At 71.2% G+C, this 40,794-nt stretch carries 38 protein-coding genes and 2 tRNA genes (1 of these 40 cut by a window edge); 16 read left to right on the top strand and 24 right to left on the bottom strand.

Annotated elements, in window-relative coordinates; all coding sequences use genetic code 11:
* Positions 1-130: 130 nt before the first annotated feature.
* Positions 131-664: a peptide deformylase gene (def, locus tag ABT299_RS24215; protein WP_500252076.1), complete on the top strand. Its 534-nt coding sequence runs from the start codon at positions 131-133 to the stop codon at positions 662-664.
* A gap of 104 nt (positions 665-768) precedes the next feature.
* Here def and ABT299_RS24210 read toward each other — a convergent pair whose 3' ends face one another.
* From ABT299_RS24210 to ABT299_RS24200, 3 genes are all read right to left on the bottom strand, one after another.
* Positions 769-2,430, bottom strand: a complete 1,662-nt coding sequence (locus tag ABT299_RS24210) for a sensor histidine kinase (RefSeq protein WP_500252075.1) — start codon at positions 2,428-2,430, stop codon at positions 769-771.
* Positions 2,430-3,161, bottom strand: coding sequence for a response regulator transcription factor (locus tag ABT299_RS24205; protein ID WP_347256714.1), 732 nt, complete (start codon positions 3,159-3,161; stop codon positions 2,430-2,432). The genes ABT299_RS24210 and ABT299_RS24205 overlap by 1 nt, the downstream gene beginning before the upstream one ends.
* A gap of 81 nt (positions 3,162-3,242) precedes the next feature.
* The gene (locus tag ABT299_RS24200; protein WP_500252074.1) at positions 3,243-3,977 is read right to left on the bottom strand and encodes a TetR/AcrR family transcriptional regulator; all 735 of its coding nucleotides are present in this window, start codon (positions 3,975-3,977) and stop codon (positions 3,243-3,245) included.
* Positions 3,978-4,067: 90 nt separating this feature from the next.
* Here ABT299_RS24200 and ABT299_RS24195 point away from each other — a divergent pair, with 90 nt between their 5' ends.
* Together ABT299_RS24195 and ABT299_RS24190 are read left to right on the top strand one after the other, a co-directional pair.
* Positions 4,068-5,516 (top strand): MFS transporter, encoded by a 1,449-nt coding sequence (locus ABT299_RS24195; protein ID WP_500252073.1) that lies wholly within the window; start codon positions 4,068-4,070, stop codon positions 5,514-5,516.
* Positions 5,517-5,732: 216 nt separating this feature from the next.
* Complete coding sequence (locus ABT299_RS24190; RefSeq protein WP_500252072.1) at positions 5,733-6,956, top strand: S1C family serine protease; 1,224 nt, start codon at positions 5,733-5,735, stop codon at positions 6,954-6,956.
* A 181-nt stretch (positions 6,957-7,137) separates the two neighbouring features.
* Here ABT299_RS24190 and ABT299_RS24185 read toward each other — a convergent pair whose 3' ends face one another.
* Positions 7,138-7,971 carry an oxygenase MpaB family protein gene (locus tag ABT299_RS24185; RefSeq protein ID WP_500252071.1) on the bottom strand — a complete coding sequence of 278 codons (834 nt, stop codon included), beginning with the start codon at positions 7,969-7,971 and terminating at the stop codon, positions 7,138-7,140.
* A 96-nt stretch (positions 7,972-8,067) separates the two neighbouring features.
* On the opposite strand from ABT299_RS24185, the gene arfB reads away from it, so the two are divergent.
* Positions 8,068-8,493, top strand: coding sequence for an alternative ribosome rescue aminoacyl-tRNA hydrolase ArfB (gene arfB / locus ABT299_RS24180; RefSeq protein ID WP_190856815.1), 426 nt, complete (start codon positions 8,068-8,070; stop codon positions 8,491-8,493).
* Positions 8,494-8,760: 267 nt separating this feature from the next.
* Positions 8,761-9,834, top strand: a complete 1,074-nt coding sequence (locus ABT299_RS24175) for a right-handed parallel beta-helix repeat-containing protein (RefSeq protein ID WP_500252070.1) — start codon at positions 8,761-8,763, stop codon at positions 9,832-9,834.
* Between the two features lie 273 nt (positions 9,835-10,107).
* Here ABT299_RS24175 and ABT299_RS24170 read toward each other — a convergent pair whose 3' ends face one another.
* From ABT299_RS24170 to ABT299_RS24160, 3 genes are all read right to left on the bottom strand, one after another.
* Positions 10,108-11,190: a hypothetical protein gene (locus tag ABT299_RS24170; protein WP_500252069.1), complete on the bottom strand. Its 1,083-nt coding sequence runs from the start codon at positions 11,188-11,190 to the stop codon at positions 10,108-10,110.
* Positions 11,191-11,470: 280 nt separating this feature from the next.
* Positions 11,471-12,235, bottom strand: a complete 765-nt coding sequence (locus tag ABT299_RS24165) for a crotonase/enoyl-CoA hydratase family protein (RefSeq protein ID WP_387031685.1) — start codon at positions 12,233-12,235, stop codon at positions 11,471-11,473.
* 8 nt (positions 12,236-12,243) lie between these two features.
* Positions 12,244-13,017: an SDR family NAD(P)-dependent oxidoreductase gene (locus ABT299_RS24160; protein ID WP_190856819.1), complete on the bottom strand. Its 774-nt coding sequence runs from the start codon at positions 13,015-13,017 to the stop codon at positions 12,244-12,246.
* 165 nt (positions 13,018-13,182) lie between these two features.
* Between ABT299_RS24160 and ABT299_RS24155 the strand changes: the two genes are divergently transcribed.
* Together ABT299_RS24155 and ABT299_RS24150 are read left to right on the top strand one after the other, a co-directional pair.
* Complete coding sequence (locus ABT299_RS24155) at positions 13,183-14,031, top strand: SDR family oxidoreductase (RefSeq protein WP_500252068.1); 849 nt, start codon at positions 13,183-13,185, stop codon at positions 14,029-14,031.
* Between the two features lie 7 nt (positions 14,032-14,038).
* Positions 14,039-15,052, top strand: a complete 1,014-nt coding sequence (locus tag ABT299_RS24150) for a DNA topoisomerase IB (RefSeq protein WP_190856821.1) — start codon at positions 14,039-14,041, stop codon at positions 15,050-15,052.
* A 9-nt stretch (positions 15,053-15,061) separates the two neighbouring features.
* Here the strand turns inward: ABT299_RS24150 and ABT299_RS24145 are convergent, their stop codons facing one another.
* From ABT299_RS24145 to ABT299_RS24125, 5 genes are all read right to left on the bottom strand, one after another.
* On the bottom strand, positions 15,062-15,823 hold the full coding sequence (locus ABT299_RS24145; protein ID WP_190856822.1) for a metallophosphoesterase family protein: 762 nt from the start codon (positions 15,821-15,823) through the stop codon (positions 15,062-15,064).
* Entirely contained in the window at positions 15,820-16,056 is a 237-nt protein-coding gene (locus tag ABT299_RS24140) for a BON domain-containing protein (protein WP_190856823.1), read from the bottom strand. The genes ABT299_RS24145 and ABT299_RS24140 overlap by 4 nt, the downstream gene beginning before the upstream one ends.
* Complete coding sequence (locus ABT299_RS24135) at positions 16,053-16,694, bottom strand: nucleotidyltransferase (protein WP_500252067.1); 642 nt, start codon at positions 16,692-16,694, stop codon at positions 16,053-16,055. Before ABT299_RS24135 ends, ABT299_RS24140 begins: the two co-directional genes overlap by 4 nt.
* 349 nt (positions 16,695-17,043) lie before the next feature.
* Complete coding sequence (locus ABT299_RS24130; protein WP_500252066.1) at positions 17,044-17,439, bottom strand: SCO5389 family protein; 396 nt, start codon at positions 17,437-17,439, stop codon at positions 17,044-17,046.
* 94 nt (positions 17,440-17,533) lie between these two features.
* Positions 17,534-18,871, bottom strand: coding sequence for a glycoside hydrolase family 1 protein (locus tag ABT299_RS24125; RefSeq protein ID WP_500252065.1), 1,338 nt, complete (start codon positions 18,869-18,871; stop codon positions 17,534-17,536).
* 869 nt (positions 18,872-19,740) lie between these two features.
* On the opposite strand from ABT299_RS24125, the gene ABT299_RS24120 reads away from it, so the two are divergent.
* Complete coding sequence (locus ABT299_RS24120; RefSeq protein WP_500252064.1) at positions 19,741-20,277, top strand: C40 family peptidase; 537 nt, start codon at positions 19,741-19,743, stop codon at positions 20,275-20,277.
* Between the two features lie 181 nt (positions 20,278-20,458).
* Here the strand turns inward: ABT299_RS24120 and ABT299_RS24115 are convergent, their stop codons facing one another.
* The gene (locus ABT299_RS24115) at positions 20,459-21,532 is read right to left on the bottom strand and encodes an alkene reductase (RefSeq protein ID WP_500252063.1); all 1,074 of its coding nucleotides are present in this window, start codon (positions 21,530-21,532) and stop codon (positions 20,459-20,461) included.
* 101 nt (positions 21,533-21,633) lie between these two features.
* Here ABT299_RS24115 and ABT299_RS24110 point away from each other — a divergent pair, with 101 nt between their 5' ends.
* Positions 21,634-24,267 carry an ATP-binding protein gene (locus ABT299_RS24110; protein ID WP_500252062.1) on the top strand — a complete coding sequence of 878 codons (2,634 nt, stop codon included), beginning with the start codon at positions 21,634-21,636 and terminating at the stop codon, positions 24,265-24,267.
* On the top strand, positions 24,264-25,121 hold the full coding sequence (locus tag ABT299_RS24105; RefSeq protein ID WP_190856829.1) for an ADP-ribosylglycohydrolase family protein: 858 nt from the start codon (positions 24,264-24,266) through the stop codon (positions 25,119-25,121). Before ABT299_RS24110 ends, ABT299_RS24105 begins: the two co-directional genes overlap by 4 nt.
* Before the next feature lie 6 nt (positions 25,122-25,127).
* Here ABT299_RS24105 and ABT299_RS24100 read toward each other — a convergent pair whose 3' ends face one another.
* Positions 25,128-25,829, bottom strand: a complete 702-nt coding sequence (locus tag ABT299_RS24100; RefSeq protein WP_500252061.1) for a dienelactone hydrolase family protein — start codon at positions 25,827-25,829, stop codon at positions 25,128-25,130.
* 1 nt (position 25,830) lies between these two features.
* Positions 25,831-26,283 (bottom strand): PaaI family thioesterase, encoded by a 453-nt coding sequence (locus ABT299_RS24095; protein WP_208274581.1) that lies wholly within the window; start codon positions 26,281-26,283, stop codon positions 25,831-25,833.
* On the opposite strand from ABT299_RS24095, the gene ABT299_RS24090 reads away from it, so the two are divergent.
* Positions 26,263-27,549 (top strand): cytochrome P450, encoded by a 1,287-nt coding sequence (locus ABT299_RS24090; protein ID WP_500252060.1) that lies wholly within the window; start codon positions 26,263-26,265, stop codon positions 27,547-27,549. The two genes, ABT299_RS24095 and ABT299_RS24090, sit on opposite strands and share 21 nt — an antisense overlap.
* Before the next feature lie 43 nt (positions 27,550-27,592).
* Positions 27,593-27,668: transfer RNA gene (locus ABT299_RS24085), tRNA-Lys, on the top strand.
* A gap of 1,002 nt (positions 27,669-28,670) precedes the next feature.
* On the opposite strand, the gene ABT299_RS24080 is transcribed toward ABT299_RS24085, so the two are convergent.
* Genes ABT299_RS24080 through ABT299_RS24070 form a run of 3 tightly spaced genes read right to left on the bottom strand, consistent with a single transcriptional unit; the run spans position 28,671 to position 30,912 of the window.
* Positions 28,671-29,630, bottom strand: a complete 960-nt coding sequence (locus ABT299_RS24080; protein ID WP_500252059.1) for an ABC transporter permease — start codon at positions 29,628-29,630, stop codon at positions 28,671-28,673.
* 26 nt (positions 29,631-29,656) lie between these two features.
* Positions 29,657-30,523 (bottom strand): ABC transporter ATP-binding protein, encoded by an 867-nt coding sequence (locus ABT299_RS24075; RefSeq protein ID WP_500252058.1) that lies wholly within the window; start codon positions 30,521-30,523, stop codon positions 29,657-29,659.
* Entirely contained in the window at positions 30,520-30,912 is a 393-nt protein-coding gene (locus ABT299_RS24070; RefSeq protein ID WP_500252057.1) for a GntR family transcriptional regulator, read from the bottom strand. The genes ABT299_RS24075 and ABT299_RS24070 overlap by 4 nt, the downstream gene beginning before the upstream one ends.
* Before the next feature lie 454 nt (positions 30,913-31,366).
* Here ABT299_RS24070 and ABT299_RS24065 point away from each other — a divergent pair, with 454 nt between their 5' ends.
* On the top strand, positions 31,367-31,582 hold the full coding sequence (locus ABT299_RS24065) for a hypothetical protein (RefSeq protein WP_500252056.1): 216 nt from the start codon (positions 31,367-31,369) through the stop codon (positions 31,580-31,582).
* Between the two features lie 120 nt (positions 31,583-31,702).
* On the opposite strand, the gene ABT299_RS24060 is transcribed toward ABT299_RS24065, so the two are convergent.
* From ABT299_RS24060 to ABT299_RS24050, 3 genes are read right to left on the bottom strand one after another with little or no spacing between them, the layout of a single operon-like run.
* Positions 31,703-31,969, bottom strand: a complete 267-nt coding sequence (locus ABT299_RS24060) for a transposase (RefSeq protein WP_500252055.1) — start codon at positions 31,967-31,969, stop codon at positions 31,703-31,705.
* Positions 31,970-31,983: 14 nt separating this feature from the next.
* On the bottom strand, positions 31,984-32,742 hold the full coding sequence (locus tag ABT299_RS24055; protein ID WP_500252054.1) for a methyltransferase domain-containing protein: 759 nt from the start codon (positions 32,740-32,742) through the stop codon (positions 31,984-31,986).
* Positions 32,739-33,926, bottom strand: coding sequence for an MFS transporter (locus ABT299_RS24050; RefSeq protein WP_500252053.1), 1,188 nt, complete (start codon positions 33,924-33,926; stop codon positions 32,739-32,741). Before ABT299_RS24050 ends, ABT299_RS24055 begins: the two co-directional genes overlap by 4 nt.
* Before the next feature lie 83 nt (positions 33,927-34,009).
* Between ABT299_RS24050 and ABT299_RS24045 the strand changes: the two genes are divergently transcribed.
* Positions 34,010-34,975, top strand: coding sequence for a GlxA family transcriptional regulator (locus ABT299_RS24045; RefSeq protein WP_500252052.1), 966 nt, complete (start codon positions 34,010-34,012; stop codon positions 34,973-34,975).
* 683 nt (positions 34,976-35,658) lie between these two features.
* On the opposite strand, the gene ABT299_RS24040 is transcribed toward ABT299_RS24045, so the two are convergent.
* On the bottom strand, positions 35,659-36,168 hold the full coding sequence (locus ABT299_RS24040) for a bleomycin resistance protein (RefSeq protein ID WP_500252051.1): 510 nt from the start codon (positions 36,166-36,168) through the stop codon (positions 35,659-35,661).
* 281 nt (positions 36,169-36,449) lie between these two features.
* Here ABT299_RS24040 and ABT299_RS24035 point away from each other — a divergent pair.
* Positions 36,450-36,561, top strand: a tRNA-Ser gene (locus ABT299_RS24035).
* 767 nt (positions 36,562-37,328) lie between these two features.
* Here the strand turns inward: ABT299_RS24035 and ABT299_RS24030 are convergent.
* Positions 37,329-38,819 carry a CLIPPER-2 domain-containing protein gene (locus ABT299_RS24030; protein ID WP_190856832.1) on the bottom strand — a complete coding sequence of 497 codons (1,491 nt, stop codon included), beginning with the start codon at positions 38,817-38,819 and terminating at the stop codon, positions 37,329-37,331.
* Positions 38,820-40,031: 1,212 nt separating this feature from the next.
* Here ABT299_RS24030 and ABT299_RS24025 point away from each other — a divergent pair.
* On the top strand, positions 40,032-40,313 hold the full coding sequence (locus tag ABT299_RS24025; protein ID WP_500252050.1) for a hypothetical protein: 282 nt from the start codon (positions 40,032-40,034) through the stop codon (positions 40,311-40,313).
* 278 nt (positions 40,314-40,591) lie between these two features.
* Here the strand turns inward: ABT299_RS24025 and ABT299_RS24020 are convergent, their stop codons facing one another.
* Positions 40,592-40,794: the 3' portion of a DUF418 domain-containing protein gene (locus ABT299_RS24020; protein WP_500252049.1), read on the bottom strand. Its footprint extends 829 nt past the window's final position; the window shows 203 of its 1,032 coding nt (coding positions 830-1,032); its start codon lies off the right edge, out of view; it ends in the stop codon at positions 40,592-40,594.

Here is a 40,794-nt window from a genome sequence, read left to right as displayed (position 1 = left end):
GACCTCCCCCCCCCCCCCGCGCAACCCCACCCCCCCCCCCCCCCCGCGGCCCCGGCCCCTGGCGGCGCCCACCGTTCGCGTTTCCGCGGCCGTTCGGGCGGAGCGGAAATCGCGACATAGGATCATCCGGGTGAGCAAGAGGACCACGACGCGCAACGGGACCGCCCGCCCGATCCGGCTTCTCGGCGACCCGGTGCTGCGCACCGCGTGCGACCCCGTGCGAACGTTCGACGCGTCCCTGGAGAAGCTGGTCGACGACATGTTCGTCACGATGTACGAGGCGGACGGCGCGGGCGTGGCCGCGAACCAGGTCGGCTCCGGCCTGCGGCTGTTCGTGTACGACTGCGAGGACGACCGGGGCCGCCGGCACGTCGGCCACGTCGTCAACCCGGTGCTCGTGGCCGCCGACGGCGAGCTGCTGGTGGAGCCCGAGGGGTGCCTGTCGCTGCCGGGCCTGCGGTTCGACACCCCGCGCCACGCGCACGCGGTCGTGGAGGGCATGGACGCGAAGGGCCGGCCCGTCCGCGTGGAGGGGACCGGGTACTTCGCCCGCTGCCTGCAGCACGAGTGCGGACATCTCGACGGCGAGGTCTACATCGACGTGCTGTCCGGCGACGCGCGACGCGAGGCCATGCGCGCGATCCGGAACCTCCAGCGCCCCTGAGCCCGGCCTCCCGGCCGCACCGGCGTGACGATCCTGAGCCCGGCCTCCCCCTGAGCCCGACCGCCCTGAGCCCGGCCCACTGAGCCCGGCCCACTGAGCCCGGCTCAGTCGGCGTCGAGCGGGAGGAGCACGCGGAAGGTCGCGCCCTCGCCCGGGGTCGAGTCGACCTCGACCGACCCCTCGTGCGCGGCGACGAGCGCGGCGACGATGGCGAGACCGAGGCCGGTCCCGGTCCGGCCGCCCTCGCGGGAGCGGGACGCGTCGGCGCGGTAGAAGCGCTCAAAGACGCGTTCGGCCTGGTCGGGCGAGAGGCCGGGGCCCTCGTCCGCGACCTCCAGCTTCGCGGCGGGCGCCCCGCGCAGGGTGCCCGGGGACAGGCGCACCTCCACCGGCGTGCCCGGCGGCGTGTGCGCCACCGCGTTCGTCAGCAGGTTGCCGAGGACCTGCCGCAGGCGCGGCTCGTCCCCGCGCACCTGGTAGGCGAGACCGCCCTCGACCGACAGCTCGATCCGGCGGTCCGGCGCGACCACCCGGGCCTCCTGCACCGAGTCGGCGGCGACGGCGAGCAGGTCGACGGGGCGCCGCTCGATGGGCCGCTGGCGGTCGAGGCGGGCGAGCAGCAGCAGGTCCTCGACGAGCAGGCCCATCCGGCCGGCGGTCTCCTCGATGCGGCCGATCATCCGGCCGATCTCCTCGGGGGTGCGGGCGGCGCCCTGCCGGTAGAACTCGGCGAAACCGCGGATGGCGGTGAGCGGGGTGCGCAGCTCGTGGCTCGCGTCGGCGACGAAGCGGCGCATCCGCTCCTCGGACCGGCGGGCCGTCTCCTCCGAGCGCCGCGCCGCCGCCTCCGACTCGGCGCGGGCGCCGAACGCCGCCTCGATCTGGGCGAGCATCGCGTTCAGGGACCGTCCGAGCCGGCCCATCTCGGTGCGCGGGTCGGCCTCCGGGACGCGCCGCGACAGGTCGCCGGCCGCGATCGCGCCGGCGGTCTCCTCCACCTCGGCGAGCGGGCGCAGGCTCGCGCGCACCACCCACACCCCGAGGACGACCAGCACGGCGAGGACCAGCAGCCCGACGATCACGTCGATGGCGATGAGCCGGTTCACGGTCCGCTGGATCTCCGCCAGGCTGACCGCGATGAGGACGGTGGCGCCGGTGCCGGGGATCGGCTCGGCGAGGACCCGCCAGTTCGTGCTCGACCCGCCCGTCCCGGACACGGTGAACGGCCGGTCGATCCGGCCGGTGACGTCGGCGGGCAGCTTGGGGTAGCCGCGCTCGCCGACCGCGAGGTTCTGCCCGATCGGACGGCCGTTGGCCCCGCGGACCTGCGCGTACATCTCGCTGGGCACCCGGACGTTCAGGTTGTAGTGCCCCTGGACCTGCTCGGTCACCTGGATGATCACATGCCCGACCGAGGAGCGCAGCTGGTCGTCGGCGCGCCCGACGAGGTACTGGCGCAGCACGGAGGCGCCGGCCGCGCTCATCACGGTCATCCCGAGGGTGACCAGGACGAGCATGCCGGCGATGAGCTTCATCTGCAGCGGCGACCGCGACCACAGCCCGCGGATCCAGGAGTTCCAGCGCGGGCGCCGCGTCCCCCGCGGCGGCTCGTCGCCCCCCGTCCCGCCCGGGTACGGGCCGTACGGCATGCCGGCCGCGTGCGCGCCGCCGGGCGGCGGTCCCGGTTCCATGACCGGCCGGTCGCCGGGCGCCGGGCCCGCGGGGTGCGCGGGGAGCGCGCCGGGGCCGGGGACGCGGGGCTCCATCAGGCCGGGGGCTCTCTCAGGACGTAGCCGACGCCCCTCAGCGTGTGGATGAGGCGGGGCTCGGCGTTGTCGACCTTGCGCCGCAGCGCGGACACGTAGGACTCGACGATGCCCGCGTCGCCGCGGAAGTCGTAGTTCCACACGTGGTCGAGGATCTGGGCCTTGGACAGGACGCGCCCGGCGTTCGCCATGAAGTAGCGGAGCAGCTTGAACTCGGTCGGCGACAGCTGCACCGCCTTGCCGCCGCGCCAGACCTCGTGGCTGTCCTCGTCCAGCTCGACGTCCGCGAACACCATCCGGGGCGGGGGCTCGGCGACGCCGCCGCGGAAGCGCCGCAGGACGGCGCGGATGCGGGCGATGACCTCCTCCAGGCTGAACGGCTTGGTGACGTAGTCGTCGCCGCCGATCGTCAGTCCCTTGATGCGGTCCTGGACCGCGTCGCGCGCGGTGAGGAACAGCACGGGGGTGTGGTCGCCGCCGGACCGCAGCCGCCGCGCGACGTCGAACCCGTCGATGTCGGGCAGCATCACGTCGAGGACGATCAGGTCGGGCCGGTGCCGGCGCGCGGACTGGACGGCGTCGGCCCCGTTGGTCGCGGTGAGCACCTCGAAGCCGGTGAAGCGCAGGCTGCCGGCCAGCAGCTCCAGGATGTTCGGCTCGTCCTCGACGACGAGCAGCGTCGCCTCGGGCGCCCGCACGCCCGCGTTCGCGTTCGCCGTCCGTTCAACCACTGACACGCTCTCCCTCCAGGGTCGCCTCCAAGGCTCGCACCCGAACCTGAATGTCCCCTGAAGGTGCGCCGAGCATTCCCTTCACCTGCGGCTCCCCGCCTCCGCCTCGACGGCGCGGATCAGCATGTCGAGCTCGGTGTCGAACACCTCGGCGGTGGTGATCTCGCGGAGGTGGGGTTCGGCGGCGCGCAGCCGGGGCAGGGCGCCGGGGCCGTCGCCGGCGGCGCGGCCGTGGGCGCCGAGGCTGGCGTTGCGGTGCCGGTCGATGGGGTCGCCGTGGGCCTCGAAGTGCATCCGGCCGAGGACGAGGTCGATGAAGACCAGGTAGTAGCGGACGGCGGCGCGCTCGTCGAGGCCGGCGTCGGCGAGGGTCGCGAGGATCGTCTCCACGAGTCGGAGGGCGCCGGGACCGTGGTCGCCGCGGGTGACCAGGGCGTCGATGGTGCCGGGGTAGGCGCCGAGTTCGCGGCGCAGGCCGTCGGCGATGCGGCGGAGGCGGCCGGGCCAGGGGCCGGCGCCGAGGTCGGACGGGACGATGTCGCGCGCCGCGATCGCGTCCATGACGAGCGCGACGAGCTCGTCCTTGCCGGAGACGTGCCGGTAGAGGGCCATGCGGGAGACGCCGAGGTCGGCGGCGAGGGCGCGGATGGTGAGGGCACCGAGGCCGTCCCGCCGGGTGATCTCGAGGGCGGCGGCGACGATCTGCGCGCGGCTGATGCTGCCCCAGGGCCGCCGCTCCCGAGCGGGCGGGTCGGACGCACCGGCGGGCGGGTCGGGCGGCCCGGCGGGCGGGCGGTGCGGGCCGGACTCGGACATGCGGAGAACCGTAGCCGAACATCTTGCGGACGCCTGTCCGCAAGATTTAGGTTCGCCTTACCTAACACGTCGATCGAAAAGGCGGATCCGATGCCCGGAGGGCCGGAACGGAGGGGGATGGTCGCGGCGCTGCTGGCCGCCGCGTTCCCCGCGAGCCTCGCGCAGACGATCGTCATCGCCGCGCTGCCCGTGCTGCGGGACGAGCTGGACGTCCCCGCCGCGCAGGTGACCTGGACGCTCACGGCGTTCATGCTGGCCGGGGCCGTCGTCACGCCGATCGCCGGGCGGCTCGGCGACCTGTACGGGCACCGCCGGATCCTGGTGGCCTGCCTGCTGCTGTTCACCGCCGGGACGGTCGCCGCGGGCCTCGCCGCGTCCGCGCACTCCTTCGGGTGGCTGGTGGCGGGACGCGCCGTCCAGGGGACGGGCTCGGGCGCGTTCCCGCTCGCGCTCGGGATCGCCCGGTCGGCGCTGCCGCCGCACCGGCTGCGCGGCGTGGTCGCGCTGGTCAGCGCCGTGTTCGGGATCGGCGGGTCGGCCGGGATGGTGGTCGCGGGCCCGCTCGTCGACGCCGCCGGGACGCCGTGGCTGTTCTGGGCGACGCTGGTCCTCGCCGCCGGCGCGCTCGCCCTGGCGGCCCGGCTGCCGGCGACGCGGCCGGGCGGTTCCGGGCGGATCGACCCGGTCGGCGCGGTGCTGCTGCCGGCGACGCTGGTCTGCCTGCTGCTGGCGATCAGCCAGGGGCGCGCGTGGGGCTGGGGCTCGGCGCGGGTCATGGGGCTGTTCGCGGGCGCGGGCCTGGCGCTGGCCGCCTTCACGGCGGCCGAGCTGCGCGTCCGCGCGCCGCTGGTAGACCTGCGGCTGCTGCGCGGGCGCGGACCGGCCGCCACCACGCTGGCCACCCTGGTCGTGTGCGTGGCGATGTTCGGTTCGATCACGCTGATCCCGCAGTTCGTGCAGGCGCCGCGGGCGTCCGGCTACGGGTTCGGGCTCTCCGCGTCCGCGGCCGGGCTGCTGATGGTGCCGATGGCGGCGCTGATGCTGCTCGCCGGCCCGGCGGCGCCCCGGCTCGCCCGCCGCGCCGGGTCCCGCGTCCCGTTCCAGGCCGGGACGGTCTGCGCGGTCGCCGCGTTCGCCCTGCTCGCGTGGGCGCACGGGGCGCTGTGGGAGGTGTACGCCGCCTGCGCGGTCATCGGGGTCGGCTACGGGCTGGCGTTCGCGGCCATCGGGAACCTCGTCGTGGAGAACGCCCCGCCCGGACAGACCGGGGTGGCGACGGGCGTCAACACGATCGTGCGGACGGTCGGGGCCGCCGTCGGCGCGCAGGCCGTCACCGCGATCCTCGCGGCGCGCACCGCGTCCGCGGCGAAGCTCCCGCCGGAGTCGGGCTACACGGGAGCGTTCGCGGTGCTCGCCGTGATCGCGGTCGCGGCCCTCGGCGTCGCCGCCGCGATCCCGCGCGGTCCCGGGGGCGCGCGGGATCCTCGGGAAGAGCGGGGCGTGGATTCAGGGAACGTTCAGGTACGTGCGCTTGAGTAGTCGGCACAGGGCGCGCCCCGGTCCGGACAGGGACCGGATCCCCGCGCCCTGGCCACTCCTCCTCGCCACCGCGGCCGAGAGGGCGACACGCCGCACGCCCTCCCGGCCGCGGTTTTTTTGACGCCGGCCTTATCCAGCACACTTTCAGGCCGGATCCAGGTGGGCTCCAGACCCCCGGCGCAGATTCGTATGCGACGGCGAGACGAGGGAGTTCACATGGACGCCGGAAGGCCCGAGGAGCCACAGCAGCACAGTTGGGATCGGCACGTCGCGGGATCCGAGCGGCACGCGCCATCCGAGCGGCCCGCGGCACCGGGGCACGCCGGAGGCCCCGAGCGGCCCGATCTCACCCGGCCCGGACAGCCGCACCAGCGGCAGCCGCACGACCAGCCGCTGCTCGGGGAGGCTGCGCCCGGCCAGCAGACGCCCGGCCAGCAGGCACCCGAGGAGCAAGCGCACGGCCAGCAGGCCCACGGCCAGCAGGCGTACGGGGGATGGCAGCAGCCCGGGGCGTGGCACGCGCCCACGGCGGCGGCAGGCGCCGGCGCGGCGGGGCCGCCGCACTGGGGCGTCCCGCAGGCCGGGGCGGCGGGGCCGTTCCGCCGTGGCCCGCTGTGGACGGCCCGGCAGAAGGTCGCGGCGCTGGTCGCGGGGGCCGCGCTGGCGGTCGGCGCGGGCGGGGCGGGCGCGGCCGTGGCGATGGCGTTCGCCGACCACGGCACCGTCTACTCCAGCCCGGTCGCCGTCTCCGGCGCGTCCAGCAAGGCGAGCACGACGGCGCAGGTCGCCGCCGCGGTGCAGCCGAGCGTCGTGTCGATCTCGAGCCGGTCGCAGACGGGCGAGAGCGAGGGGTCCGGGGTGATCCTGCGCTCGGACGGCGTGATCATGACGAACGCGCACGTCGTCTCGGACGGCGGGCAGCTCTCGGTGAAGTTGAGCGACGGCAGGACGGCGCCGGCGACGCTGCTCGGCGCCGACACCGCGAACGACATCGCGGTGATCAAGGCGCAGGGCGTGTCCGGGCTGAAGCCCGCGACGCTCGGCGACAGCGACCGGCTCGCGGTCGGCGACACCGTCCTCGCGGTCGGCAACCCGCTCGGGCTGAGCGGGTCGGTGACGTCCGGCATCGTCAGCGCGCTCGGCCGCCAGGTCCAGGAGGGCGACTCCGGCGGCGGCCAGCAGGACCTGCCGCCGGGCCTGCAGGGACGGCTGTCCCAGCAGCAGCAGGCCGTCATCGAGAACGCGATCCAGACCGACGCGGCCATCAACCCCGGCAACTCCGGCGGCGCGCTGGTGAACAGCGCCGGCCAGGTGATCGGCGTCAACACGGCGATCGCCACGTCCGGCAGCAGCTCGGGCAACATCGGCGTCGGCTTCGCGATCCCGATCGACCAGGCGAAGAAGGCCGCCGACAAGATCATCTCGAGCGCGTCGGTGTAGAGGCTCACCGGGGAGCGCCGTCCCGTCCAGGCTCTGGGGGGAGCGGGCGGACGGGCGGCGGCCCCGGTGTGCGGGGCCGTTCCCAGGCCGGGCCGGGTGCTGGGGACGGCCCCGGCATGGAAGAGCGGCCGCGTGACCTGCCTGTGGGTCACGCGGCCGCGCTCAGCTCGACGGGACGCGGTCAGCTCGACGGGACGCGGATCGCCGGACGGCGCCCGGCCGTCGCCTTCGCCAGCATCTTGCGCGTCGTGTGGAGGTAGTAGTCGCGGGGCAGCGTCCGCAGCCGCAGCGGCAGCCGCGGGTACACCACCGAAAGCGCCCCCATCAGCATCCGGAACCGCAGCTCGCGCGCCCGGTTCCACGTCCATCCGTACTGCTCGCGGATCGGCGCCGGCATCATCCCCGCGGTGATCAGCCGGATCGCCGCCAGGCCGGGCGTGTTCAGCGGGCCGCCGGGCAGCCTCGGGTGCAGCACCTGGTGGGCGATCGCCCGGGACGCGTCGCTGATCTCCAGGTCGTTGAGCATGCCGGCGTAATACACGCGGAAGTCCCGGTACGTCTTGGGCAGCCGCTCCTCGGGGCAGCCCAGGATCGTCGCGTAGACCTTGGTCTGGCCGTAGAACTCCGCCAGCTCGTCCTCGGCGAGCGTCCGGCGGAACAGCAGCTGGTAGAACTGCGCGGCGACGGCGAAGAGGGTGGCCGCGACCCACACCTGCAGCTCCGGGTCGTTCGCCCGGTAACCGGGGCCGGTGACCTGGTCGTGCCCCCGCGTCACGAGGGCACTGAAGGCCTCCGCCTCCTCCCGCGTCCCGAACTGCACCGCGTAGAGCCAGCCCATGGTGTTGCGCAGCCGCCGCAGCGGGTCCTCGGCGGTGTAGCTGTGGTCGTACACGCCCTGCGCGACCTGCGGATGCGCGGTCTGCAGCAGCGACGCTGCCCCGCCCGCCGCGATGAGCACGCCTTCCCGGGTGATCTGGCGGATGAGGTCGTCGTCGGAGAACAGTCCTTCGGTCATGACGATCAGTGTAAGTAAGTACTTGCACGACACGCACCCCCGGGGCGGCGGAAAACCGGACGACATGATCGTCCGCGGACGGGGATAATCGGGGACATGCCCGACGACATCCACGTCCGCGGCTCGGTCTCCATCCCGGAGTCCGAGCTCGGCTGGCGTTTCTCCCGCTCCTCGGGACCGGGCGGGCAGCACGTCAACACCAGCGCGACCGCCGCCGAGCTGTCCTTCGACGTCGCCGCGTCCCCGTCCCTGCCCGAGCCCCTCAAGGCGCGCGCGCTGGAGCGGCTGTCGGGACGGCTCGTCCGGGGCGTCCTGACGATCCGCGCCGAGGAGTACCGCTCCCAGATGCGCAACCGCGAGGCCGCGCGCGCCCGGCTCGGCGCGCTGCTGGCCGAGGCCACGGCGCCGCCGCCGAAGAAGCGCATCCCCAAGAAGGTCCCGCGCGGCATCAACGAGCGGCGCCTGGAGAACAAGAAGCGCCGCTCCGACGTCAAGCGGCAGCGCTCCCGCCGCTGGGACTGAGCGGCCCTTCTCGCGCGTCTCGGGCAAATTGTCCGAAGTGAGCAATTCAGCCATCATGTCGGGGCGACATCGCGGCTGATCGGCTGCGAAAACTCGGCACTGCCGAAAACGACGGCAAACTCGGCCGAGCCGCGAAAAATCCGTAGATGTTTGCTTCTCCGGGCCGACGGAATGACCTGCGCGGATCCCGCGGCGGAACGCCGCGGCCATGCCGCGACGCATGCGCGTCCGCGGCCAGCAGATCAGCAGAAACGGAGAAGAAACAGGATGAGATGGACTACCGCGGGTCCGGTCGGCGTCGTCGCCGTGCTGGCCGGTCTCGCCCCCTTCGCGACCGCAGGGCAGGCGTCGGCGCAGGAGGGCGGCGCGCACGGGCACGACCACCGCATCCATGTGGTGCGTCCGGGACACTCGATCCAGGAGGCCGTCGACCGGGCCAGGCCCGGCGACACCATAAAGCTCCTCCGCGGGACCTATGACGGGGGCGTCCTGGTCACGAAACGCCTCACCATCCGCGGCTCCGGCGACAAGACCGTGCTCCGGCCGGGCGGCGTCGACCACTGCGCCGCCGTCATGCGGGCCGGCACCGGCATCTGCGTCATCGGGCGCCCCGGCCACCCCGTGAAGGGCGTCACTATCAAGGACCTGACCGTGCGCAGGTTCGCGAAGAACGGGATCTTCGGCCAGTTCACCGACCGCCTCACCGTCGAACACGTCCTCGCCGCCGACAATGGCGAGTACGGAATCTCGGAATTCAACTCGACGCGCGGGCGGTTCGCGCACGACTGGGCCCTCAACAACGGCGACGAGGCCGGATTCTATGTCGGCGACATCGCCGACGCGCACGGGACGGTCGTCACCGGGAACCGGTCGACCGGAAACGCCATCGGCCTGCTCGTCCGGCACGCCCGCCACGTCAAGGCGTGGGAGAACCAGCTCGTCGGCAACTGCGTCGGCGTCGCGCTGGTCGACGACAGTCAGAGGGGCGGCCAGGGCAACACCAAGGTGTGGAAGAACAACGTCTCGAAGAACAACCGGGAATGCGCCGCGCACGAGGAGGTCCCACCGCTCGGCGGCACCGGCGTACTGTTCTTCGGCGGCGACCACAACCTCGTCGAGAAGAACGTCGTGAAGGACAACCGGGGAAGGCTGCCGTACTCCGGCGGCATCGTGCTCTTCCGCGGGACGCCGCCGCTGAACCGGCCCGCCCGCGACAACCTCGTCCAGTTCAACGTGGTCCACGGCAACGCGCCGTTCGACCTGGTGGACAACAGCGGCAGCAGGACCAACCGGTTCCGCCACAACCTGTGCCGCACGTCCAACCCGGCCGGTCTCTGCTGACCTGACCGCGCCGGCGGTCCGTCCCGGGTGACCGCCCCGGCGCCGGTGCCCGCGCCGCGTCCCGCCGCCGGGACGCGGAAATCCCTCCGCGGGCACCTCCGGCGGCACGGGAGCGCAACGGGGCAGACGCGGGGCTTGGCGCGGGGACCGTCGCTGGCCTGGGACGTGCGAACGCCCGTCCCGGGGGTGGACGGGACGGGCGTCCGGACCTGGCCGGCCGGAGGTCGGCCGCAGTCCGCGGTGCCGGCCGTGCGCCGGCCTCGGCGGGGCGGGTCAGCCGTAGTACTCGATGAAGGGCACCTTCTTGCCGGTCTGCGTCGCGGTCCCGGCGCTGACGATCGCCGCGGTGCCGGGACGGGCGTCGGCGTCGGACGCCTGGACGGCGCCGCTGCGGGCGGGCCCGTTGAGGGTCGTCCACGACGTGCCGTTGTAGTGCATGTACTGGGTCCTGGTGCCGGTCGTGACCGGAAGCATGACCACGCCGCCCTTGCCGTCGGCCGACAGCCCGATGCCCGCCGTGTTCAGCGGGGTGTTGATCGTCTTCCAGGACGTGCCGTCGTAGCGCAGGATCGCGTTGGTGATCTGGGCGTTCTGCCGGACGCGCAGCACGTACACGTTCGTCGGCGAGTTCTCGACGATCTTGTAGAGGGTGCCCTGGTAGGCGGGGGTGCCGAGGGAGCCCGGTACGGCGATCCGCTTCCACGCCTTGCCGTCGTAGTGCATCACCAGGCCGGTGACCGACGTGCCGGTGGCGGACGTCGACCCGGCCAGCCACACGTCGTTCTTCGATTTCACGTCCACGGCGGTGATCGTGGACGAGGCGGGCAGCGGCACCTTCGCGTCCGCCCACGCGGTGCCCGTCCAGCGCAGGACGGCGCTGAGGCCGCCCGCGGTCGGGTCGACGCCCGCGACGGAGTAGGCGGTACCGTCCGGCGCGGCCGCGACCTGGCTCGGCAGGCCGACCAGCGGGTAGGCCGCCTTGCTCCACTTGGCGCCGTTCCAGTACAGCCCGACGGTGCCGCCGAGGTTGTAGCCGACGATCCACGCCTTGCTCGCGCTCGCGACCGCGACGTCCGTCGGGGTGAACCCGACCGGGCTGGCCTGCGCCACCCACGCCGACCCGTTCCACTTGGCGATCTTCGTCTGGGGGCTGAAGAACGAGCCCGCGGCGCCGACGGCCCAGCCGGCGTTCGCCGCGCCGAAGTCGACGCGGTCGAGGCTGCCGTCATAGGCCAGACCGGCGCCGCCGACGTTCTTCCACCCGGCGGCGGCCTCGGCGGGCACGGCGGACAGGGCGAGCGTTCCGGCGCCGCAGGCGATCGCCAGGGCCGCGGCGCGCACCGCGTTCCGTCCCATGAGAGCTCCCAAGATCAGTTCAAGCGCACGCCAAAGAGTACGGGAAGACTTACTTCCAGGTAAGAGGGACTTTCCGGACGGCCAGAACAGGCCGCACCCGCCCCAGGCATCCCGCTCGCCTCCCGCGCCCCGGGAACGGAGGACGCCCGGAGCCGGTGCGGCTCCGGGCGTCCGGCATGCGGAGGGCGGTGACCGGAGGACGTCCCTCCGGCCACCGCCCGCCGATCACCCGCGAAAGGCGATCACCTGCGAAAGGCGGTCACCCGCGAAAGGAAGGCGGTCACTCGCCCTTCCAGTTCGGCTTGCGCTTCTCGGCGAAGGCCGCCGGGCCCTCCTGCGCGTCCTTGGAGGTGAAGACGGGCAGCGTGATGTCCTGCTGCTTCTTCCACGCCTCGGCGGACGACCAGTCGGCGGACTCGACGATGACCTTCTTGGTCGCGGCGAGCGCCAGCGGGGCGTTCTCCGCGACCTTGAGGGCCAGCTCCTTGGCCGCGGCGAGCGCGCCGCCCGGCTCGGCGAGCCGGTTGACGAACCCGAGCTCGGCCATCCGCTCCGCCGGGTACCTGTCGCCGGTCAGGGCGATCTCCATGGCGATGTGGAACGGGATGCGCTGCGGCAGCCGCAGCAGCCCGCCGCCCGCCGCGACCAGGCCGCGCTTCGGCTCGGGCAGCCCGAACTGGGCCTCCCGGGACGCCACGATCATGTCGCAGGCCAGCGCGACCTCGCAGCCGCCGGCCAGCGCGTAGCCCTCCACCGCGGCGATCAGCGGCTTGGCCGCCGGACGCTCGGTGATGCCGGCGAACCCGCGGCCCTCGACGGTCGGGTTGTCGCCCGTGAGGAAGCCCTTGAGGTCCATGCCGGAGCAGAACGTGCCGCCGGCGCCGGTCAGGACGCCGATGGACAGGTCCTTGCGGGAGTCCAGCTCGTCCAGGGCCGCCGCGATCCCCTTCGCCACCTCGCCGTTGACCGCGTTGCGGGCCTCCGGCCGGTTGATGGTGATGATGAGGACGGCGCCGTCTTCTTCGGTGAGAACAGCGTCGGTCATTCAGTGCCTCACTTCGGCTGGAAGCGGATGCCACCGTCGAAACGGATGGTCTCGCCGTTCATGTAGTCGTTCTCGATGAGGGACTTGACCAGGTGCGCGAACTCCGACGCCTTGCCCATCCGCTTCGGGAACGGCACCGGCGCGGCGAGCTTGGCCTTGAACGCCTCGGCGGCCTCGCCCTCGCCGTAGATCGGCGTGTCGATGATGCCGGGGCAGATCGTGTTGACCCGGACGCCGATCGCGGCGAGGTCGCGGGCGGCCGGCAGCGTCATGCCGATGATGCCGCCCTTGGAGGCCGAGTAGGCGATCTGCCCGGTCTGGCCCTCGATGCCGGCGATGGACGCGGTGTTGATCACCACGCCGCGGGCGCCGTCGGCGTCGGCGGGCTCGGTCTTGGAGATCGCCGCGGCGCCGATGCGCATCAGGTTGAAGGTGCCGATCAGGTTGACCCGGATGACGGTCTCGTAGGAGGCCAGGTCGTGCGGGGTGCCGTCGCGGCCGACGGTGCGCGAGGCCCAGCCGATGCCGGCGCTGTTGACGATGACGCGCAGCGGGGCGCCGGTGTCGACGGCGGCCTGGACGGCGGCCTGCACCTGCTCCTCGCTGGAGACGTCGGTCTTGACGAAGACGCCGCCGACCTCGTCGGCGACCTTCTTGCCCTTGTCCTCGTTCATGTCGGCGACGACGACCTTGGCGCCTTCGGCGGCCAGCGCGCGGACGGTGGCCTCACCGAGGCCGCTCGCGCCACCGGATACGACGGCGGAAACTCCGTTCAGGTCCATAAGCAGCACCTTACGTGAGGGACCGAATGTGGTTCGGGATGATGTTACCCAGACGTCACCCCGGCGTTCTGCTCACACCCCGGCGGATTGCCCGGGCGCGATGTTACTCGGGAGTCACAATACGGCGAACGTTTGCCGGGGAACGCCCCGGGCACCCGTCGGTGCATGACCGAACCTCCGGCACAGAGCCAGACCTACCCGGGCCGCACGGGGGACATGACACCCGAGCCCCGCGACGAGATGCGCGGCTACACCGGCAGCGGCCTCCTCGACGGCAGGCGCGCGCTGATCACCGGCGGCGACTCGGGCATCGGCCGCGCGGTCTCCGTCGCGTTCGCCAAGGAGGGCGCCGACGTCGCCCTCACCTACCTCGAAGAGGACGACGACGCCCGGCACACCGCCTCCCTCGTCGAGGCCGAAGGGCGCCGCTGCTTCACCTTCGGCGGCGACCTCGCCGAGGAGCGGCACTGCCGCGAGACCGTCGAGCACGCCGTCCGCGACCTCGGCGGCCTCGACGTCCTCGTCCTGCACCACGGCACCCAGACGCCGGTCAAGGACGTCCGCGAGATCGACGATGCGCAGCTCCAGCGCACGTTCGCCGTCAACGTGTACGCGCTGTTCTGGATCGTCCAGGAGGCCCTCGACCACATGGGTCCCGGGTCGTCCATCGTCTTCACCGGGTCCATCAACGGGCTGCGCGGCAACAAGACGCTGATCGACTACGCCCCCAGCAAGGCCGCCGCGATGACCCTCGCCACCTCCCTCGCGCAGAACCTCATGGACCGCGAGATCCGCGTCAACTGCGTCGCCCCCGGCCCCGTCTGGACGCCGCTGATCCCCGCCACGTTCGACGCCGAGCGCGTCGAGGGCTTCGGCGGGCAGGCCCCGATGGGCCGCCCCGCGGACCCCGACGAGATCGCCCCCTCCTACGTCTTCTTCGCCGCGAACCGGCAGTCGTCCTACTACACCGGCCAGACGCTGGTGCCGGCCGGCGGCGAGATCCATCCCGGCTGAGGCGCCCATGGACCTCCAGCGCAGCGACCCCTCCGAACCCGGTTTCGCGCGGCGCAAGTGCGGCAAAGGCTTCACCTACCTCGGCCCGGACGGCCGCACCCTGGCCGACCCCGCCGAGCGCGCGCGCATCCGCGCCCTCGTCATACCGCCCGCCTGGCAGGACGTGTGGATCTGCCCCGACGCCGACGGCCACATCCAGGCGATGGGCACCGACGCCGCCGGACGCCGCCAGTACCTCTACCACGAGGCGTGGCGCGAGCAGCGCGACCGCGAGAAGCACGACCACGTCCTCGACCTGGCCGCGCGCCTCCCCGACGTCCGCGACACGCTCGCCGGGCACCTCGCCGGCCGCGGCTACCGCCGCGAGCGCGTGCTGTCCGCCGCCGTCCGGCTCATCGACCTCGGCTTCTTCCGCATCGGCAGCGAGGAGTACGCGGCGGAGAACGGCACGTTCGGGCTCGCGACCGTCCTGCGCGAGCACGTCACCTGCCGGCGGGGCGAGGTCGCCTTCGAGTACCCGGCGAAGGGCTCGAAGGACCGCTACCAGTCCGTCGCCGAGGAGAACGTCTGCAAGGTCGTCACTGGCCTGAAGCGCCGCGAGGACGGCTCCCCCGAACTCCTCGCCTACCGGACGCGCAACGGCTGGCACGACGTCACCGCGTCCGACATCAACGCCTTCATCCGCGAGGTGACCGGCGGCGACTTCACCGCCAAGGACTTCCGCACCTGGCACGCCACCGTCCTCGCCGCCGTCGGCCTCGCCGTCTCCACCCGCGCCGGCACCGGCGAGGCCGCCCGCCGCAAGGCCGTCGTCCGCGTCGTCAAGGAGGTCGCCGCCTACCTCGGCAACACCCCGGCGGTGGCCCGCGCCTCCTACATCGACCCGCGCATCATCACCCTCTACGAGTCCGGCCGGACGATCGCCCCCGCCCTCACCAAGCTCGGCGTGGACGCCTCCCCCGGCGAGCTCGCCACCCAGGGCCCCGTCGAACAGGCCGTCATCGAGCTGCTGAAATCCTGACCCGGGCGGTCACCAGGCCGAGACGCGCTCCTCGGCACGCCCGGCGCCCGCCGCCTCCGGCGGCTCCAGGCAGTACAGGGCGTAGGCGTGCTGGATCACCGGCAGCGCGACGTTCCGCACCCGGACGCCGCCCTGCGTCATCCCCTTCTCCGTCCCCTTGTGCGCGTGCCCGTGGATCGCCAGCGCCGGCGCCGCCGCGTCGATCGCCTCGCCCATCAGGTAGCTCCCGAGGAACGGGTAGATCTCCGGGGGCTCGCCTTCGAGCGTGTCCTCGGCGGGCGAGTAGTGCGTCAGGCTCACCCGCACGTCCGCGTCCAGCTCCAGCAGCGCGGTGCCGAGCCGGTCGGCGAACGCCTTCGTGTGCCGGATGAACGCCTTCATCTCCGGCTCGCCGAAGTCACTCGCGCACTTGCCCTCGAACCCGCCGCCGAACCCCTTGCCGCCCGCGACGCCGAGCCGACTCCCGTCGCAGTCCACGACCGTCCCGCCGCCCTCCAGCACGGTCACCCCCGCCTCCCGCAGGACGTCGGCGATCCCGTCCTCCTCGTCGGAGTGGTAGTCGTGGTTGCCCAGCACCGCGATCACCGGCACCCCGAGGTCGCGCAGCTCGCCCGCCGCGACCCGGCCCTCCTCGACCGTCCCGTGCCTGGTCAGGTCCCCCGCGACGAGGAACACGTCCGCCTGCCGGGCCAGCCGCCCGAGCCGTCCCCGGTACACCCCGGCCATGTCGGCCCCCACGTGCAGGTCCCCGGCCGCCGCCACACGGATCATGACAGCCTCTCCTCCCCCTCGGGCTCCGGGACCGCGACGACGTGCACCTCGTTGCAGATCTCGTGGCCCTCCGCGGCCACCCGGGCGGCCTCCTCGACCTCCCGGCGCTGCTCCTCGCTGGCCACCTCCCCGCGCAGATGCACCACGTTTCCCCGCACGTCCACGCGGATACCGAGCTCGTGCGCGCGCGCCGCGAGCGTCTCCTGGATGTGCGCCGGCAGGTATTCGGTCACGGCACGCCCCTCTCGATGACGCCGAGCCGGGACAGCAGGGTCAGGAACGCGTACGCGTACGGCGACCCCGCCGTCTCCTCGGCCACGTACGGCCAGTCGACCTGCTCCCGCAGCGCCCGGCTGACATGCAGGAACCCGCTGAAGTCACACGCCGTCTCGCTGAATGCCAGCAACCGCATGATCACCAGGTCCGTCGCGGGCAGCACCGGCATGTACACCGCGCCGACCGCCATCTCCGTGGCCCGCCCGAGCAGCGCGCCGTCCACCGGACGGCCCGACGGCGTGTGGATCAGGTCGATGAAGTACTCCCCGTCGGAGACCTTGGCGAGCCAGTTCTCCGGGCTGTCCATGTGCCCCATGCCGGCCGCGGCGAGCGCCGCGAGCGCCGTCGCGACGTCGCGCTCCCGCACCACGAAGTCCACATCGTGCGTCGACACCGCCGCGCCGTGCGCGTACGCCGCGAACCCGCCCGCCAGCGCGTACTCGATCCCCGCGTCGCGCAGGGCGGCGGCGGCCCGCTTGAGGCTCAGCAGCAGGCCGTCCCCGGCGCCGCCCGGGCCCGGCGACCCGCTGCCCCGGACCACGCCGAGGTTCGGCACGGCCCCCGCGCGCCTCGTCCCGGCCTGCACATCCCCCACACGAACCCCTGCTTCCTAGCGCTCACCGCGCCGGTACCCCAGAAACCCCAGCTCATACCGACCCCTACCCCACCAACCCACCCCAGCAAGCCCCCACTCCCACCCCACCAACCCGCCCCCGGCAAGCCCCACTCGCACCCCACCGCGCCCCGCCCGGCCGCGCCCTCCTTAGGCCGCGGCCGGGGCGACGCGGGTCACCGGCGGACACGCGGTGGGCGGGGACAACCGGCCGTCTGCGGCGAGTCGGATGCCGGGGAGGCATCCGACTTGCCTGACCGGATTCGTCGGGGCGCGGGTGGTGGGCGCCGGGCCTGCGGGGCGGGGTCGTTGCGGTCCGGGGTGGGCGGGGTCAGCAGTCGACCAGGTCCGGGGACTGGTTCAGGAGCTGGGCCCGGGGTGAGACGAAGCGCTCGTGGCGGGCGGCAGCGTCGTCGGCGGCCAGGTCGAACGCGGCGACGCGGTGGCAGTTCTGGAACGCCAGGCGGACGCCGAAGTGGCGTTCCAGGGCGCCGCGCATGGCGTCGCTGGCGAGGACGCGCAGCAGCTGGCCGCGGGCCTGCTCGTCCGGCGGCGGGGTCCGGTTGTCGGCGAAGCCGGCGCCGCCGTCCCGCATGCGGGCGACGACGCCGCTGATGACCTCCCATGCGTACGGCAGCGAGTCGCGGACGCAGGCGACGAACGAGGCGTCGTCCACCTCGCCCCGCATCGCCTTCTCCAGCAGCCGGTCGTCGACGGTCAAGGACATGGCCGTGCTCCCTTCCTCCGTGGTTCGGACGGATTCAGGGTGACATGAAAACGATTATCATTCCAGCATTGAGGGCGGTGATTCCGGTCCGCGTTCAGCCGGCCGGGGCGCGGTAGGCCGCGGGCGGGGTCGGGGTCGTGCCGAGGCAGGTGGCGATCGGGTCCTCGACCGAGCACCAGCCCGGCCGGCGGACCGGCACGTATCCGGCCGGGACGCCGCGGTCGGCGATGATCGAGCGGTAGGTCGCGACGGCGTCGGTCGGGCGGCGGGCCAGGGACGGGTCGGTCAGCGCGTTCACCGTGTAGAGGCCGAAGCGCGGCTCGAAGCTGCCCCACTCGTAGTTGTCGGTGAGGCTCCAGTAGTTGTAGCCCATCACCTTGACGCCGTCGGCCATCGCCCGCTGCACCCAGTAGATGTGGTCGCGGAGATGCTCGCTGCGGGTGTAGCCGTCCGCCCGGGGCTTGCCGTTGTCGGTGGACATGCCGTTCTCGACCACGTACACCGGCAGCTTCGGCAACCGCCGCTGGTAGCTCTTGAGCACGTAGTACAGCCCCTCCGGCTCCGGGTCGATCTTCCAGAACTCGCCGGTCAGCGCGTACCCGGCGGTGAGGTTCTGGGCGTTGGCGCCGTAGTAGTAGTCGATGCCGACGAAGTCGAGCTTGTCCGTGACGTCGTTGAACAGCGCGGCGTCGAAGATGCCGTTCAGGGCCGTGCCGTAGGCGACGTTCGTGGAGACGGGGGCGCCCGGGTCGAGCTTGTGGATCATGTCGTAGGCGGCGCGGTGGGTCTTGGTGAGCGCGGTCCGCATCGCGGCGAACTGCCCGAGGTTCATCGGCCGCATGGTCAGCTCTTTGTACATGTATGCGCTGGCCTCGTTGAACGTGATCCAGATGACGCCCTGGCGCTTGTAGCGGTTCACGATGAACCGGGCGTTGCCCAGCCACTCCGCCTGAGTCTTCGGGTCGTCCCAGGCGCCCTGGTCGGCCACCCACCCCGGGTACACCCAGTGGTCCAGCGTGATCATGGGCCGCATGCCGGCGGCGCGGATCCGCCGGACGAGGTCGTCGTAGTAGGCGATGGCCTTGGGATCGCGGACGCCCCGCTTCGGCTCGATCCTGGCCCACTCGATCGAGGTGCGGAACACGTTCACGCCGAGCTTGCGCGCGAGCTCCACGTCGCCCGGATAGCGGTGCAGGAAGTCGACGGAGTTCTTGTACGGGTCGCTGATCCCGGGCGCCTTCCGCTTGATGTAGCGCGTCCAGTTGCTGTCGGGGAAGGAGCCCTCGCCCTGGAAGCCGGACGTGGCGACCCCCCACAGGAACCCGTGGGGGAACTTGGCGGTCGCCGGGGACTGCGCGAGAGCGGTACGGGCGTGGGCGGCGGGCGAGGCGGTCACCGTGACGGCGGCCGCGAGGGCGAGAGCGGGGAGCACGCGCGCGAGGCGCGTTCTGCCGGACCTGCGGAACACGGGACTCCCTCCGGGCACCGGACATGAATCTCTCTCGGACTACAGGGCCGGGAGAGGCGGGAGTCAATCCCCGGACCCTGGCCGGATCCGGCAACGCAGCGTCCACGATCCGCCACACAACGGAAGTAAGTGACGCAACTAACATATTTGCCGCCATTGACGATCTCCTTCCAGTGCGCGGAAAACGCCTTCGAATCCCGCGGCGACTCCAGTCGAGCACTCCGGCTCGGACACCGGAACCGGAACCTCGTTCTGTGGATAACTCCGCCCCGAGACGCCCCTCCAGGACGGGGAATCGGCCGCTGTTTCCGCAGGTTGTGACCCACTTCACAATTTGCTGAAAATGATCTCGATTCGCGCAGGCCGCACGATGGTCGCCCCATCCGTCGCATCCGTCCGGGAAGGGTTGTGATCTACCTGAGATTTGCCTGAGCCGCTGGAGTCTGGCTACGTTCCTGCCCGGTTCATGCGGCACGACGGGCCGCTCGGACAACAGAACACGCACCGACGCGCGGCGGCGGCACGCGTCCGGCCTCTCGGCGAAGAGCGGCCGGGCATCGTCCGCGAGGACGCCCCCCACGGGCGCCGCCGAAGAAGCACACCCGCGTCGATCGCCTCATCCGTGCAGACGAGAAGCACGGAGCCGGAAGCGGCTCGCGGGCCGCGGCGCCCTCCCATGGCACCGCAGGCACCGGACGACCGCGACGCATCCCGAATCCCCAGCGTTCACGCGCGGGATGACGGCTGCCCGGTAGGCATCACCCGCGAGATCTGGAGCCATCCTGCATACCCCCCGAAACCCCCTGAAGATCGGAATCACCGCTGGTGGCCTCGTGCTCACCACGACCGCGGCGCTCGGCGCGACGCTCCTGACGGCGGGCCCTGCCGGAGCCGCCGCCGGCACTCCGCAGCGCGTCACGCTCGCGGCGTCGACCACCAAGGCGACGAGCACGAAGACCGCGGCCACCAGGACCTCGTCGGCCACGTCCCGCGCCGCCAAGCAGAGCAAGCGCGCGACCGTCGCCGTCAAGTACGCCTACAAGCAGATCGGCGACCCGTACCGCTACGGCGGTTCCGGGCCGGGCTCGTGGGACTGCTCAGGTCTCGCGCAGGGATCGTGGCGCAAGGCCGGCGTCAAGCTCCCGCGCACGACCCAGCAGATCTACCGCGCGGTGAAGCACAAGGTCTCCTGGAAGGGCGCCAAGGCGGGCGACCTGCTCTTCTTCTACAGCGGCCGTACGCACGTGGGCATCTACGTGGGGCACGGGTACATGGTTCACGCGCCGCACTCGGGCTCCCATGTGAAGAAGATCAAGCTGACCCACTACTACAAGAGCCAGTTCAACGGCGGCGTCCGGCCCGGCTACTAAGCCGAGCGCATACGGACGCACAGGCGGACATACATGCGTCTCCTCTGAGCGTGGCTACATGAAGCACGCCCAACCACAGGCGCGCGCATAGGCGAGGGCCCCGTACCGGTCGACACCGGTGCGGGGCCCTCGGCCTGAGTCCCGTCCAAGACCAGAGGTCCGTTCAGGGACTGAGGTCCGTCTAGGAGAGGACGGGGTAGTCGGTGTAGCCGCGGTGGTCGCCTCCGTAGAAGGTGGCGCGGTCAGCCTCGTTGTAGGGGCCGCCGGCCTTGATGCGGGCGGGCAGGTCCGGGTTGGCGAGCCACAGTTCGGCGAACGCGATCGCGTCCGCGACGCCCTCCCGCAGCGCCTCCACACCGGTCTCCGGGTTCGCCGGGAAGGATTCGGGCGTCGGGTGGGGGTTGAGGATGAGCGTGCCAGGCCAGGCGGCACGGATGCGACGCGTACGCTCCCGGTCGCCCAGCTCCATGATGTGCAGGTAGGCGAGCCCCAGGGGCGCCAGTGCCTCCACCAGCGCGGCGTACAGCTCGTCGGGGTCGCTCTCGGTGATGCCGTTGGCGATGCCACCGGGTGACACGCGGAAGCCCACGCGTTCCGGTCCGATCGCGTCCGCGACGGCCTGCGCCACCTCCATGCCGAAGCGGATGCGGTTCTCGATGGTGCCGCCGTAGGCGTCGGTCCGCTTGTTGCTGCCGTCCGCCAGGAACTGCTGGATGAGGTAGCCGTTGGCGCCGTGCAGTTCCACGCCGTCGAAACCGGCGGCGACGGCGTTGCGCGCCGCCGCGGCGAAGTCCGCCACCGTCTCGGCGATGTCGTCCAGCGTCATCTCGCGGGGCTCGGGGTGGTCGAGCATGCCCTCGGGCGACCACATCCGCTCGCCCGTGGCGATCGGGGACGGCGCCACGGGCAGCCCGCCGTCCGGGTAGAGCGAGGGGTGGCCGACGCGTCCCGCGTGCATCAGCTGGGCGAAGATGACGCCGCCCTCCGCGTGGACGGCGTCGGTGACCGCCCGCCATGCCTCCACCTGCTCGTCGGTGTGCAGTCCCGGCGTCCAGGTGTAGCCCTGGCCCCGCACGCTGGGCTGCGTCCCCTCGGTGATGATGAGGCCGGCGCCGGCCCGCTGCGCGTAGTACTCGGCGTGCAGGTCGGTCACCTTCCCGTCGTGGACGGCCCTGCTGCGCGTCATCGGCGCCATCACCAACCGGTTGGCCAGCTCCAGCTTCCCGGCCGACAGCTTCTCGAACAGCTCGTTCACGACGTCCTCCTAGTGGCTTCCTCGCTGGTGAAGAAGCTACGAGGGGGCCGTCGCACCGCGAATCAGTATGGTTTCGGTAGTACGCCCCGTACTTTGGATTAGTGCTTTACGGGCGGAACGACGAACAGGCGCGCATCTCCTCGCTGCTCGCCGGAGCGCGCGACGAGGGGCGCAGCGGCGCGCTGCTGCTGCGCGGCGAGGCGGGCATCGGCAAGTCGGCGCTGCTGGACCACGCCGCTGACCTCGCGGCCGGCGGCGCCGGGGCGCGCGTCCTGCGGGTGACCGGGATCGAGGCGGAGTCCGGCATCGCGTTCGCCGGGATCAACCAGCTGGTGTGGCCCGTGCGCGACCGCCTGGACGGCCTTCCCGGACCGCAGGCGGAGGCACTGAGAGCCGCGCTGAGCGGTTCCGGGCAGTCCTGTGACGTCCCGCCCGTCCGGGACCGGTTCACGACCGGCCTCGGCGTCCTGACGCTCCTGGCCGACCTCGCCGAGGACGGCCCCGTGCTCTGCCTCGTCGACGACGCCCAGTGGCTCGACAGCGGGACCGCCGAGGCGCTGCTGTTCGCCGCCCGGCGGCTCGCGGCCGAGGCGGTGGTGATGCTGTTCGCCGCGCGGGACGACGCGTTCACCGGCACCGGCCTCCCCGAACTGCCGTTGGCGCGGCTGGGACGCGACGACGCGGTGCGGTTCCTCGCCGAGCACGGGCTGACCCGGGACGTCCGCGATCGGATCCTGCATGACGCGGACGGCAATCCGCTGGCGCTGCGCGAGTTCGGCAGGGCCAGGGACCGGGTGCCGGACGGGTCCCGCCCGCTGCCCGTCACCGACCGCGTCGTCGCGCGGTTCCAGAGCCGGATCGATGAGCTTCCGGACAAGACCCGCCTGATGCTGCTCATAGCGGCGGCCGAGGGACGCGGCTACATGCCGAGCCTGCTGAACGCGGCGCGAGAATTGGGCGTCGGCCTGGAGGACCTGCAGCAGGCCGAGCGCGCAGGGCTGGTGGAGGTGAGCGGGCGGTCCATGGCCTTCCGCCATCCGCTGATCAGAGCCGCCGTCTACCAGGGCGCTGTAGCGGCGTGCCGTATCAGGGTGCATGAGGCGTTGGCGTCCTCGTCCGAGGACGCCGATTGCCGCGCGCGGCACCGCGCGTCAGCGGCTCTCGGGCCGGACGAGGACGTCGCCGTCGATCTGGAGAACGCCGCAGAGCGCGCGCGGAAACGCACCGGGTACGGCACTGCGGCGAGTCTCTACCGACAGGCGGCGGACCTCACTCCGGCCAAGGACGCGCAGGCCGCGCGGTTGCGCGCCGCGGCCAACATGACGCTCCAGGCCGGTCGGCCGGACGAGGCCGAGGTTCTCGCCACCAGGGCGGGCACCCTCACCGACGCCCCCGCGGAACTCGCACGGCTCGGCCGAGTCCGCGCTGTGGTCGAGTACGAGCGCGGCAACCGCCGCACCGCCGCGCGCATGATGGTGGAGCACGCCGCCTATGCGAAGCCGGACGACAGGGCCGCGATGCTGCGGACGGGCGCCGCCTATGCGTGGACCTCCGGAGAGACGCCGGCGCTGCTGCGCGCCGCCGAGGCGCTGCCCGAGGACGCGATGGTCGGCGGTCTCGCGCATCTGGCCGGCGACGACGTCGCACGCGGCGTCCCGCTGCTCGCCGGGCTGGTCGCGGAGGCGCGCACGACGACCCCGGAGCCGGGCGTGGCCGCCGGGCTGGACGAGGCGGCGCGGCTCGCGCTGATCGTCGGCGACGACGAGGCGGCGCTGGAGCTGGCCGCCGTCGAGGCCGCGCGCTGCCGGCTGAACGGCCTGATCGGGGCGCTGCCGGGCGTGCTGCGGACGCAGGCGCAGGCACAGGTCGCGACGGGCCTGCACGCGGACGCGGAGGCCACGCTGATCGAGGCGATCTCGCTGGCGTGCGACACCGGCCTGCCCAGCGGCGACTGGCGGCTCTCGGCGGTGTTCGCCCGGGTGGCGGCGGTGGAGGGCGATGAGGCGCGGCTGCACGAGATGCCGGAGAGGTCCGACGGGGCTCTCGGACTCCTCGAACTCGGCCTCGGGCGGTACGACGACGCGCTCCGCCATCTCGAGGCGGTGCACCACCAGTACAGCGCGGACGCCATGCTCGCCGTGGCGGACCTCGTAGAGGTGGCCGTGCGCGCCGGACAGCCGGAACGCGCGCGCGCACCGTTCGACCGGTTCTGTGTCTGGGCCGATGCCGTGCAGCAGCCGTGGGCATCGGCCATCGCGCTGCGCTGCGAAGCTTTGCTGGACGACAGCGAAGAAGCGTACGCACAGGCCGTCCGCCTGCACGAGAAGGCAACGCGCCCGTTCGAGAAGGCCCGAACGGAACTCCTGTACGGAGAGTGGCTGCGCCGTGCGCGCCGCCGCTCCGACGCCCGTACGCCTCTTCGCTCCGCCATGGAGGTCTTCGACCGGCTCCGCGCCAAGCCCTGGTCGGACCGCGCGCGCGCCGAGCTGCGCGCGACCGGCGAATCCGGCTCCGCATCGGAGCCCACGGCGCCCGTGCTGCTCGACCGCCTCACGCCGCAGGAGCTCCAGGTCGTACGGCTCGCCGCCGAGGGCATCAGCAGCCGCGAGATCGCCGCGCAACTGTTCCTCAGCCGCCGGACGGTCGAGTACCACCTCTACAAGGCTTATCCCAAGCTCGGGATCTCCTCCCGCAAGGAACTCTCCCGCCTGACTCTGGAACCATCCACGACATGACCGCATCCGCCGCGGAACGCTCGCACGACTCGCTTCTGGCCCTCTCCGTAGGAGACGCGCTCGGATCCCAGTTCTTCGTCCCCGAGAACCGCCCGGCCTTCGAGAGCCAGACGCTCCCCCAAGGGCCGTGGCAGTGGACGGACGACACGGAGATGGCCGCGTCCATCCATCTCGTCCTGTGCAAGCACGGCGGCATCGACCAGGACGCCCTCGCGACGAGCTTCGCCGAACACCACGACTTCGACCGCGGCTATGGCCCGTCCACCGGTCGCCTGTTGCGGCTCGTCCGGGAAGGCGGCGACTGGCGGACGCTCGCCCGCGAACCCTTCGACGGCATGGGCTCCTGGGGAAACGGCGCCGCGATGCGTGTCGCGCCCATAGGCGCCTGGTTCGCGGGCGACCCGGCGGAGGCCGCTCGCCAGGCGGCCTTGTCCGCGGAGGTGACACACCCCCACCCGGAGGCCATCGCGGGCGCGATCGCCGTAGCGGTGGCCACGGCGATCGCGCCCGGCAAGCCGTCACCTGGCGGCTTCCTCGACGAGGTACTGGCGCGCACACCACAAGGCACGGTCCGCCAGGGCATCGCCGAAGCACGCCGGCTGCTGACCATCGGCGACCCGGCCACTGCCGCGGCCGTCCTGGGCAACGGCCGCCAGGTCGCCGCACATGACACGGTGCCGTTCACCCTCTGGGCGGCGGCACGGCACCTGGGCGACTACGAACGGGCGTTCTGGACCACGGCCTCCGCAGGCGGCGACATCGACACCACATGCGCGATAGTCGGCGGCATCGTCGGACGCCCGCCCGCAGCCTGGCTCACCGAAACCGAGCCGCTCCCTGGCTGGTGCCTATAGGCCGCGCTATGAGACGGGCAGGTAGCGGCGCAGGAAATCCTCCGTGAGCCGCCACGCCCGGTCCGCGGGCTCCGGCTGATAGAACATCGGTGCCTTCCGGTTGTGGAAGGCGTGGCCGCCGTCCTCCTGGACGTGGATCTCCATCCGGTCCCGTCCCGCGACGGCGCGCTCCACCGCCGCGACGTCCTCCCTCGGGATGTAGTCGTCGGACCCGCCGAAGTGGAACTGCAACGGCGACCGCACCGCGTCCAGCGCATCCAGCGCACCCGGCACACCGCTGCCGTAGAACGACACGACGGCGTCCGCCTCGGCCCGCGTGGCCAGCAGATACGCCAGCGTCCCGCCGAAACAGAACCCGAGCACGCCGATCCGGCCGTCGACCTCGGGCAGGCCCTTGAGCGCCTCCAGCGCGGCCTCCACGTCGTCCTGGCCCTTGCCCCAGTCGAACTGGGAGACCATGGACATCCCCTTGGGCAGGGCCTCCTCGGTGTGCCGCGTCGTCCAGTTCGGCTCGATCCGCCAGAACATGTCCGGGGCGGCCACCACATAGCCCATGGCCGTCAGGTCCCCGGCCACGGCCTCCATGTAGTCGCCGACGCCGAAGATCTCCTGGATGAGCAGGATCCCCGGCCCCCGGCCGCTCTCGGGCGTCCACACGTGCAGCCGGAACTCGCCGTCCGGCACCTTCACCGTCTCGATTCGGGTCATGTCACCCGATGATCGCGTACACGGCGCTGGCCTGCGCGACGGTGGCGCCGTTCGCCGCCATCACGATGTCGGCGAACGCCAGCGTGCGCCCCAGCTTGCCCAGCTTCACCGTCACCAGGACGTCCGTCCCCACCACGGGCCGCATGAACGCCGTGTTGAGCTGCACCGTGGTCATCGGCACAAAGCCGCCCTTGGCGCCCGCCACAGCGATGACCACGGCGGTGTCGGCGGCGGCCATCAGCGCCTGCCCCGACATGGCGCCGCCCTCGCGCGCCAGCCGATCCGACCACGGCAGCCGCAGCACCGCGGCCCCTTCCCCCACCTCCTCTACGACGAGCCCCAGTTCCAGCACCCAGGGCGCGAAGTTGTCACGAAGGATCCCGGCAGCGTCTTCAGGCTTCACCGTCACACCGTCATGATGCACGCTGTGGGCATGCACGAGGAGATCTTCCACCCCGCCACCTACGCCACGGGGGTCCCCTACGACGCATTCAGGAAACTCCGCGCCGAATCCCCCGTCGCCTGGATCCCCGAACCCGCCGTCGGCCCCTGGCCCGCCGGCACCGGCTACTGGGCGGTCTTCTCGCACGCCAACGTGAAACACGTTCTCCGCTCCCCCGAGCTCTTCTCCTCCAACCTCGGCGCCACCCAGATCCGCGACCCCGACACCCCCGAGGACCTCGCGTTCGTCCGCGCGATGATGCTCAACCAGGACCCGCCCCACCACTCCCGCCTGCGCCGCATCGTCGCCGCCGCCTTCACCCCCCGCGCCGTCCGCGCCCTGGAGGAGACCATCGACCGGCGGGCCCGCGACCTCGTCGCCTCCGCCCTCGGCCAGGACACCGACTTCGTCGAACTCGCCGCCGACCTCCCCGTGTGGACGCTCGCCCACATCATGGGCGTGCCCGACGGCGACCGCCGGCTCCTGTACGACTGGGCGTCCCGCGTCATCGGCTACCAGGACGACGAGTACGCCGGGCTGTCCACGGCCGACACCGCGTCCATGAGCCCCATGGCGCAGAAGGCCATGCGGTACCGGCCCGCCTCGTTCACCCACCCGGACGGCCGTCCCGTCAACCCGCGCTCCTACGCCGCCCTGGCGGACATGTTCGCCTACGCCCACGCGCTGGCGGCCGTCAAGAAGGAGCACCCGACCGACGACATCATGTCCCGCATGCTCCAGGGCGGCCTCACCGGCCACGAGTTCGAGAACATGTTCTTCCTCTTCGCCGTCGCCGGGAACGAGACCCTCCGCAACGGCATCCCCGGCGGCCTCCTCACCCTCCTCGACCACCCGTCCGAACTGGCCCGCCTGCGCGCCGACCCGTCCCTCCTCCCCACCGCCGTCGACGAGATGCTCCGCTACTGGCCGCCCGTCATGGACTTCCGCCGCACCGCCACCCGCGACCTCACGCTCTCCGGCCACGAGATCAAGGCGGGCGACAAGGTCGTCGTCTACCACGCGTCCGCCAACCGCGACGAGACCGTCTTCCCCGATCCGGACCGCTTCGACGTCTCCCGCACCCCCAACGACCACGTCAGCTTCGGCTTCGGCCCCCACTTCTGCCTCGGCGCCCACCTGGCCCGCACCCAGATGCGCGCCGTCTTCCGCGAACTCCTCCCCCTGCGCATCGAGCGCACCGGCCCCGCCGTCCGCCTCGCCTCCAACTTCCAGAACGGCCTCAAGCACCTCCCCGTCCGCCTCACCCCCACCGGGTAACCCCGTCGCGAACCTCGCCCCGCTCTCGGTACGCTTGCTAGACGGGTCGCTAGCTCAATTGGCAGAGCTCCGGACTTTTAATCCGTAGGTTGTGGGTTCGAGTCCCACGCGACCCACCACCCCTGACCAGGGCGAACGCGAGGACGCCCCGGTATGTCCGCCGCCCGGGATGCCCCGCTTCGTTCCCCTGTTGCTCGATGTTGGCTCGGCGGCTCGATCCGGCCCTCCAACCACCCAGCCCAGGCCCGAGAAGCCCTACCTCTAGGCCCCCACAAGCTGGGACACATCGCCCGCAGCAAGCGGCAGCCAAGACGACCAGAGCGGGCGACCGCGAGTTCCCGCGGACGCGAATCCGCAGCCCTGCATCAGCAACTCCGCTGCCCCAACCAAACCCAGCGAGCAATCCAGCAGCCCTCACTTCGCCACCCCGGCAACTGTCCGATCAGCGCCCCCAGACAAGATCCAAGCCCACGCCAGGCGCTACCGAGTGGCTCACCGGCCGCGACAGGAGGCCACCCAAGACAACGGCCGCTTCCGAGGGCGACCAGCACCGGAACAAGAAGTCGGGGCCGATGGTCGCCAACCTCGGCGCCGGCGATCCGAGCTGTGTTCCGCGCCACCGCCGCCTACTCGTCGGCACTCAACGGGCGGGTGCGCGGGCGACACCGCGGCGCACTCATCGGGGTACGGCCGACCGCCGATCGGGTTGACCTGGAACGCTGCGGCGTCCATGACGAAGCGCAGGCAGTCCCAGTAACGATCAAGGTCGCACATGGGCACCTCGCGGGACAGGTAGCCGTGGGTGTCAGGGGCAGAGCGCAGCCTGTCGAGCTCGACGGGACTCACCCTGGCTATGTCGCCCAGCACAGGAAGATCCGAAGTTCTCTGCAAACCAGTCCATGACCCCAGGACGAATGAGGTTCCCCCGTAGCGAACAGGGGGAAGCTCAGAACGTGTAGAGGAGTTCGGACATCGGCACCCGGACGGTGTTCCGTTGGGGGAGTCCCTAACGGAACACACCGACCGAACACCCAGGTCAGATCTACTCCTGCTGCCTGATCGCTGTCCGCGGGTGTTCCTCCCGACGCAGTACCGTCATGCCGGTCGGCCGCTGGTTCGGGTCAGGTGCTGCGGCGGTGCAGACTCCAGATCGCGATGGCCAGCAGGGTGGCGGCGAGGCCGATGAACAGCGAGGCCTCGATGATCTGGAAGGTCCAGAAGCGGTCGGCGGGCTGGTAGACGACCTTGAGGCGCAGGCCGAGGCCGCGGAGGTAGGCGTCGAGGGCGGCAGGGCTGTTGAGCGAGTCCAGTTTCTGGTTGATCTGGGTTTTCTGTACGGCGGAGAGCGCATGGCCGGACCTGTCGACCAGGTGCTGGCTGAGGATCCAGCCTCGTGGACCGGGCGTGTTCGGAATGCTGCCAGGCCCCATGGTGTGGTTGCCGGCCGGGTCCAGCAGGCGGGTGGCTGGGGCCTGGTAGTGCTGCCGGAGCCAGTACTCCGCTGGGAGGCGGACGGCGAGGAACGCGACGAACGCGGTGACGATCGCCGGTACGGTGCGGCGGATCAGCAGCCCGGCCAGGACGCCCAGCGCGAAGGCGAAGAGGGTGTAGCCGGTGAGCGAGAGTCCTTCGAGGTCGAAGGCGCCGGGGGCGAACCTGCCCGACACCTGGTCCATCGGGCTTCGGAACCAGCCGAAGACGGCGCTGAGGGCGAGGGTGACCGCGGTGATCGCGGTGCTGATCAGGACGAGCTTGGCGGTCAGCCAGCGGGTCCGGGGGACGGCCTGGGTCCAGGCCAGCCGCCAGGTCCCGTGCTCGTACTCGCGTCCCAGCAGGCTCGCGCCGACGATCGCGCCGATGAGGCCGGGCACCGGGCTGAACCAGGTGAGCAGGTGATTGGCCAGGTCGTTGAACTGGTTCATGAACGCGGTCAGCACGCTCTGGCAGTGGTCGCCGCCGGTGTTCTGGGCCAGGCAGGCGCCGACACCGTCGTTGCTGTAGGCGGTGCGCATCGACTGGCCGTAGGGCAGGAAGACCACCGCGGTGAGGGCGACCAGTGCCAGGCCGGTCAGCAGTTGCATGCGGTGTTGACGCCAGGTGAGCCAGATCATGCCGATACCGCCGGTTGCTCGAGGTAGGCCAGGATGAGTTGTTCGAGCCCGACGGGATGCGCCTGCCAGGCCGGGTGGAAGTCGGGCCGGTCGGCCGCGGTGCGGACCAGCAGGTCGGTGTGGCGGTCGCTGTGGACGGCGCGCACGACCCCGGGAACCGCGAGGTCGGCGCCGGTGCGCGGGCCGGTCAGCATGCGGTGGTCGGCCAGGATGTCATCGATCGCACCGGTGAGTTGGACGGTGCCATGGTTGAGCAGGACCAGCCGGTCGCAGACCGGCTCCAGGTCGGCGATCACATGGGAGGACAGCAGGACGGTGATCTGGTCTTCGGCGACGGCGGTCATCACCGTCCGCATGAAGTCGCGGCGTGCGATCGGGTCCAGGTTGGCCAGCGGCTCGTCCAGCACCAGTAGCGCCGGGCGCTTGGCCAGCGCCAAGGCCAACGCGACCTGCGCCTGCTGGCCGCCCGACAGCGCGCCGGCGCGCTTGGCCAGGGGGATGTCGAGTTCGGCCAGCCGCCGCTCGGCCAGTGCGCGGTCCCAGTGCAGGTTCAGCGAGCGTCCCATGCGCAGCAGGTCGGCGACCGAGAACCCCTGGTAGAGCGGGTGCTCCTGGGCGACGAAGCCGATGTGGGCCAGCGCTTCGGCCGACCCGCTCCGGGCGTCCTGGCCGAAGACCCGCACGGTGCCCTGCGTCGGGCGCAGCAGGCCGGTGACCAGTTGCAGCAGCGTGGTCTTCCCGGCGCCGTTCGGGCCCACCAGGGCGATCACCGAGCCGGCCGGCAGCCGCAGAGAGCAGTCCCGCAACGCCCACGTGGCGCCGTACCGCTTGCCCAGATCCTGGGCCTCCAGCGCCGGTTTCATGCCACGCCCTCCGCCCGTAGTTCGTTGCGGATGGTGGCGAACATGGCCGTGACCATGTCGTCGTCCAGCCCGGCGGAATAGGCGTCGCGGACCCACTGCTCCAGCGAGCGACGCAACCGGGCGTGCGGCCCCGGGGCGACCGGCTCGATGGAGGCGGTGATGAAGGTGCCCTGCCCCGGCCGGGCGGTCACCATCCCGTCGTTCTCCAACTGCCGGTAGGCCTTCACCACCGTGTTCGGATTGATCGCCAGAGACGCGACCACCTCCTTGACGGTCGGAAGCTGGTCCCCGGCGCTGAGATAGCCCAGCAGCAGGCCCTGCCGCACCTGCTGGACGATCTGCAGGTAGGACGGGACACCGCTGGACCCGTCCAGTCGAAATTGGAACACCGCCAACCCCTTTTACTATGATGTTAGTAAAAGGGTAGTTACTGTGGCGGCTCGACGTCAAACCCCACGGCCTGCACTACACAGACCAGATAGGGCGCCGTTGCCCCGCAAGAGCGACCACAGCGGCTGCCCCACCGTCGTCACCGGCGACATGACCCACGCTGCGTCCGGCGACGTCCAGACAGCGAGTCCGATGGAAGCCATCGCCAAGCCGACCCGGCGACGACATACCGCCGATTGGAGGCCAGAGGGACATCCGGCCGGAAGCTGCTCGTTCCGTGATGGTGACGGCTCGATCCGAGGCGCCACGCACCGCGCGGTCCCTATCGGCAGGAGTCAAAGAAACGCCTGGGCCGGCAGGGGCACGGTCCAGCACGAACCCTATGGGCTGCCGCAGCCGCCGAACTTTCCAGCGAACGATCAACTAGCTGACCCCGGCCGCTCCTCACCAACCATGATCGTTCTCGAGCTCGCGCGGCCGGTCGTACGCGGCGCGGGGACGGTGCTGCTCGGACTCGGCTTGGTCGGGCTCGCGGCGGTGTACACGGTCGCGTTGTGGCGGATGCCCGACTGGATGCACCAGCACGACCCCGAGGACCGGCAGCCCACGTCCTCCAGATCCATGACCAGGTTCCGCGCCGCCTGGGTCACCCGCGAGGCGGTCGGGTGAGCGGTGGCGCCCAGAACCCGGATGCGGTGGGTGTGATGCTCGATGACCGCCAGCACGTACATGCGGGTGCCAGTGAGGGTCGTTGAGGATCTCCCAGACCGTCCGATCAGCCCGGCCGCGTCAGCGCGGGTCTGCGGCCCGGCAGGGATCCGCGCCCAAACGCCATCGCGCTGCCAGCGACGAAAACAACCCATGGACCGCCTGCCAGGAGCCGCAGCAGGCAGGCACGTCCCGCCACGGCGAGCCGGTCCGCGCCCGCCAGCGGATCCTGTCGATGAGCCGCTGTTTAGTCCACTTCGACGGCCGACCCGACCGCCGGGCAACGGGCGGTTGCCAGTGCTTGGCGCCATCCTCGATGGCGACGCGGATGCTGGTCGGTCGGCACATTCGCCGGCCGACTTTCAACGGGGTCGTGAAGCGATGGCGGTGACCCAGGCTTGTGCGAACATCGCGCTTGCGCTGGTGGCCCAGTCACGGAGCCGGTGAGCGTGGGCGGTCTGTCCCGCGGCGTCGAGTTGGACCGCGAGATAGTCGGCGATGCGGGACGGGTCGGCATAGCGTTCGTAGTGGACGTCCAAGTGGCATTGCTCGAATCCCGCATCGAGCAGGTAGTCCCTGAGTTTGTGGCCGACGAAGGGGTCTCCGCCGTTGGCTTGCTGCAAGCGCGTGTAGGCGGCGACGGTGTCGTCGCAGGGTGGACTCAGCAGAAAGCCGCCCCAGTCAGGGCTGCAGAGGCCGACTGTGCCGCCGGGGCGCAGTACCCGCCGTATCTCGGCCATGGCCTGGGCCGGGTAGGCGAGGTGTTCCATCAGGGCGTGGGAGAAGACGCGGTCGACCGATCTGTCGTCCAGCGGGATGTCGTAGCAGGATCCCTGTCGGAAGCGGATGTTGGTGAGGCCTCTCCGGCGCGCGAGTGCGCGTGCGCTGGAGAGTTGGGAGGCTTGCTGGTCGAGTCCGAGTACCTGTCCCGGCGCGACGGCGGCGGCCAGATCGGCGGTGATGGTGCCGGGCCCGCATCCCAGGTCCAGCAAGGTCGTTCCCGGGGTCAGGTGCGATAGGAAGAACCGCGCGTGCGTCGCGGCTCTTCTGCCGGCCATGAACTCGATGGCGGAGGTGTCGTGGCCGGGTGTGTAGCGTTCGGTTCCGGGTGCGCCGGTCATCGTGCGATGGCCTCCTTGGCGCGCGCGTCGACCAGGCCTGAGCAGACGGCCAGGGCCAGCCCGGTGGCGGCCAGTACCGCGCCGATCGCGTTGGGGCCGGTGTAGCCGAAGCCGGCTCTGATCACCATGCCGCCGAGGAAGGCGCCGAGCGCGTTGGCGATGTTGAACGCCGACAGGTTGAGTGCGGAGGCGAGGGTGGGGGCGCCTGTGGCCTTGTCCAGGATGCGCATCTGCAGTGCCGGGACGGTCGCGAACCCGAACAGCCCCAGCAGGAACAGGGTGCAGGCGGCGAGGACCTTGCTGTGCGCCGTCATCACGAACAGGGTCAGCACGATGGTCAGCCCGGCCAGGAACACATACAGGCTCGGCATGAGTCGCCGCCCGGCGTAGCGGCCCGCCACCAGGTTGCCGGCGGCCATGCCCAGCCCGAAAACGACCAGCAGCGCCGTCATGCTGGATCCGCTGAAGCCGGCCACCGTGGTCATCATCGGCGTGACATAGGTGAAGGACGCGAAGACGCCACCGAAGCCCGCCGTCGTCACGCCCATCGCGAGCCAGACCTGGGGCCGCCGCAGCGTCGCCAGTTCCGCACGCAGTCCCGTCTCGTCCTCGGGCCGCAGCCGCCGTGGGACCAACGCGGCGATGCCGACCATCGACAGAACGCCCAGTGCCCCGATCGCCCAGAATGTGGCCCGCCAGCCCGCGGCCTGCCCCAGCCAGGTCACCAGCGGCACTCCGGCCACGTTGGCCATGGTGAACCCGCCGAACATCACCGACATCGCGCTTGCACGCCGTTCCGGCGGAACGAGCTGCGCCGCGACCACCGACCCGACGCCGAACAGAGCCCCCTGCGGCACGCCCGCGACCACCCTGGCCGCCAGCAACAGTCCATAGCCGGAGGCGACCGCCGACAAGGCGCTGCCCACCGCCAGCAGCGCCGCGACCATCATCAGCGTCGTGCGGCGAGGCAGCCTGGCCGAGGCGGCGGTGAGCAGCGGAGCCCCGACGATCACGCCGGCGGCGTACGCGGTGATCAGGCCCCCCGCGTCCGGAATGGACACCCTGACCCCGTGGGCGACCTGCGGCAGCAGCCCCATGATGGCGAACTCCGAGGTCCCCACCCCGAATGCCGTGAGGGCCAGGGCGAACAAAGCCAGCGGCATGGCACCGTACTCCTCATCCAAGGGGAAATGTCGATGTCCAGCCTGATCGGAGCGCCTCCGTGGGCGTGAGTGGCTGAAACGCCACCGTGGGATAGATTTCCGCCATGATGCGTGTGGGGGTACTGGTCACCGAGCACGTCCGCGTGTTCGACTACGCCGTGGCCACCGAGGTCTGGGGGCTCGACCGGGCCGCCCGCGGCGTCCCGCGGTTCGAACTGCGCACCTGCGGGCCGCACGGCTCCGCGGTCGGCATGAACCCGGGCGTGACCTGCGTCCCCGATCACGGTCTGGACGGCCTGGACGAATGCGACCTGGTCATCGTTCCCGGGGTCCAGCACCCCACGGCCCCCGTCCATCCGCACGTTCTGGGCGCACTGCGCGCTGCCCACGCACGCGGCGCCACCGTGGCGTCCCTGTGCTCGGGTGCGTTCCTGCTCGCCGCCGCCGGCCTCCTGGACGGCCGCCGCGCCACCGCGCACTGGCTGGACGCCGAGGAACTCGCGCGCCGCCACCCCGGCGTGACGGTCGACCCGAACGTCCTGTTCGTCGGGGACGGCGCGGTATGGACCTCAGCGGGCGTGGCCGCGGGCATCGACCTGTGCCTGCACCTGGTCCGCCGCGACCACGGCGCCGCGACAGCGGCCGAAATCGCCCGCACCATGGTCACCGCACCGTTCCGGCCCGGCGGACAGGCACAGTTCATCACCCGCCCCATCCCGGACGCCCGGGGAGGGAGTGACAGCATGGCGGAGGTACGCGAGCGGATCCTCGACGACCTGGCCCACCCGTGGACCGTCGCGCAGATGGCGGACCTGGCCCGTATGTCCGAGCGCAGTTTCGCTCGCCGCTTCGTCCAGGCCACCGGCGACACCCCGCTGCAGTGGCTCCTGACCCAACGCGTCCTGGCCGCCCAGCACCTCCTGGAGGTCAGCGACCTGCCCATCACCGCCATCGCCCACCGCTGCGGCTTCGGCACTCCCCTCACCCTGCGCCACCACTTCACCCGCCACGTCGGCCTGCCACCCCGCGACTACCGCCAAGCCTTCAGCCACACCAACGGCCACCCCTGAGCACACAGCGCGCGGGGCCCGCCGCGCCGCACATCGGTCCAGGCCGCATCTACCGGGCCCCAGTAGGCGAGCGGCCGGATACGCCAGAAAGGGATCATCGGACCGCGTTGTAGCGGGTTGGAGGGGGCATGCATCCATACGAGGACCGCTCACGACGGAGACAGCCCGGCTCCACCGGGGCACCATCGCAGGCGACGCCTGGCTGCACATCCGAGCCGCCGGCCGCGGCGCGAACTACGTGTTCGCGTCGCCAAGGTCGGTCCCGGGAGCCGGGGAGCATCAGACATGACCATGATCCTTGATGTGACGGTGGAGTCCAGCGCGACCTGTTCACCGACCGAGTCGGTCCGGCGCCCAAGCGCTTCGCCCGCGTCCAGCGGGTCCGCACCGTGCCTGCCAGGGCGAACTCCGCGAAATGGGCCGGCCTTGCCGCCACTACCGGCTACTACGACCAATCCCACATGGCGGCTGATTTTCACGCACTCATGGGATTGTCACCAAACGCCTTCCGGGCAGGCAGCCTTCCCATTGTGGCGGCGTGTCGGGTATTCGCCGAGCGGCCGAGTTATGCCTGGAGTTCGGCCGGATGCGCTGCGGCCTGTTGATCAGACAGCAGTGCTGCAGCGATCCTGGCTGTCTCGGCGAGGTGTTCGCGTCGTCCGTGAGGGCGATGCACGAGGTCGTTAGCCGTTCACCGGGCCGGCCGCCGTGGACCGTCCCAGATGTTGGGAGATGCGGAGAAGGTAGCCGTCTGGGTCCTGCACGGCGAACTGGCGCACGCCCACAGCATCGGTGGCGCGTTCATACCAGCGATCCTCTAATGGCAGGAACATCTCCTGGCCGGCGGTGAGGAGGGTGGCGTGGACATGATCCACGTCATCTACCTCGATGGTGAGGTTGATCCCCCGCCCGTAGGGATGGCTCAACTCGGCTCGGGGATAGAGCCGGTCCCGGCTCCACGGCTGCTCCAGCATCAGTTCCGCCCCGTTGAGTTCAAGGTAGGCGAACCGCTCCTCCGGACGTTCATAGCGGACCCGGAATCCCAGCAGGCGGTAGAAGGCCAGGCTGGCCTCGATGTCAGAGCAAATGAGTTCCGGAACCAATCCAGGCACGTCGACAGCTTGACAACCACCGCACTCCTTCGCAACTGGCGGCTCGCCTGGGAAATCATCGGGTGACGTGGTGGAGGCCATCACGGCGTCGCTGGGAGGGCATGATGACCTGCCGGTTTCCTTGGCGGCCGCCCTCGGCCGTCACGTGCGCACTCCGGCATGCCCGGTCGGCGCCCGAATCGCAAGGCGGTGCAGTGGTTGTCCGGCACCGGACGTCCGACCGCGGCCATAAGCCGGGTGCTGACGTCACGGAGCGTCGGCCAGCAAGCCGCCAAGATCTCCAACAGCCCATGTCGGCTCATTGTCGGCTCGGCGGTTCCGAAACGCATCAGCAAGCGGCGGCATGGGCCGACACGGGAACGGGGTCTTGTGTGAACAGGTCGGCATGGAACGACACCGAGAGTGCCGCTCCGATACGACGGTTTCGGACTTTTAATCCGTAGGTTGTGGGTTCGAGTCCCACGCGACCCACCACCCCTGACCAGGGCGAACGCGAGTTCGCCCTGGCGTGCCGCGGACCGACATGCCCCACTTTGTTCCGCTGCCCGCTGGCTGCTCGACAGCTCGATCCGGGCTCTGCGCCGGCCCTGGCAGTGCCTCGAAACCGCGCTTGGTCACCCCCGCTGCGGTCGGGTGAGCGGTGGCGCCTAAACGCGGATGCGGCCGGTGTGGTGCTCGATGACCGCCAGCACGTACATCCGCGCGCCCGCCGATAGCCCCGGCCCGGGTTCTCCCGCACCAGCGCAGTACCAGCAGCGGAACGGAGCGGACGGCCGTGGACGGCCCGGCCGTGTGGGTTTGGATCGGGCGGCGCGCCGAGCGGCAGCACAGCCATCCATCATCCCGCGGCACAGCGGCGTCGTGGCGCATCCCGGAACCGTCCAAGCCCGGCGCCACTACCTGCCAGGCACTACGTCTCTCACCTGCACGGACGTGGTTTTCGGCAAACACGACGACGCTCTGGCGAGTGGAACCAGGTGCGGGGAGGGGATCGGCGTCGACGGGATGCGGCAAGCACCAGAAGGGGTCGGCAGAAGGGGTGGGCGTAATCGCCGAACATGCTGCTAGAACTTCAGACGCGCGAGTACGGCGCTGTTCGGTTCGCGCTCCGTCCACGGCCCGGTTCTCGTGGTCCATGCCGTGACGGCGCAACGCCTCGCCTTCGGCCTACCGTGAGAACGGGTCGGCCGGTGGCGAGGCGTGTCGCGGTTCGGTCATCGCCTGGGCGTGGACCGATCGGCCTATGGTTTCCCTGGGTGGTCCGGTTTCGGCTTGCCAGGCTTCTCCGGCTCCGGCTTGCCGTTGTCGTTCACCGGCACGGTGAGGCTGGATTCGTTCGAGGTGATGGTCTCGTCATCGTCCTCCCTGGTGCCGGTGGCGGTCGCGGTGTTCTCCACGAAGCCGCGTTCCCTGTCGGCCTTGGTGACCGTGTGCCGTCCCGTGCAGGTCACCGATTCGCCCGGGGCGAGCGTCGTGGCAGGGCAGTCCAGATCCTGGGCGATCCGGTCGTGGATGGTGATGGTGTTCAGCGGCTCCTCGCCCGTGTTCTCGACGATGAACCGGTACCGGATGACGTTCCAGCGCTTGTCCGGCGCTCCCCAGCCGGCGAACTCCTTGGTGAGGTGCAGGCGGCCCAGCGGACGCTCTGAGTGCAGGGCGACTCTGCGGATGAGGTGGACGTCGGTGAAGAGGCCGGTGGACGCGGCGAATCCGAACTTGTAGGTGTCCGGAACGGGCTCGGGCGCTGGGAAGCTCAGCACCGGCTGGAAGCCCTCCCCGTCCTGGAAGTCGATGGAGACGTGGACCTCGGGGTTCGGCGCGGGTGTCACCACGACGTGGACGGTCCGCTTGTGCGGTGCGAGCAGCGCCTCCGCCTGCTGGGGCGTGGCGTTGGCCGGGATGTCGCGCAGGTTGCTCTGCAGTTGTCCCGGCAGTGTGGAAGGCCAGGGCCCGGTGGTCGTCTTGTTGCTGGTCGTGGCGTCGAGCCAGCAGTATCCGTTGATGCCGTTCCCCGGTCCCCGGACGGTGACCATGTTGGGGCCGGGTGCGGGGACGTGGAAGGCGGTCCCGGCCGGGGAGCGCTGTTCGCAGCCGTTCCCCCGGTGCTCCCAGTCGCCGAAGTAGTTTCCGAGGACGTCGAGGCCGATGCCGAGGTACCCGCCGTTCACGCCGGGGACGAACGCGGCGTTGGGATCGTCGTCCGGGAGCTTCTGGGCATAGCCGAGGCTCCCGCCGAAGGCGCCCGGCTGGGTGAGGTGCGCGGTGCCGTCGGTGAGGAAGAACGAGATCCCGTCCGCCGGGACCTGCGAGGTGTTGCCGTACTGCCACTGCTCGAAGGTGACGTCCAGGCCGTCGGTCGCGGGGATCGGCGTGTCGAAGAGCACGGCGCCGGTCTGGTCCCTGTGCGCGTCGGTGAGCTGAAGGTATCCGTGCGGTGCGGCGTCGCCGGGCGGCACGGGGCCCTCCGGGTCCGACCGGCAGCCTCCCAGCGGATGCTCCCCCTCGCCCGGTATCCCGCCGCGCGGCGCGCCCGTCAGGCAGGCCGATCCGTACCCGATGAACCGCGAGTCCGCGGTGGCTCCGGTGAACGTCTCGCTGACGAGTTCCGTCCCCTGCCGCAGCTGGGCCGCCGACGCCTGCCCGCCCTGGGCGTCACCGGCCGCGGCGGCCAGTGACGCGGCGACGCCGACCGCCGCCGCCCCCGCCGCAACGCGGGATATCCGTTTTCTCATGCCATTGGCGCTTTCTATTCGATGTAAGGAAGAGGTTCACCCCCGTCCACTGTTCATGTACCAACGTCTTCTGCGGCCGGGCCCGGAGATCGCCGCACGCATGGCCAAGCCCACATCGAACAATTGCGGAATGGCGTTCCAGCCCATGGGTTCGTCAAGTCGCCGCGCTCGGCGGGTGACGCGATACTGATCCACTGGACATCGGCCACCTCCCCCGGCGCATCCCGACAAAAGCGCCGGCGCCCGGCGGCGCTGCCCACGGGCCCGCCCGATCGCTGATCGCCGAACCCCTGGTCGCACTGTTCTTGGCGGTCATCGGAATCGCCGGGGTACGGCTCGCTGACGCCGCAGGTGTGGCGTGGGGTGGCGTCGGCGCAGGCGTCCGCGCGCTCGTTTCGCGAGTGGCACCGACGCGCGTCACCGGCCCTGCCGCGATCACTCTGCGCTGAAGCGCCTCGTAACGGCCCTGCCGGTGGCAGACGGAGGGTTTTGGCCGCTCTGGCGTGCTGCCTCGCAGCGCCGACCACGACGCGGCGCTGTGTGGGTGAAAGTCCGTCGACACCCTTCAAGAATGTGTGGGTGCCCAGCGCGGCCGGCCGGGCACCCACATGGGACAGACAAGGGATCGGATCCCATTGCGGCATTGAGGATACTGGCCGATGGCGCGCCAGTACGGGATGGGCGCGCGGGACAAACCCCTACGTTTCCTCGCTGCCATCCTAGTGATCAAGGAAGGGGCTGGACGGATTGAGACGGAACCGGATGCTACGCCGTCATCGTCTTGATCCATTCGGACTTTCGGACGGGTTTGTGCCGTGGATCTTCCGTGGTCGGATCAGGCAACGCCGTGTACGGTGCAAGTGGGCCCCAGTTGGGCCGCCTGTGTCATCACGGCGATGTCGCTCGCCCTCGGCATCTGCAGTTGAGCATCGTTGGCTTCCCACCTGCCGTACCGCTGCGCAAGTTGGCGCCCAGCCATTCCCACTTCTCCCAGTGAAACCATCCTTGCCGATAGGGACGTTCAGGTATCGACCCACCGCACGTAAATGGCCTATGCATCCGGACAAGTCCGTCGGAATCGCCGCCACGCCGCCTGCTTGGATACCATCAGTCACCTCTGCTATACGTATTGCAACCTCACCTGGTTCGAGGTGAGGAGGGGCATCCGATCCCCAATGGGGATCCGGGCGTGACAAGAAGAAAAGGAACCACATGAAGTCCTTCAGCTACACCGAGCTGGACAAGCTGGCCGGCGAGGTTCTGCCGGAGCGGGCCGTGCTGTCCACCCTTCTCGTCGGTGGCGACAACGACAACGAGAACCTGAACCTCAGCGGGGGCGGCGGCCACGGCGAGGGCACCACCGCGGTCGTGCCGGACTGCCAGAGCAACATCGACCACTCGCAGGGCGGCCTCGTCGGCGCGCTGGGTCTCAGCTCCGAGAACCCCAACTCGTCGTTCACCTGCTCCGCCAGCTCGGTGGTCTCGGGTCACTGATCCGAACGACATGCTCGCGGGCTCGGGCCCGCATGGGAAGGACCGCCGTTCTCTCGACGGTCCTTCCCTCTTTTTGCGCTCCGTCCGCAGGGCATCACCCCTACTGGGGGTGCCGTTAACGGACGTGTCACGGGCACAAACGCAGCTCAGTGGTTGCCGTTCGGCCCGTTGGTAAGTCAGTCACCACCAGGTGCCACGTATGGAGCTCTGCAGGTAATTGACAGGCGACGTCGAGTTGCTCTGAATACCGGCATCGCCGACGTGCCGGGCCGAGCCTCTTAGCCGCTGTTCTCGCTGGTCGGACCTTCGATCGAGAGACGCCGATCGGGGATCAGCTTCTCCCACGTCAAAGTCCGCCAGATCCATTCCAGTGGACCGTATTGAGCATAATGCAGCCAAATCCAACTGAACGTGGCTTCAATCAAAAATACACAGCAGCCCACGGCAAAGGCTTTGCCATATGCGGGCGCCGCTTCCAGTT

This window comes from Spirillospora sp. NPDC000708 (assembly GCF_040299565.1).
Lineage (GTDB): Bacteria > Actinomycetota > Actinomycetes > Streptosporangiales > Streptosporangiaceae > Spirillospora.
Note: the sequence above shows the minus strand (reverse complement) of the source record. Positions and strands in the feature narration are given on the sequence as shown.

Bases quoted from the DNA above. Each gene is read 5' to 3' on its own strand.
- ABT299_RS24210 (WP_500252075.1), bottom strand. From the start codon at position 2,430: ATGGAGCCCCGCGTCCCCGGCCCCGGCGCGCTCCCCGCGCACCCCGCG.
- ABT299_RS24200 (WP_500252074.1), bottom strand. From the start codon at position 3,977: ATGTCCGAGTCCGGCCCGCACCGCCCGCCCGCCGGGCCGCCCGACCCG.
- ABT299_RS24195 (WP_500252073.1), top strand. From the start codon at position 4,068: ATGCCCGGAGGGCCGGAACGGAGGGGGATGGTCGCGGCGCTGCTGGCC.
- ABT299_RS24190 (WP_500252072.1), top strand. From the start codon at position 5,733: ATGGACGCCGGAAGGCCCGAGGAGCCACAGCAGCACAGTTGGGATCGG.
- ABT299_RS24185 (WP_500252071.1), bottom strand. From the start codon at position 7,971: ATGACCGAAGGACTGTTCTCCGACGACGACCTCATCCGCCAGATCACC.
- arfB (WP_190856815.1), top strand. From the start codon at position 8,068: ATGCCCGACGACATCCACGTCCGCGGCTCGGTCTCCATCCCGGAGTCC.
- ABT299_RS24175 (WP_500252070.1), top strand. From the start codon at position 8,761: ATGAGATGGACTACCGCGGGTCCGGTCGGCGTCGTCGCCGTGCTGGCC.
- ABT299_RS24170 (WP_500252069.1), bottom strand. From the start codon at position 11,190: ATGGGACGGAACGCGGTGCGCGCCGCGGCCCTGGCGATCGCCTGCGGC.
- ABT299_RS24165 (WP_387031685.1), bottom strand. From the start codon at position 12,235: ATGACCGACGCTGTTCTCACCGAAGAAGACGGCGCCGTCCTCATCATC.
- ABT299_RS24160 (WP_190856819.1), bottom strand. From the start codon at position 13,017: ATGGACCTGAACGGAGTTTCCGCCGTCGTATCCGGTGGCGCGAGCGGC.
- ABT299_RS24155 (WP_500252068.1), top strand. From the start codon at position 13,183: ATGACCGAACCTCCGGCACAGAGCCAGACCTACCCGGGCCGCACGGGG.
- ABT299_RS24150 (WP_190856821.1), top strand. From the start codon at position 14,039: ATGGACCTCCAGCGCAGCGACCCCTCCGAACCCGGTTTCGCGCGGCGC.
- ABT299_RS24145 (WP_190856822.1), bottom strand. From the start codon at position 15,823: ATGATCCGTGTGGCGGCGGCCGGGGACCTGCACGTGGGGGCCGACATG.
- ABT299_RS24130 (WP_500252066.1), bottom strand. From the start codon at position 17,439: ATGTCCTTGACCGTCGACGACCGGCTGCTGGAGAAGGCGATGCGGGGC.
- ABT299_RS24105 (WP_190856829.1), top strand. From the start codon at position 24,264: ATGACCGCATCCGCCGCGGAACGCTCGCACGACTCGCTTCTGGCCCTC.
- ABT299_RS24100 (WP_500252061.1), bottom strand. From the start codon at position 25,829: ATGACCCGAATCGAGACGGTGAAGGTGCCGGACGGCGAGTTCCGGCTG.
- ABT299_RS24090 (WP_500252060.1), top strand. From the start codon at position 26,263: ATGCACGAGGAGATCTTCCACCCCGCCACCTACGCCACGGGGGTCCCC.
- ABT299_RS24080 (WP_500252059.1), bottom strand. From the start codon at position 29,630: ATGCAACTGCTGACCGGCCTGGCACTGGTCGCCCTCACCGCGGTGGTC.
- ABT299_RS24075 (WP_500252058.1), bottom strand. From the start codon at position 30,523: ATGAAACCGGCGCTGGAGGCCCAGGATCTGGGCAAGCGGTACGGCGCC.
- ABT299_RS24065 (WP_500252056.1), top strand. From the start codon at position 31,367: ATGATCGTTCTCGAGCTCGCGCGGCCGGTCGTACGCGGCGCGGGGACG.
- ABT299_RS24060 (WP_500252055.1), bottom strand. From the start codon at position 31,969: ATGTGCCGACCGACCAGCATCCGCGTCGCCATCGAGGATGGCGCCAAG.
- ABT299_RS24055 (WP_500252054.1), bottom strand. From the start codon at position 32,742: ATGACCGGCGCACCCGGAACCGAACGCTACACACCCGGCCACGACACC.
- ABT299_RS24045 (WP_500252052.1), top strand. From the start codon at position 34,010: ATGATGCGTGTGGGGGTACTGGTCACCGAGCACGTCCGCGTGTTCGAC.
- ABT299_RS24040 (WP_500252051.1), bottom strand. From the start codon at position 36,168: ATGGCCTCCACCACGTCACCCGATGATTTCCCAGGCGAGCCGCCAGTT.
- ABT299_RS24030 (WP_190856832.1), bottom strand. From the start codon at position 38,819: ATGAGAAAACGGATATCCCGCGTTGCGGCGGGGGCGGCGGCGGTCGGC.
- ABT299_RS24025 (WP_500252050.1), top strand. From the start codon at position 40,032: ATGAAGTCCTTCAGCTACACCGAGCTGGACAAGCTGGCCGGCGAGGTT.